Origin of the sequence: Roseobacter cerasinus (assembly GCF_009811755.1) — a bacterium.
In the GTDB taxonomy this organism is placed as follows: domain Bacteria; phylum Pseudomonadota; class Alphaproteobacteria; order Rhodobacterales; family Rhodobacteraceae; genus Roseobacter; species Roseobacter cerasinus.
The window spans coordinates 344,835-401,712 of record NZ_BLIV01000003.1 but is presented as its reverse complement, the minus strand read 5'-3'; the positions used below and the strand labels follow the sequence as shown (position 1 = coordinate 401,712).

General features: G+C 61.8%; 54 protein-coding genes, 3 tRNA genes and 1 pseudogene (2 of these 58 only partly in view). 31 read left to right on the top strand and 27 right to left on the bottom strand.

Annotation, left to right across the window (positions count from 1 at the left end):
- The 3 genes from So717_RS09440 to So717_RS09430 form a co-directional block, all read left to right on the top strand.
- A protein-coding gene (locus tag So717_RS09440) for an ABC transporter permease (protein WP_159976517.1) crosses the window boundary here: on the top strand, positions 1–958 show its 3' portion. It extends 83 nt beyond the left edge of the window; 958 of the gene's 1,041 nt are visible here — the last part of the coding sequence; its start codon lies beyond the left edge, outside the window; the stop codon is at positions 956–958.
- Between the two features lie 11 nt (positions 959–969).
- Entirely contained in the window at positions 970–2,187 is a 1,218-nt protein-coding gene (locus So717_RS09435) for an ABC transporter permease (RefSeq protein ID WP_159976514.1), read from the top strand.
- A gap of 100 nt (positions 2,188–2,287) precedes the next feature.
- Positions 2,288–4,378 carry a dipeptide ABC transporter ATP-binding protein gene (locus So717_RS09430; RefSeq protein WP_159976511.1) on the top strand — a complete coding sequence of 697 codons (2,091 nt, stop codon included), beginning with the start codon at positions 2,288–2,290 and terminating at the stop codon, positions 4,376–4,378.
- A 128-nt stretch (positions 4,379–4,506) separates the two neighbouring features.
- Here So717_RS09430 and So717_RS09425 read toward each other — a convergent pair whose 3' ends face one another.
- Together So717_RS09425 and So717_RS09420 are read right to left on the bottom strand one after the other, a co-directional pair.
- Complete coding sequence (locus tag So717_RS09425) at positions 4,507–5,013, bottom strand: hypothetical protein (RefSeq protein ID WP_159976508.1); 507 nt, start codon at positions 5,011–5,013, stop codon at positions 4,507–4,509.
- 255 nt (positions 5,014–5,268) lie between these two features.
- Positions 5,269–5,880 (bottom strand): lytic transglycosylase domain-containing protein, encoded by a 612-nt coding sequence (locus So717_RS09420; RefSeq protein ID WP_159976505.1) that lies wholly within the window; start codon positions 5,878–5,880, stop codon positions 5,269–5,271.
- A gap of 192 nt (positions 5,881–6,072) precedes the next feature.
- On the opposite strand from So717_RS09420, the gene ssb reads away from it, so the two are divergent.
- Positions 6,073–6,570 carry a single-stranded DNA-binding protein gene (ssb, locus tag So717_RS09415; protein ID WP_159976502.1) on the top strand — a complete coding sequence of 166 codons (498 nt, stop codon included), beginning with the start codon at positions 6,073–6,075 and terminating at the stop codon, positions 6,568–6,570.
- A gap of 287 nt (positions 6,571–6,857) precedes the next feature.
- Here the strand turns inward: ssb and aroB are convergent, their stop codons facing one another.
- Both aroB and So717_RS09405 read right to left on the bottom strand, forming a co-directional pair.
- On the bottom strand, positions 6,858–7,973 hold the full coding sequence (gene aroB / locus So717_RS09410; protein ID WP_159976499.1) for a 3-dehydroquinate synthase: 1,116 nt from the start codon (positions 7,971–7,973) through the stop codon (positions 6,858–6,860).
- Complete coding sequence (locus tag So717_RS09405; protein ID WP_159976496.1) at positions 7,966–8,559, bottom strand: shikimate kinase; 594 nt, start codon at positions 8,557–8,559, stop codon at positions 7,966–7,968. The genes aroB and So717_RS09405 overlap by 8 nt, the downstream gene beginning before the upstream one ends.
- A gap of 82 nt (positions 8,560–8,641) precedes the next feature.
- Between So717_RS09405 and So717_RS22050 the strand changes: the two genes are divergently transcribed.
- From So717_RS22050 to So717_RS09395, 3 genes are all read left to right on the top strand, one after another.
- Positions 8,642–8,791, top strand: a complete 150-nt coding sequence (locus tag So717_RS22050; protein WP_174239023.1) for a hypothetical protein — start codon at positions 8,642–8,644, stop codon at positions 8,789–8,791.
- Positions 8,792–8,960: 169 nt separating this feature from the next.
- On the top strand, positions 8,961–10,412 hold the full coding sequence (locus So717_RS09400; protein WP_238840774.1) for a hypothetical protein: 1,452 nt from the start codon (positions 8,961–8,963) through the stop codon (positions 10,410–10,412).
- A complete protein-coding gene (locus tag So717_RS09395) occupies positions 10,409–11,380 on the top strand; it encodes a site-specific tyrosine recombinase XerD (protein WP_159976493.1) in 972 nt (323 codons plus the stop codon). The genes So717_RS09400 and So717_RS09395 overlap by 4 nt, the downstream gene beginning before the upstream one ends.
- Here So717_RS09395 and So717_RS09390 read toward each other — a convergent pair.
- Entirely contained in the window at positions 11,317–12,132 is an 816-nt protein-coding gene (locus tag So717_RS09390) for a metallophosphoesterase family protein (RefSeq protein WP_159976490.1), read from the bottom strand. The two genes, So717_RS09395 and So717_RS09390, sit on opposite strands and share 64 nt — an antisense overlap.
- Before the next feature lie 75 nt (positions 12,133–12,207).
- Here So717_RS09390 and So717_RS09385 point away from each other — a divergent pair, with 75 nt between their 5' ends.
- A complete protein-coding gene (locus So717_RS09385; RefSeq protein ID WP_159976487.1) occupies positions 12,208–13,527 on the top strand; it encodes an HlyC/CorC family transporter in 1,320 nt (439 codons plus the stop codon).
- Between the two features lie 897 nt (positions 13,528–14,424).
- Here the strand turns inward: So717_RS09385 and So717_RS22265 are convergent.
- From So717_RS22265 to So717_RS09360, 5 genes are all read right to left on the bottom strand, one after another.
- Entirely contained in the window at positions 14,425–14,958 is a 534-nt protein-coding gene (locus So717_RS22265) for an ImmA/IrrE family metallo-endopeptidase (RefSeq protein WP_275113668.1), read from the bottom strand.
- A gap of 114 nt (positions 14,959–15,072) precedes the next feature.
- Positions 15,073–15,690: an ATP-dependent Clp protease proteolytic subunit gene (locus So717_RS09375; protein WP_159976481.1), complete on the bottom strand. Its 618-nt coding sequence runs from the start codon at positions 15,688–15,690 to the stop codon at positions 15,073–15,075.
- 43 nt (positions 15,691–15,733) lie between these two features.
- Positions 15,734–16,051: an SRPBCC family protein gene (locus So717_RS09370; protein WP_159976478.1), complete on the bottom strand. Its 318-nt coding sequence runs from the start codon at positions 16,049–16,051 to the stop codon at positions 15,734–15,736.
- Positions 16,048–16,362 (bottom strand): ArsR/SmtB family transcription factor, encoded by a 315-nt coding sequence (locus So717_RS09365; RefSeq protein WP_202981904.1) that lies wholly within the window; start codon positions 16,360–16,362, stop codon positions 16,048–16,050. Before So717_RS09365 ends, So717_RS09370 begins: the two co-directional genes overlap by 4 nt.
- A gap of 36 nt (positions 16,363–16,398) precedes the next feature.
- On the bottom strand, positions 16,399–18,819 hold the full coding sequence (locus tag So717_RS09360) for a GcvT family protein (protein ID WP_159976475.1): 2,421 nt from the start codon (positions 18,817–18,819) through the stop codon (positions 16,399–16,401).
- A gap of 213 nt (positions 18,820–19,032) precedes the next feature.
- Between So717_RS09360 and So717_RS09355 the strand changes: the two genes are divergently transcribed.
- The 5 genes from So717_RS09355 to So717_RS09335 all read left to right on the top strand — a co-directional run bounded on the left by So717_RS09355 (position 19,033) and on the right by So717_RS09335 (position 23,718).
- On the top strand, positions 19,033–19,356 hold the full coding sequence (locus tag So717_RS09355) for a hypothetical protein (protein ID WP_159976472.1): 324 nt from the start codon (positions 19,033–19,035) through the stop codon (positions 19,354–19,356).
- Between the two features lie 173 nt (positions 19,357–19,529).
- Positions 19,530–20,030 carry an Rrf2 family transcriptional regulator gene (locus tag So717_RS09350; protein ID WP_159976469.1) on the top strand — a complete coding sequence of 167 codons (501 nt, stop codon included), beginning with the start codon at positions 19,530–19,532 and terminating at the stop codon, positions 20,028–20,030.
- A 12-nt stretch (positions 20,031–20,042) separates the two neighbouring features.
- Complete coding sequence (locus So717_RS09345; protein ID WP_159976466.1) at positions 20,043–20,498, top strand: carboxymuconolactone decarboxylase family protein; 456 nt, start codon at positions 20,043–20,045, stop codon at positions 20,496–20,498.
- Positions 20,499–20,626: 128 nt separating this feature from the next.
- Complete coding sequence (locus tag So717_RS09340; RefSeq protein WP_159976463.1) at positions 20,627–23,044, top strand: GcvT family protein; 2,418 nt, start codon at positions 20,627–20,629, stop codon at positions 23,042–23,044.
- A gap of 41 nt (positions 23,045–23,085) precedes the next feature.
- Positions 23,086–23,718 (top strand): nucleotidyltransferase family protein, encoded by a 633-nt coding sequence (locus So717_RS09335; protein WP_159976460.1) that lies wholly within the window; start codon positions 23,086–23,088, stop codon positions 23,716–23,718.
- A 56-nt stretch (positions 23,719–23,774) separates the two neighbouring features.
- On the opposite strand, the gene So717_RS09330 is transcribed toward So717_RS09335, so the two are convergent.
- Positions 23,775–24,161: a hypothetical protein gene (locus So717_RS09330; RefSeq protein WP_159976457.1), complete on the bottom strand. Its 387-nt coding sequence runs from the start codon at positions 24,159–24,161 to the stop codon at positions 23,775–23,777.
- A 41-nt stretch (positions 24,162–24,202) separates the two neighbouring features.
- Positions 24,203–24,288 (bottom strand) — tRNA-Leu (locus So717_RS09325).
- A 190-nt stretch (positions 24,289–24,478) separates the two neighbouring features.
- Here So717_RS09325 and So717_RS09320 point away from each other — a divergent pair.
- Positions 24,479–25,093, top strand: coding sequence for an exopolysaccharide biosynthesis protein (locus tag So717_RS09320; protein ID WP_159976454.1), 615 nt, complete (start codon positions 24,479–24,481; stop codon positions 25,091–25,093).
- A complete protein-coding gene (locus So717_RS09315; protein WP_159976451.1) occupies positions 25,090–25,545 on the top strand; it encodes a disulfide bond formation protein B in 456 nt (151 codons plus the stop codon). The genes So717_RS09320 and So717_RS09315 overlap by 4 nt, the downstream gene beginning before the upstream one ends.
- Here the strand turns inward: So717_RS09315 and So717_RS09310 are convergent.
- Entirely contained in the window at positions 25,542–25,967 is a 426-nt protein-coding gene (locus So717_RS09310) for an Lrp/AsnC family transcriptional regulator (RefSeq protein ID WP_159976448.1), read from the bottom strand. The two genes, So717_RS09315 and So717_RS09310, sit on opposite strands and share 4 nt — an antisense overlap.
- Positions 25,968–26,076: 109 nt before the next feature.
- Between So717_RS09310 and rocF the strand changes: the two genes are divergently transcribed.
- Positions 26,077–26,997: an arginase gene (gene rocF / locus So717_RS09305; RefSeq protein ID WP_159976445.1), complete on the top strand. Its 921-nt coding sequence runs from the start codon at positions 26,077–26,079 to the stop codon at positions 26,995–26,997.
- Between the two features lie 15 nt (positions 26,998–27,012).
- Positions 27,013–28,065, top strand: a complete 1,053-nt coding sequence (gene ocd / locus So717_RS09300) for an ornithine cyclodeaminase (protein ID WP_159976442.1) — start codon at positions 27,013–27,015, stop codon at positions 28,063–28,065.
- Between the two features lie 70 nt (positions 28,066–28,135).
- Here the strand turns inward: ocd and So717_RS09295 are convergent, their stop codons facing one another.
- Positions 28,136–29,281 carry an FAD-dependent monooxygenase gene (locus So717_RS09295; RefSeq protein WP_174239022.1) on the bottom strand — a complete coding sequence of 382 codons (1,146 nt, stop codon included), beginning with the start codon at positions 29,279–29,281 and terminating at the stop codon, positions 28,136–28,138.
- Positions 29,282–29,357: 76 nt separating this feature from the next.
- On the bottom strand, positions 29,358–29,780 hold the full coding sequence (dksA, locus tag So717_RS09290) for an RNA polymerase-binding protein DksA (protein ID WP_159976436.1): 423 nt from the start codon (positions 29,778–29,780) through the stop codon (positions 29,358–29,360).
- 166 nt (positions 29,781–29,946) lie between these two features.
- Between dksA and So717_RS09285 the strand changes: the two genes are divergently transcribed.
- The 6 genes from So717_RS09285 (at position 29,947) to So717_RS09265 (ending at position 34,846) form a co-directional block, all read left to right on the top strand.
- The gene (locus tag So717_RS09285) at positions 29,947–30,786 is read left to right on the top strand and encodes an AAA family ATPase (protein ID WP_159976433.1); all 840 of its coding nucleotides are present in this window, start codon (positions 29,947–29,949) and stop codon (positions 30,784–30,786) included.
- Positions 30,787–30,880: 94 nt separating this feature from the next.
- Positions 30,881–31,336 (top strand): GNAT family N-acetyltransferase, encoded by a 456-nt coding sequence (locus So717_RS09280; protein ID WP_159976430.1) that lies wholly within the window; start codon positions 30,881–30,883, stop codon positions 31,334–31,336.
- Positions 31,333–32,697, top strand: a complete 1,365-nt coding sequence (locus So717_RS09275) for a DUF2927 domain-containing protein (RefSeq protein WP_159976427.1) — start codon at positions 31,333–31,335, stop codon at positions 32,695–32,697. The genes So717_RS09280 and So717_RS09275 overlap by 4 nt, the downstream gene beginning before the upstream one ends.
- Before the next feature lie 16 nt (positions 32,698–32,713).
- Positions 32,714–32,881 (top strand): hypothetical protein, encoded by a 168-nt coding sequence (locus tag So717_RS22045; protein WP_174239021.1) that lies wholly within the window; start codon positions 32,714–32,716, stop codon positions 32,879–32,881.
- Between the two features lie 7 nt (positions 32,882–32,888).
- Positions 32,889–34,076: a vWA domain-containing protein gene (locus So717_RS09270; RefSeq protein WP_159976424.1), complete on the top strand. Its 1,188-nt coding sequence runs from the start codon at positions 32,889–32,891 to the stop codon at positions 34,074–34,076.
- An 80-nt stretch (positions 34,077–34,156) separates the two neighbouring features.
- Positions 34,157–34,846, top strand: coding sequence for a M48 family metallopeptidase (locus tag So717_RS09265; protein WP_159976421.1), 690 nt, complete (start codon positions 34,157–34,159; stop codon positions 34,844–34,846).
- A gap of 385 nt (positions 34,847–35,231) precedes the next feature.
- Here the strand turns inward: So717_RS09265 and So717_RS09260 are convergent.
- The 6 genes from So717_RS09260 to tgt all read right to left on the bottom strand — a co-directional run bounded on the left by So717_RS09260 (position 35,232) and on the right by tgt (position 40,826).
- Positions 35,232–35,307: transfer RNA gene (locus So717_RS09260), tRNA-Val, on the bottom strand.
- A gap of 34 nt (positions 35,308–35,341) precedes the next feature.
- Positions 35,342–35,944 (bottom strand): histidine phosphatase family protein, encoded by a 603-nt coding sequence (locus tag So717_RS09255; protein WP_159976418.1) that lies wholly within the window; start codon positions 35,942–35,944, stop codon positions 35,342–35,344.
- 71 nt (positions 35,945–36,015) lie between these two features.
- A tRNA-Val gene (locus tag So717_RS09250) sits at positions 36,016–36,090 on the bottom strand.
- A 210-nt stretch (positions 36,091–36,300) separates the two neighbouring features.
- The gene (gene lon, locus So717_RS09245; RefSeq protein ID WP_159976415.1) at positions 36,301–38,712 is read right to left on the bottom strand and encodes an endopeptidase La; all 2,412 of its coding nucleotides are present in this window, start codon (positions 38,710–38,712) and stop codon (positions 36,301–36,303) included.
- A gap of 196 nt (positions 38,713–38,908) precedes the next feature.
- Positions 38,909–39,595, bottom strand: a complete 687-nt coding sequence (locus tag So717_RS22510; protein ID WP_275113667.1) for a methyl-accepting chemotaxis protein — start codon at positions 39,593–39,595, stop codon at positions 38,909–38,911.
- Positions 39,596–39,698: 103 nt separating this feature from the next.
- On the bottom strand, positions 39,699–40,826 hold the full coding sequence (gene tgt / locus So717_RS09235; RefSeq protein ID WP_159976409.1) for a tRNA guanosine(34) transglycosylase Tgt: 1,128 nt from the start codon (positions 40,824–40,826) through the stop codon (positions 39,699–39,701).
- A 111-nt stretch (positions 40,827–40,937) separates the two neighbouring features.
- On the opposite strand from tgt, the gene So717_RS09230 reads away from it, so the two are divergent.
- The 6 genes and pseudogenes from So717_RS09230 to So717_RS09205 all read left to right on the top strand — a co-directional run bounded on the left by So717_RS09230 (position 40,938) and on the right by So717_RS09205 (position 47,689).
- Positions 40,938–41,834, top strand: coding sequence for an SPFH domain-containing protein (locus So717_RS09230; protein WP_159976406.1), 897 nt, complete (start codon positions 40,938–40,940; stop codon positions 41,832–41,834).
- A complete protein-coding gene (locus So717_RS09225; RefSeq protein ID WP_159976403.1) occupies positions 41,831–42,106 on the top strand; it encodes an NfeD family protein in 276 nt (91 codons plus the stop codon). The genes So717_RS09230 and So717_RS09225 overlap by 4 nt, the downstream gene beginning before the upstream one ends.
- Before the next feature lie 175 nt (positions 42,107–42,281).
- Entirely contained in the window at positions 42,282–43,664 is a 1,383-nt protein-coding gene (gene rimK, locus So717_RS09220) for a 30S ribosomal protein S6--L-glutamate ligase (protein ID WP_159976401.1), read from the top strand.
- A gap of 186 nt (positions 43,665–43,850) precedes the next feature.
- The gene (locus So717_RS09215; RefSeq protein ID WP_159976398.1) at positions 43,851–45,833 is read left to right on the top strand and encodes a methyl-accepting chemotaxis protein; all 1,983 of its coding nucleotides are present in this window, start codon (positions 43,851–43,853) and stop codon (positions 45,831–45,833) included.
- Between the two features lie 425 nt (positions 45,834–46,258).
- Positions 46,259–46,657 carry a hypothetical protein gene (locus So717_RS09210; protein ID WP_159976395.1) on the top strand — a complete coding sequence of 133 codons (399 nt, stop codon included), beginning with the start codon at positions 46,259–46,261 and terminating at the stop codon, positions 46,655–46,657.
- A gap of 90 nt (positions 46,658–46,747) precedes the next feature.
- Positions 46,748–47,689: pseudogene (locus So717_RS09205) on the top strand (IS110 family transposase).
- A gap of 97 nt (positions 47,690–47,786) precedes the next feature.
- Here the strand turns inward: So717_RS09205 and So717_RS09200 are convergent.
- The gene (locus So717_RS09200) at positions 47,787–49,097 is read right to left on the bottom strand and encodes an aminotransferase-like domain-containing protein (protein ID WP_306439500.1); all 1,311 of its coding nucleotides are present in this window, start codon (positions 49,095–49,097) and stop codon (positions 47,787–47,789) included.
- Between the two features lie 113 nt (positions 49,098–49,210).
- Between So717_RS09200 and So717_RS09195 the strand changes: the two genes are divergently transcribed.
- Positions 49,211–50,380: an MFS transporter gene (locus So717_RS09195; RefSeq protein WP_159976389.1), complete on the top strand. Its 1,170-nt coding sequence runs from the start codon at positions 49,211–49,213 to the stop codon at positions 50,378–50,380.
- Positions 50,381–50,398: 18 nt separating this feature from the next.
- On the top strand, positions 50,399–51,142 hold the full coding sequence (locus So717_RS09190) for a TSUP family transporter (RefSeq protein WP_306439499.1): 744 nt from the start codon (positions 50,399–50,401) through the stop codon (positions 51,140–51,142).
- A 167-nt stretch (positions 51,143–51,309) separates the two neighbouring features.
- On the opposite strand, the gene So717_RS09185 is transcribed toward So717_RS09190, so the two are convergent.
- From So717_RS09185 to So717_RS09165, 5 genes are all read right to left on the bottom strand, one after another.
- Positions 51,310–51,858, bottom strand: coding sequence for an RSP_2648 family PIN domain-containing protein (locus So717_RS09185; protein ID WP_159976386.1), 549 nt, complete (start codon positions 51,856–51,858; stop codon positions 51,310–51,312).
- A gap of 3 nt (positions 51,859–51,861) precedes the next feature.
- Positions 51,862–53,079, bottom strand: a complete 1,218-nt coding sequence (locus So717_RS09180) for an RSP_2647 family RNA methyltransferase (RefSeq protein ID WP_159976383.1) — start codon at positions 53,077–53,079, stop codon at positions 51,862–51,864.
- Between the two features lie 185 nt (positions 53,080–53,264).
- Positions 53,265–53,534, bottom strand: coding sequence for a hypothetical protein (locus tag So717_RS09175; RefSeq protein WP_174239020.1), 270 nt, complete (start codon positions 53,532–53,534; stop codon positions 53,265–53,267).
- Positions 53,521–56,310, bottom strand: coding sequence for a bifunctional [glutamate--ammonia ligase]-adenylyl-L-tyrosine phosphorylase/[glutamate--ammonia-ligase] adenylyltransferase (gene glnE / locus So717_RS09170; RefSeq protein WP_159977121.1), 2,790 nt, complete (start codon positions 56,308–56,310; stop codon positions 53,521–53,523). The genes So717_RS09175 and glnE overlap by 14 nt, the downstream gene beginning before the upstream one ends.
- 557 nt (positions 56,311–56,867) lie before the next feature.
- Positions 56,868–56,878: the 3' portion of an ABC transporter substrate-binding protein gene (locus So717_RS09165; RefSeq protein ID WP_159976380.1), read on the bottom strand. Its footprint extends 796 nt past the window's final position; the window shows 11 of its 807 coding nt (coding positions 797–807); its start codon lies beyond the right edge, outside the window; it ends in the stop codon at positions 56,868–56,870.

Below are 56,878 nucleotides of genomic sequence, written 5' to 3'. Positions count from 1 at the left end.
TCTCTATCCCAATCTTGAGAAACTCGCCAAGACCCAGGGCAATTTCCGCATGTCGGATGAGGCGGTGGCAAGTTACCTCGACAAGAACGGTTATCTGGAACCCATGCCGGTAAAGTTCGGCCAGTGGCTGGGTGTGCTGCCCGGCTGGGTGAAGGAGGTCGACGGTGAGCTGCGGGGCAAATGCTTTGACACGCTCACACCCGAGGCGGAGCACGCAACCTTCTGCGGCGTGCTGCAGAACGATTGGGGGTTCTCCACCGTCTTCAAAAGCGACGTGAGCGCGATCGTAGCGGAGCGGTTGGGCCTGACGGGAAAGCTGATGTTCTTTGTCATGCTGGTGATGGTGCCCATGGCGCTGATTGTCGGCGTGCTGGCGGGAATGCGAGAAGGCTCGAAACTCGATCGCTCGCTCTCGACTTTCTCGATCGCCTCGACCGCCACGCCGGAATATGTCTCGGGCGTGATTTTCATTGCGGTCTTTGCCTCCTCAGCCGGCTGGAAGATTTTCAATGGGTCAGCCACCTCGGCCATGGAGGACGCCAATTTCGTCAACTTCACACTGCCTGTGGTGACTATCGCGCTCTATGGCATGGGCTATATCGCGCGAATGACGCGGGCCAGCATGACCGAAGTGATGACCGCACAATACATCCGCACCGCGCGCCTGAAGGGCGTTTCTTTTGGCAATATCGTCTTGAAACATGCGCTGCGGAATGCGCTGATCGCGCCCTTCACGGTGATTATGCTGCAGTTCCCCTGGCTGCTGAACGGTGTGGTGATTGTCGAGACTCTGTTCAACTACAAGGGGTTTGGGTGGGTGCTGGTGCAGGCTGCAGGGAATAACGACATCGAACTGCTGCTCGCGGTCTCGGTGGTGTCGGTCATCGTGGTGCTGGTCACGCAGCTGATTTCGGATATCGGCTACGTCTATCTCAACCCGCGTATTCGCATCTCGTAGGGAGCCCGATCATGGAACCATTGACATGGGGCGAGATTTTTCTGCGGGTGATGCAGCAGCTCATGCCGGTCTGGATTGCGCTGATCGTGGTCTTTGCGCCGTCGCTCGCCTTCAAGCGCAGGCTTGGGCTCTACGGCAAGCTTTTTGACAGCACCATCGGCATGATCGGCTTTGCGCTGGTCATGTTCTGGGTCTTTGCAGGCGTGCTGGGCGGCCCGCTGGATATGATTGTGACCCATGATCCGCTGAGCCAGATCTCCGGCATGAAGAACAAGCCACCCGGCACGGCGCTGCGCCGCCCGGATGAGGGGCAATACGCTTATTTCCTGCTGGGCGGCGACAATCTGGCGCGGGATGTGTTCAGCCGGGTGATCAAGGGCGCGTGGATTGTCGTTCAGATTGCCCCGCTGGCGACGCTCTTTGCCTTCATGGTGGGGATCACGTTGGGCCTGCCTGCGGGGTATTATGGTGGGCGGCTCGATACGGTGCTGTCGTTTCTGGCCAACCTCATCCTGGCCTTCCCCGTGATCCTCCTGTTCTATTTGCTGGTCACGCCGGAGATCGTGCTGACGGGCATCCCGAACTATATGGCGCTGTTTCTTTTCATATTCCCGCTGGTCTTTGCAACGATCCTGCTGAATTCGCGCTATCACACGCAGCCAAAGCTGCGCACGCCGCTGCTGGCTTGTGTGATCGGTGTATTGGGCTGGCTCTATCTGTCGCTGGTCTCGACCGGTGGCGCGGTGGTCGCCACGCCGGGCTACCGCATCCCGGGCCTGCCGGGCGCAATCGATCTTTTTGACATCGATCCGGGCATCCTGGTGGTCTTTGTCTCGGTGGTCTTTGTCAACTCGCCCACGGTCTTCCGGATCGTGCGGGGCCTTGCCATGGACATCAAGACACGGGACTATGTGTCTGCCGCGCAGACCCGGGGCGAAGGGCCGTGGTACATCATGCTGTGGGAAATCCTGCCGAATGCGCGTGGGCCGCTCATTGTCGATTTCTGTTTGCGCATCGGGTACACCACAATCCTTTTGGGCACGCTGGGGTTCTTTGGTCTGGGGCTGGCGTCGGAAAGCCCCGACTGGGGGACCACGATCAACTCCGGCAGGCAGCTGCTGCGCGCCTATGTGCATCCGGCGGTGGTGCCTGCGGTGGCCTTGATGACCATGGTGTTGGGGCTGAATTTGCTGGCGGATGGGCTGCGCGAGGAGAGCCTGCGCGACTGATGAACCGGACCGGGGGCTGTCTGCCCCCGGACCCCCGAGGATATTTTTGGCCAGAAGATGCCTTGGTGCGGTGCTGGCCCTCCTGATAGGAGACCCAAAGATGGCAAAGACCGACGACGATGGTCCCATTCTGGAGATCGACAAGCTGTCGATTTCCTTTTTCACGCGGCTGCGGGAGATCCCCGCGGTCATGGATTTTTCGGTGACTGTTCGCCCTGGGGAGGCCCTGGGTCTGGTGGGCGAGTCAGGTTGCGGCAAATCCACGGTGGCACTTGGGGTGATGCAGGATCTGGGGCAGAACGGGCGCATTGTCGGAGGCTCCATCAAGTTCAAGGGGCGTGATCTGGGGCAGATGAGCGCGGAAGAGCTGCGCGACATTCGCGGCTCCGAGATTGCGATGATCTATCAGGAGCCGATGGCATCGCTGAACCCGGCGATGAAGATCGGCAAGCAGTTGATGGAAGTGCCGATGATCCATCAGGGGATGTCGGAAAAGGACGCCTATGATCGGGCCTTGCAGGTGGTGACGGACGTGAAGCTGCCCGACCTGGTGCGCATGTTGAATTCCTTCCCGCATCAGCTGTCTGGCGGGCAGCAGCAGCGCATCGTGATCGCCATGGCGCTGATGTCGGAGCCCTCGCTGTTGATCCTCGATGAGCCGACCACGGCGCTGGATGTCACGGTGGAGGCGGCTGTGGTCGAGCTGGTCAAAGATCTGGGTAAGAAATACGGCACGTCGATGCTGTTTATCTCGCACAACCTCGGTCTGGTGCTGGAGACCTGTGACCGCATCTGCGTGATGTATTCCGGGGAAGCGGTGGAGCGCGGCTCCATCACGGACGTCTTTGACAAGATGCGGCATCCCTATACGCAGGCGCTCTTTCGGTCGATCCCGCTGCCAGGGGCGGACAAGACCGCGCGCCCTCTGGTGGCCATTCCGGGCAACTTCCCCCTGCCCCATGAGCGTCCGCCGGGGTGCAACTTCGGGCCTCGGTGCGATTACTTCGAAGCGGGCCGCTGCGATCAGGGGGCCATTGCGATGGCGCCGGTGGCAGCAAATGCGCGGCATGAGACGCGTTGTTTGCGATTCGAGGAGATCGACTGGACTGCCCCCCCACATGTGCGGGATGCAAAGACCAAACCTGCTGCGGGGGATGTGGTCCTGAAGATGGACAAGCTCAAGAAGTATTACGAGGTGGCCGCCAATGCGATCTTCGGGGGCGGTGACACCAAGGTCGTGAAGGCCAATGAGACCTTGAGTTTCGAGGCGCGGGAGAGCGAGACGCTGGCCATTGTGGGCGAATCCGGCTGCGGGAAGTCGACATTTGCCAAGGTTCTCATGGGGCTGGAGACTGCGACCGAAGGCGAGATCCTGCTGGGCAACACAGCCATTCAGGACACACCCATCGAGGACCGTGACACCAAGATGGTGTCAGATGTGCAGATGGTCTTTCAGAACCCCTTCGACACGCTCAATCCGTCAATGACCGTCGGTCGGCAGATCATCCGCGCGCTGGAGATCTTTGGCATCGGAGAGACGGACCGGGATCGCAGGGAGCGGATGCTGGAGCTGCTGGACCTGGTCAAGCTGCCGCGCGCCTTTGCCGATCGCATGCCGCGTCAGCTCTCGGGCGGGCAGAAGCAACGGGTCGGGATCGCGCGGGCCTTTGCGGGGGACGCCAAGATCGTGGTGGCAGATGAGCCTGTCTCGGCGCTGGATGTGTCGGTGCAGGCGGCGGTGACCGACCTGCTGATGGAGATCCAGCGCGAACATAAGACGACGCTGCTCTTTATCTCACACGATCTCAGCATCGTGCGGTATCTCAGCGACCGGGTGATGGTGATGTATCTGGGCCATGTGGTGGAGCTTGGCACCACCGATCAGGTCTTTGCACCGCCTTATCACCCCTATACGGAAGCGCTGCTCTCTGCCGTGCCGATTGCAGATACGTCTGTCAGCAAGAAGACCATCGTGCTGGAGGGCGATATCCCCTCTGCCATGAACCCACCGTCCGGCTGCCCGTTTCAAACGCGCTGTCGCTGGAAATCACAAGTGCCAGGCGGGCTGTGTGAGAAAGAGGTGCCGCCGGTGCGGACATTGCCGGGCAATCATCAGATCAAATGCCACCTCAGCGACGACAAACTGGCAGAGATGGACCCGGTGATCGAAGTGGGGGTTGCCGCCGAATAGCGGAAAAGGAATGCGGCGCAGGATGGGTGGGAAGACACCCTGCGCCGCCTGCACGTCGAGCCACGGGGCGGCGGCATCGCAGTGCATCATGAAGAAGCGGCGGGATGTCCCCACCGCTCCCCAATTTGTTATCCGTCGGCCTGAATGTCCTCAGCAGGCACAAGCTCGATCACGCGATCCGCAAAGGCGGTGATCATGGCGTCGTAGAAGTCCGCCTGGCTGGGTGGGATCGTCACAACCCCAGCCGGGGCGGCGGTGTTGTCGGTGTAGGCGGAGAGCTTGATAACCTCGCCGACGTCACGGCTCCCACCGTTATAGTTAACGTAACCTTCCAGCTCATTGAATTCAGCGGAATCCGGCAGGATTGTATCACCATCCAGGCTTACGCGCCGGATCTGGACTTTGATTTTTGGGCCGGTTGGGTCATCACTGACCGCGACACGCTCCAGGATCTCGCGTTCAAGGTCCTCGGCGATGGTCGGGTAATAATCCAGCGCATTGCTGCCCTGGGGTGCGGCAATGCCCGCCTGCACATCGATGTCACTGATCCCTTGCCCGGCAAAGGCGCTGGATGCGATCAGAGCGCTCAGGCTGACGGTCGCAGCGGCGGTCGTGGTTTTTACAAAACGGAACATTCAATCTACTCCTTTATTGTCTTGCGATGCAGGCGCCGCTCTCAGCAGCGCCGCGTCAGCAGCAAAACGGGTGGGTGTCTGGAATGGTTCCGACGGTTTCTCGCAAACCGTCGAATTCTCGCGGGTAAACCGCAAAGCGGCTTGCTTTTTAACGCCTGTCTTCAGAAGGTTACAGGGCTCAGCGAAAACACGCCAAAACGGTGCACCCCGTGTCGTCGCACGTGCGGGTCCCCTGCGCCGAGATGTCGGAGCACATCACTGCCCGCCGATCACCTCAACGTAATTGCGCGTCTCACGGAAAGGCGGCACACCCCCGTATTTCTTCACGGCCCCCGGCCCCGCGTTGTAGGCGGCCAGCGCGAGGCGCCAGTTTCCAAAGGTGCGATACTGCGCCTTGAGATAGCGTGCGCCCCCATCGAGGTTTTCGCGCGGGTTCAGCGGATCAACCCCAAGGCTGCGCGCCGTCGCGGGCATCAACTGCGCAAGCCCCAACGCGCCCTTGTGCGACTTGGCCCGTGGGTTCCAGTTCGATTCCTGCTGTACCAGCCGCAAGAACAGGTTCTCGGGGATCCCGTGGCGCCGGGCCGCATCGGTGGCCATCTGCACATATTCGCCACGGTAGCGGCCATCATACTGCGGGATGGCCCACTTGCTTGGCGTATGCACGGTGGGCGGCTGCAGCCGGACCGAGCTGTTGTACTGACCCGCCGCGCGGGTATCCAGGATCTTGGTTTGCGATGCAAAGAGTTTCGTACGGTTCTTGCTTGACACCGTTTGCGCCATGACCGGCACAGATGTCACCGCAACCGCCGCTGCAATCAGCGCGCTTGCCAGACCGCCGCCCCACACTGCCCTCGTATCCCTCATGGCCAGCGGAATACCCCGGATTGCGCTTTCATGCCAGCCTTTTGCGTCGCGTGGCGGTCAGTTCAACTCAAGGTATCAACTGGCGTGGTCAGTCCGGCTTTGGCGGTGTAGGTTCGATTGGAACATCGGGGTCGGGATTCGTCTGTGGCTGCCCCGCCCCGGGGACGGAAAGCAAATAAGGAGGGGAGCAGGATGGCCGGCTCTGTGAACAAGGTAATTCTCATCGGCAATCTGGGGCGCGACCCTGAGGTGCGCAGTTTTCAGAACGGCGGCAAGGTCTGCAATCTGCGCATCGCCACCTCCGAGACCTGGAAAGACCGCAATACCGGCGAGCGGCGCGAAAAGACCGAGTGGCACTCGGTTGCGATCTTCCAGGAAGGTCTGGTGCGCGTGGCCGAGCAATATCTGCGCAAGGGCTCCAAAGTCTATATCGAAGGTCAGTTGCAGACCCGCAAATGGCAGGATCAATCCGGTCAGGACCGCTATTCAACCGAAGTTGTATTGCAGGGGTATGGCGGCACGCTCACCATGCTCGACGGGCGCGACGGCGGTGGCAGCATGGGAGGCGGCGGTGGTGGCGGCTCCATGGGCTATGACGATCGTGGCGGTGACAGCTATGGAGGCGGCAGCGGTGGAGGATCGGGCAGCCCGGCCCCATCGCGCGATCTGGATGATGAAATCCCCTTCTAAAGACCTGACGACCAGGCTGCTGACCCGAAAGGGGCAATCAGGTTTGGAGGATGACGCCTGCACCAAGGTGATCATCGGCCCGCAGCATCCCCATGGCCCTGTGCGCAGGTAGGGCGGCCGGTTTAAAGCGTGGCACTTCTTTGCCTTGAAACGATCTTATGGCGTCCGGGGGGCAGGCATCCCCCGGCGCAGATGACCACATGCCGATTACCACCAGAAAATGCTGCGGAGCAACCCGTCGGCAGGCGGAAGACACAAGATCCAGACCTTGATGCAGCCGGGGTCAGCTAGACCTTCGCCGACACCCCATCACGGATCACACCGCGCACCATCTCGCCTGGCACATCGGAGGTGATGAACGCCTCACCAATCCCGCGCGCGAGGATAAAGCGCAACGTGCCCTGAACCACCTTCTTGTCCTGCGCCATCAACCCCATCAGCGCGTCTGCATCTGGCAACTCGCCAGGGATGTCGGCCAGATCGGTCTTCATTCCCATCGCCTTGAGATGCGCACGCACCCGGCTTGGGTCCTCCTGAGAACAGAGCCCCATGCGCGACGACAGCTCAAAGGCCATGGCGCAGCCGATGGCCACGCCCTCCCCATGCAACAGCCGGTCGGAATAGCCCGTCGCTGCTTCCAAAGCGTGTCCAAACGTGTGCCCGAGGTTCAGCAGCGCCCGGTCCCCTTGTTCGGTCTCGTCGCGGGTAACGATATCGGCCTTCATCTGGACCGAACGGCGGACGGCCTCAACGCGCGTCGCCACGTCGCCCGCAGCGAGCGCCGGGCCCTGCCCCTCCAGCCACTCGAAAAAACTCGCATCGCCCAGCAGCCCGTATTTCACCACCTCACCATAGCCTGCAAGGAAATCGCGCGGCACCAGCGTGCCCAGAACCTCCGTATCGGCCAGGACCAGCGAAGGCTGGTGAAACGCGCCAATCAGGTTTTTGCCCTGCGCTGCGTTGATCCCGGTCTTTCCCCCCACCGAGCTGTCGACCTGCGCCAGCAATGACGTGGGGATCTGCACAAAGCGCACGCCCCGCCGCAGGATTGCCGCGGCAAAGCCCGCCAGATCTCCGATCACCCCGCCGCCAAAGGCCACCACGATATCGCCGCGCTCGACCTGTCTGTCGAGCAGCCAGCCCACGCTTTGCTCCAGCGGTCCCCAGGACTTGGTCGCCTCGCCCGCAGACAGCGCCAGCGCCTCCGCCGCGATCCCCTCAGCGGCCAGCCCCGCCGTCAGCCCATCCAGATGCAACGCCGCCACCGTCTCATCCGTCAGAATGCTCACCTTGGGGCGGCTCAAAAGCGGCGCCATCTCGACGCCCGCGCGCGCGATCAGTCCCGGCCCGATCCGCACCTCATAGGCGCGCCCCGGCAAATCGACCGTGACGGTTTCACGCATCATCGCGCTCCAGAACGTCGGCCCGGGTGAGCAGCACATCCGCCACCCGTTGCGCCATCTTCTCGATGGCAACCGGCGGTGCGCAAGGCACGCGCAAGTCCGCCTTGGAGTATTCGGGCACACGGGCTGCATAGAGATCGGTCAGCGTCTTCTTCGGATCGGCGGTGCGCAACAGTGGCCGCGTATCGCGATGCCGCACGCGGGTCCACAGCAGTTCCAAATCCGCATCCAGCCAGACCGCAACCCCGCTGTGTGAGATATTGGCCTGGTTCACAGGTGAGAGAAACGCGCCGCCCCCCGTAGAGAGGATGCAAGGGCACCCCCCCAGCAGCCGCGAGATCACCTCCGTCTCGCGGGCGCGAAAAAACGGCTCCCCGTCACGCGCAAAGATCTCCGGCACGGTCATATTGGCCGCCGCCTCAATCTCCTGATCCGAATCGAGGAAAGGCACCCGCAACAGCTGTGCCAGCGCCCGGCCCACTGCCGTCTTGCCCGCGCCCATCATGCCCACCATCACAACGGTCTTTTTCAACATAAAACCCGCAGTGTGGTTCCCTTCGGTCACGGATTGCTGAAATTCGCTCATAATTCTCTGAATGACGTGATATTGCACAAAAGGCCATATATATATTTGATAAAAACAGGCAGGCAAACAAGGCAGTTCAACGATGTTTCGCATCCTCAAGCTTTTGGTCTTTCTTCTCGTGGTGGGAGGCGTGGGCCTTGTCGGCTACGCCTATGTGGGCCCGTTTTTCGGGGCGGATTTCAGCGCTCCGCAGGATGAGGTGCGTGTGCCCGTGACACTGGATGCTCAGTAAGGCGGTTCGATTGTCGGCCAAGCGAACCCGATCGCGTGTTTCGGCGCAACCGCCGTCATTTCGCGGCGGACAAAATCGACGTGCATCCGGGATAGTCTCAACCGCACTGGCCTGTCTCGGGGCGGTCGCGACCGCAGGCGCGCTGACGGCGCAGGAGCCGCCACTGTCGGTGATCGACTGGGTGCAACAAAACCCGGGCCAACCCGCCATGACCTCGGTGGCCCTGCCAAACGGGGAGCCGCCGGTGACCTCGTCCGGCGTGGCCCCTGTGGTGGATGTGCAACCGCTGGATCAGGAGGCCCCGCGCGTCATCGGCCTGGTGCCCAGCGATGTGACGGGCCTGCCGCAGGATCTTTGGAAGGCGAGCGCCCCTGAGGCCCTCAGCCACCAGCTGACCTCCCTGCCTGACTTTCGGCTGCCCGCCGCGCAGGCGCTGCTCTTCACCGCCCTGCTGACCGAGGCCGAAGCTCCGGGCCGCGATGCGTTGGAGAAAGACATCTTCACGCTGGCCCGCGTTGCCACGCTGCAGCGCTATGGTGCGCTCGACCCGGCGCTGGCCCTGATCGAACAGGCGGATGTGACCCGCGACAGGGCACATTTCTCCGCCTACATGGATCTTGCCCTGCTCACCGGGCAAGAGTGGGCCGCATGCAACATCCTCGCCGCACAGCCACATCTGTCGCCACGCCTGTCTGCGCGCATCTTCTGCGCCGCCCGCAAGGGGGATTGGGCCTTCGCTGCCCTGCTTTTTGACACCGGCCGCGCGATCGGGGGATTGAACGAGGCGGAAGCGGACCTGCTCGACCGGTTCCTGCATCCCGAGGCCTTTGAAGGCGCACGACCTTTGCGGCCTGCGCGTACCATCACGCCGCTTCTTTTCCGATTGCATGAAGCCATTGGTGAGCCGCTGCCGACGCAGCGCTTGCCCCGCGCCTATGCCGTGGCCGATCTGCGGGACCTGGCGGGCTGGAAAGCGCAGCTGGAGGCTGCTGAGAGATTGGCGCAAACCGGTGCCTTGCCTGACAACCGCTTGCTTGGCCTTTACTCCGACCGGCGGCCCGCCGCCTCCGGCGGGGTCTGGGACCGCGTGCGCGCGGTCCAGCAGTTTGACACGGCGTTGGAGACCGGCTCACCAGATGCGGTGACCAAGACCCTGCCTGCCGCCTGGGCCGCGATGCAGGACGCAGGGTTGGAGACCACCTTCGCCAGCCTCTTCGCCACACGTCTGGGGCGCATCCCGTTGACAGGAAAGATGGCGGAGCTTGCAGAAACGCTTGCGCTGTTGTCCCCTGACTACGCGCAGGCCGCCGCGCGCGTAACCCGCGCCTTGCCCAAGGCGATTGCGGCGGGGGACCCCCGCACACTGCCTGCGGATGATCCGGTTGCCGCCGCCATTCGCGATGCCTTCGCGAAGGGGACCGCGCGCGCAGATCTGGTGACCCGCGCCAAAGCCGGCCACTTGGGGGAGGTTATTCTGACCACGCTGGTCCTGCTGGAGGATGGGGTCGATGGCAACCCCCGCGCGCTCACAGAGGCCTTGGCCACGCTGCGCGCCCTGGGCTTTGACGACACCATGCGCCGCGCCAGCCTGCAAGTTCTGCTGCTGGAGCGGTTCAGATGAGTGCGAGCGCTCACTTGATCTCTGCCTTTCTGGACGCGCAGGCCGCTGAGCTCGGTGCCGCGCGCAACACGCTGCTGGCTTATGGCCGAGACCTGCAAGACTTTGAGGGTTGGCTGGCGCGGCGCAACACCGATTTTCAGGCCGCGCAGAAAGCAGATGTGGAGGCCTACCTGATCGCCTGCGATGCTGATGGCCTGTCACGCGCCACGCGCGCGCGGCGCCTCTCCGCCATCAAACAGCTCTACCGTTTTGCCTTTGAAGAAGGCTGGCGTGCCGAAAACCCGGCCATCCAGATCTCCGGCCCCGGCCGCGACAAACGTCTGCCCAAAACACTGAGCGAGGACGAGGTGGACAGGTTGTTGGAGGCCGCACGCGCCTCGGGCCGATCTGAGCGGGACCGGCTGCGCAACACCTGCCTGATGGAGCTGCTTTATGCCACGGGGATGCGTGTCTCCGAACTGGTCAGCCTGCCTGTCGCTGCGGCGCGCGGCGACCCGCGCATGCTGCTCATCCGCGGCAAGGGCGGCAAGGAACGCATGGTGCCTCTGTCCCCCCCCGCACGGGAGGCGCTGGCCGCTTGGCTGAAGGTCCGCGATGCGCTCGAAGACGCACGGCGCGGGGCACGCAAGCCGCCCTCCAAATATCTCTTCATGTCGCATAGCGCGGCAGGGCATCTCACGCGCCACCGCTTTTACCTGCTGATCAAGGAGCTTGCGGTGAGTGCCGGTGTGTCGCCATCCAAAGTGACCCCACACACCCTGCGCCATGCCTTCGCCACGCATCTTTTGGCCAACGGCGCCGATCTGCGCGCGATCCAGACGCTGCTGGGCCATGCGGATGTGGCCACCACCGAGATCTACACCCATGTGCTCGAAGCGCGCCTGTCAGATCTGGTGCTGACCCATCATCCGCTGGCCAAAGATGGGGAGCGCAAATCCTCCGGCAAGATCTCCTCCGACGGCCAGTAGCCGGTCAGCAACCCTGTGTGATAGCCTTGCGTCAGCCCGGCCCGCTGCATCTCCGCCGCTGCGGCCTCCGCGTCATAGCGCAGCCGGTGAATGCGCATCTCACCGCCATCCAGCAGCCCGAACCGCGTCTGCTGCCGCCCGTCGTGAGGCGGCAGGCCGATCACGCCGGGGTTCAGCCATAGCCCGCGCGCCGTTTCGCGGATGAAGGCCAACCCGCAATGCCCCGCGACGACATGATCCACCGGGCCGATCTGATCCTCGATGGCGTCCCACTCCTCCGTGAACACCGCCGCATCGTCATTCGGCCAGACAAACCGCGCCACATCCGTCACCCCGCCATGGATCACCGCATAGCGCGCGCCCTGATGTCGAAAGCTCACGATATCCGGACAGGCGCGCATCCAGGCCCGCGCCGCCTCGTTCACATGCGCCCGTGCATACGGATACCAGCCAAGGCTCAGCATGTCGCAGGTACTGCCCTCCTCGAAGCCGCAGCCACACTCCAAAGCCCCCGCCCCGATCTGCTTTTCGCAATTGCCCGCCACCACCGCCGCCCCGCTCTGGCGGATCAGTTCCACACAGATCTGCGGCGCGGCCCCATAGGCGACAATATCACCGGTGCAGATCATCTGCCCGCCAGTGATGCCCCGGGCCAGCGCCTCCCCCAACAGCGCCCGCGTTGCCTGCGCATTGGAATACGGCCCACCAAAGAGCAACACCGGCCCGTTGATCACGCCAAGATCACGCAGCATGTTCCTCTCCCGACTTGAATGAGGCAGGTCTCATGCCCATAACCATTGCAATCTCATCATAGGACAGCATTCCAAATGGAAACGGCGACTGCAACGCTTGATGGCGCGTTTTGGCTTACAGCGGGCGTAATCATCTTCCTTCTTGTTCTCTCCGGGTTTTTCTCGGGCTCCGAAACCGCGCTGACCGCCGCCTCGCGCGGCAAGCTGCGCGCGCAGGCCGACAAGGGCTCCAAAGGGGCGCAGCGCGCGCTGCGGATCACCGAGGACAACGAACGCCTGATCGGCTCGGTGCTCCTTGGCAACAACCTGGTGAACATCCTCGCGGCCTCGCTGGCCACGGTGATTTTCACCCGCGCCTTTGGCGAAAGCGGCGTGGCGCTCGCCACCCTTGTGATGACGCTGCTGGTGCTGATCTTTGCCGAGGTGCTGCCCAAGACCTATGCCATCACCAATTCCGAGACCGCCGCCTCGATGGTCTCCGGGCCGATCTCGATTGTGGTCAAGATCTTCTCGCCCATCGTTGCCATCGTTCGTCTGTTGGTGCGTGGGGTGCTGCGCGTCTTTGGCGTGACGATCGACCCCGACAGTAACATCCTCGCCGTGCGCGAAGAGATCGCGGGCGCGCTGCATCTGGGTCACTCCGAAGGCGTGGTGGAAAAGGAGGACCGGGACCGTATTCTCGGCGCGCTGGATCTGGGTGACCGGGTGGTGGAAGAGATCATGCTGCACCGCTCCGGCATTGAGATGATCAACGCCGAAGATGCCCCGCAGGACATCCTTGAGCAGTGCCTCACCTCCAGCCACACGCGGCTGCCCCTCTACTTGGATGATCAGGAGAACATCATCGGCGTGATCCACGCCAAGGACCTCTTGCGCGCCATGTACAAGATCATCGGCGGCCCGGACGGCGATGCCAGCAAGCTGCGCGATTTCAAGATCACGGATGTGGCGATGGAGCCCTATTTTGTGCCCGAAACCTCGACCCTCGACGAGCAGATGCGCCAGTTCCTGCGGCGGCACACGCATTTTGCGCTGGTGGTCGATGAATACGGCTCGCTGCAGGGGCTGATCACACTGGAAGACATCCTCGAAGAGATTGTGGGTGAGATCACCGATGAATTCGACCCCGGCGACGATCAGGCCGTGACACCCGGCCCCGACGGGCACTTCGAGGTGGAGGGCGCCATGACCATCCGCGACCTCAACCGCGCGACGGACTGGAACCTTCCGGACGAGGAAGCCAACACGGTGGCCGGTCTGGTGATCCACGAGGCGCAGATGATCCCGACCGTCGGCCAGGTGTTTTCGTTCCACGGGTTTCGCTTTGAGGTCATGGCCCGCGATGGCAACCGTGTCACCGGGCTGAAAATCCGGCCTTTGGCGGATCGTGTCTGAGTGGCGTTGGGCTTGACACTCGCGCCTTAAAACCCGCGCTTGAGCGGCGTGGCTACACATCGGGATGCAGATGAGGCAACCAGCGCCCGCACTGCCGTAGCGTGGTGCATGCCACACGCATGCCATCTCGATCCCTGGTGATGACGCGACACTAACACAATGCCAGTTTGCTGCTTCCGTCGTGGTCAATCGCGCCCCGTTTTCCCTGCTGCGAACGCCCTCGATAGGGGAATCTCTTGTACTTAGAGAGGTGCAGCCCACTCCGGTAACGTCGCCAAACCTGAAGCAGTCGTCGCACACGTCCGAGACTGTCCTCAATAGGGAAAAAGAAGAGGCAACTCATTGATCCAAAACAAAAATAGATCTTCGAATAGAAAGCAATATTCCATCCGAATTGCTTTGTTTCAATGTGCGCGCGAACAATGATTGCGCAAATTTGCTTTGGGGGACAGGTATGTCATTTCGGAAGTCAATCGAGGCCGCTGCGTTGGCTTTCTTTGTCACACCGGTGAAACATGCAGCCATCATCGATATCACGATCTCGGGTATGACCAACCCTTTCGCGGGTGGCAAGCGGACCTTCGACTTGTCTACAAATGGGACATTTCAAAACATAGTGGTTACAGATGGATGCTTGGAAGCGTCAGGGTCCGGCACCGGCATCTGCTCTCCCAACAATACGTCAGCTACTCTGTTTTTCGATTCTTTTGGCATCATTCAGTTTTCTCCAGCCGCCGTATCCGGGGTCGCCACGGACGATATCACCAGATCCTTGTCTTGGGAGGTCAGCACCCGGGCACCCGAACCTGTTCCCCTTCCAGCAGGTCTACCTCTCGTGCTGACAGGCTTGGCCGGGCTTGCGGGTCTGCGGATGCGAGCAGAGCAAAACCGCTCGACTTAGGCCGTATCGCCCAAATCGAGGCCTTTGGCGCGCAAATAGGCGATCTTCGTGGGCACATCAAAGCAGTCAGAAGCAGCTTGCGATCGTCCCTGAGCCCAGGACTCCATGAACTCTTCTGTGGGCATGAGAAAGGCCAGTCCAAAGGCATTTGCCTCTTCCAGCGCTTCAGGCGTGTCTGGTTCATACAGCGCTTGCACGCCGCAGCCCGGGTTGGCTTTGCGCGTGTCATCCACATGCGTGGCCCAATGCCCAAGAGCTGTGGCGATTATGACGCGGTCATCGCGCTTGCGCCCGGTGCGTGGCAGCCAGATGATCGGTTGATCGTCTAGTGGGACGTCGAGCATGATTTCATTTGGTCGGCGAGAGTACTCGATATCGACGCCAGCGGCCTTGCAAACCGCGTCCAAAGATTTTCCGCTTCGGTAGCCCCACTCATGAGCGCATTTGTCCGCCAGAACTTCGATTTCAAGGCGCGTTTGGCGTGATGCATCAGGCTGGACATAGGGATAGGGCAAGTGCCTGGCAGGCATATTGAGAACCTCGTAGTCAATTTCTGCCATTGCTGGTAAGCTGGAAAGGTTATCATTCTGCGAATTCTCAACAGTTCGGCACAGCAGAGGATGCGCCCTCCCCCGATCTTGCGCCTAGACCGGCTCACCGCTCTCCGCACTGCGTGCCTCAAGTACTTCATCGATCAGCCCCCACTCCAATGCCTCTTCCGGTGTCATGAAGTTGTCGCGATCCATGCCCGCCTCAAAGGCCTTCGCGTCTTTCTTGCAATGCTTGGCGTAGAGCTGGATCATCCGCTCCTTGGTTTTGCGGGTCTCTTCGGCGTGGATCAGGATATCTGTGGCTTTGCCCTGATAGCCGCCCGCCGGCTGGTGGATCATCACATTTGCATTGGGCAGCGCCGCGCGGTGCCCCGCCGCTCCCGCCATCAGAAGGAACGACCCCATCGACCAGGCCGTGCCCATGCAGAGCGTATGCACCGGCGCGCGGATGTATTGCATCGTGTCATACATCGCCAGGCCACTGGTCACCACGCCGCCCGGTGAGTTGATATACATGTGGATCGGTTTGCTGGGATTGTCCGCCTCCAGAAACAGCAGCTGCGCACAGACCAGAGCGGAGATCTGATCGTTCACCTCCCCGTTCATGAAGATGATCCGCTCGCGCAGCAGGCGGGAGTAGATATCAAATGACCGCTCTCCACGGCTCGATTGTTCGACAACCATAGGGACGAGTTGCATCGTATCGCGCATCGGCGAAGCTCCTTCACGTTGAATTTTAGGTCGAAAACAGGGGTCAGGCGGCCATCATCAGGCCCGGCCCGTTTATGTTGGCCGCCACGGTCGACGGCTGTGTCACCCGGTGGATCACGCGCAACCGGGTGCCTCCTTGATCATTGGGTGTGATCTCAAAGCTCACCCGGCTGCCCGGCAGTGGCGCATCCTCTTTCATGTCATAGCTGATGCGCCCACCGGTCTCCGCTGGCGCTGGATCGGCCAGATCCTCGGTTGGCAACCACTGTTCGCGAAACTCAGGAATGCTGACCGCCCGCCGGACCTTCTCAGGAGGCGCGTCGAGATCATAGTCCTGCACAAGCTCGGTCTCATCACTCATTGATCCATCTCCTTCAAAAGATCGCGCAGCGCGTCGATCCGCGCGGGCCAATAGGCGCGGTATTTGCCGAGCCAGAGCGCGATTTCGGCAAGCCCGTCGGGGTTCACCTCATAGTTCACATAGCGCCCTTGGCGTTCTTCCCGCACCAGCCCCGCGCCGCGCAGCACTGACAGATGCTGTGACATCGCAGGCTGGCTGATCGCGATCCCCTCGCGCAGCGCACTGGCGTTCATCGCCCCCGCCGACAGCTTGTCGAAGATGCGCCGCCGCGTGGGGTCAGCCAGCGCCTTGAAGATATCATCCTGTTCCATGGAATCACATAAGCATATACTTATATGAAAAGCAAGCTACGCGCGCAGCCGTATGCCTTGGGGGTCAAACGGTGCCTCATGCAGGATCACTGCCCCATGCGGTCGCCCCAAAACCATGACCTCGACCGTGTCGCCCGGCACCGCATCCTTGACGAAGCCTAGCGCCAGACTCTGACCAACCGAATAGCCGTAGGCCCCCGAGGTCACGCGCCCGATGCCCACACCATCTTTGAAGATCGGCTCACCGCCCGTCGCATCCGCGTTTGAGGCATCGGTCTGCGCACCATCCAGCGCCAGCAACACCAGCCGCTGACGCGGCGCTTTGGCCAGTGTCTCCGCCACCGCATCCTTGTTGAGGAAGTCCTTCTCCAGTTTGCAGAGCCGCTCCAGCCCCACCTCCTGCGGCCAATACTCAGGGGAATACTCGCGCGACCAGGAGCCATACCCCTTCTCGATGCGCAGGCTCATCAGCGCCCGGCTGCCCACCGGCCCCGCGCCCACAGTCCTACCTGCCTGCATCAGGGCTTCCCACAGCCGCAGCTGATCGGCCGCATTGCAATGCAGCTCCCAGCCCAGATCACCGGTGAAACTCACCCGTAGCGCCAGAACGCGGATGTCGCTGACCTCGATCCAGCGGCTCGCCATGAACGGAAAATCCGCCGTCTCCAACGACGTCTCCGTCAGCCCTTGCAGCATGTCGCGCGCAGCTGGCCCAGCCACGTTGAAACCGCACATCCTCTCAGTCCAGCTCTCGAATATGGTGTCTTCGGGCAGCGGCACCTCTTTGAAGAACCGCTGGTGATAGCGTTCGGCCATGCCTGAGCCGATCACCCAGAACTCCGCCTCACCCCTGCGTGTCACCGTGAAATCCCCGGCGATCCCGCCGCGCTTACCGATCAGCGGGGTCAGACAGGAGCGGCCCACGGCCCAAGGCATCCGGTTCGCAAAAACCGCGTTCAGCCACTGCTCCGCCCCCGGCCCGGCGCAGCGGTATCTGGCGAAATTCGAGATGTCGATGATCCCCGCCCGCTCCCGCAGAATCCGGCATTCCGCGCCCACCGGCTCGAACCAGTTCTGCCGCGTGAACCCCTCTGTCTCGACGGTGCCGGGCTCTGCACTATACCACAGCGGATGCTCCCACCCGGAGTTCAGGCCAAAGACCGCGCCCGCAGCCCTTTGCGCCTCATACACCGGGCGCGTCCGTACGGGTCGCCCTGCCGTGCGCTCTTCATTCGGAAAGTGGATCTTGAAGCGGTTGGCGTATTGGTCTGCCACACGCGCTTTGGTGAACGCCGCATCCGCCCAATCTCCAAACCGCGCAACATCCCAGGCGAACATGTCATAGCGCGTCTCACCCGTGACAATCCAATCAGCCGCCAGAAGCCCCATGCCACCCGACTGCGAGAAGCCTGGGATGATCCCGTTGCAACAGAAGTAATGCGACAGCTCCGGCACCGGCCCGAACAGCACATTCGAATCCGGCGACCAGATCATCGGCCCATTGATCACGCGCTTGATGCCCGCCGCGCCCACCACCGGCACACGGTCGATAGCGCGCAGCATGTTCTCCTCGATGCGCTCCAGATCATCTGCAAAGAGCTCATGCCCAAAGCCCTGCGGCGTGCCCTCCTCGGCCCAGAAGCGCACATCCTTCTCATAAGCGCCAACCAGTAGCCCCTTGCCTTCCTGGCGCAGATAATACTCGCCGTCCCGGTCCGCTACCGAGGGCAGCCGCCGGTCAAGTGCTGCAATCTCCGCAATGGTCTCGGTCACGAAATACTGGTGCTCGGTGGGCTGCAGCGGCAGCGTCACACCGGCCAGCGCCGCCAACTCGCGGCCCCAAAGCCCGGCCGCATTCACGACCCAATCGGTGTGGATATCGCCTTTTGGTGTGCGCACGATCCAGCTGCCGTCGGCTTGCGGCTCGGTGCCTGTTACCGGGCAGAACCGGATGATCTCCGCCCCGTTCTGCCGCGCGCCCGCCGCATACGCATTCGTCACCCCAGAGGGGTCCACATTGCCGCCGTCCGGTTCCCACATGATGCAGCGGATGCCATCGTAGCTGACCAGCGGATGCAGCGCCTCCGCCTGCTGGCGCGACACCTCATGAAAGTTCATGCCGTAGAGCTTCGCCTTCGCCGCTTGCAACCGCAGCTGATGCTCCCGCGCCTCGGTCTGCGCCAGATAGAGCGAGCCTGGCTGAAACACGCCGCAGCTCTGCCCCGTCTCTGCCTCCAAGTCTTTGTATAGGGTCATCGTATAGTGCTGGATGCGGCTGATATTGGTGCTGTCGTGCAGCCCGTGGATATTCGCCGCTGCATGCCACGTGGACCCGCTCGTCAACTCATCCCGCTCCAGCAGCACCACATCCCGCCACCCCAGCTTGGTCAGATGGTAGAGGATCGAGCAGCCGATCACGCCACCTCCAATCACAACGGCCTGAGCATGGGAGCGCATGGGGTGGGTCCTGTGCGGCGACAACTGAGGACCACCCTGCCGCAGCGCACCACCTCCGAATTGCTGAAGCGCGACATGATCTGTCGCAGGCGGACAATCCGAAGCTGAGGGATGACCCCGCATTGCGCATCAGCAAAGAGGTTGCCGCGCAGAAACAGACGCGGCATCCTGAGCAGACACCGACCACCGCACTGACGCATCGAAGGACACCTCATGACACTCACACGCCTGACCGCTGCCTTGATCCTCTGTTTGCAGGCGTCGGGCGCCGTGGCCGATATGATCGTGATCAACGGTCGATATGTGGTGCACAAAGAGGACGTGCGCGGCTATTTCTACCGGCAAAACGATCAGAGGATGGTGTTCGATATCCGATGGAACGACTGGTCGACCCAATACAGATGCAACGACACCTACGATCAAACCCGGGTTCTGGCCGCGTCTTTGAACTTTGCCATTCAGCTGGAGGAGGCGGATCAGCTGGATTTTGGCGATTTCCTCGAAGGTGAAGGGTTTAGCGGCTGCGCGAAGTTCTAACGGCCGGCCCGCCACTGCGCGTGTCTTGTGCGATCTTGGGTGTTTGGCCGCCACACGCCTGTGAGATTTACACGTCTTAGCCCAGCCAAGTTGCGTCCACTGGTCTGGAACATCATCCCTTGCATCCCATCTTATCGCGGATAATTTATATCCATGATTCGATGGAATGCCTCGTGAAGCTAAGTGACGGAATAGAACAGGCGCTGCATTGCGCCACATTACTCGCCGCGCTGCCGGAGGGCGGGTTGCTGTCTGCAAAAGCCATGGCGGAATTCCACGGCGTCTCAACCAGCTACCTGTTGAAGCACCTGCAGGCGCTCTCCAAGGCGGGCCTCTTGCAGACGGAGCCTGGCCCGCGCGGCGGCTACAGGCTCGCCCGCGCGCCGGAAGATATCACGCTGCTTGACGTGGTGCTGGCCTTGGAGGGGCCGGAGCCTGCCTTCCGCTGCAAGGAGATCCGTCAGAATGGGCCAAACCCCCTGCCCGCTGCGCAGTTCAAGGCGCCCTGTCAGATCAATGCCGCCATGCTGCGCGCCGAACGGGCCTACCGCGCCGAATTGCGCCGCACGACCCTTGCGGATTTGCTGGCCGATCTGGCCGCCGCCGACGATGGCAGCATCGCGGCCCGCGGCTGCGCCTTCTTTGACATTCACATGCGCAAACCAATCCCCTGAAAGGACATCAAGATGACCCAACGCCTCGATTACATGACCGCCGCCCCAGACGCTGTGAAAGCGGTTTATGGGTTAGAGCAATACGTGGCCCAGGACGCCGGGTTGGAGCGACGGCTGATCCACCTGCTGAAACTGCGGGCCTCGCTGATCAACGGCTGCGCCTATTGCGTCGACATGCACACCCGCGAGGCGCGCAAAGACGGGCTGTCGGAACAGTGGATCGCGCTGGTCGCCGTCTGGCACGAGGCCGCTGTCTACACCCCGCGCGAGCGCGCCCTGCTCGCCTGGACGGACGCCTTGACCAAAGTTGCCGAGACCGGCGCCCCGGATGAGGCCTATGAAGCGATGCGCGAGCACTACTCGGACAAGGAGATCACCGACTACAGCGTCGCCATTGGCACCATAAACATCTGGAACCGGCTGGCTGTCGGCTTTCGCATGCAGCACACGGTGGATCGCGCCGCCTGAGCCTGCGCCGCGCCTGGCAATATGTCGGGGCGCGGCGCCCCGAAAACGGCAAAACCTGTCGCTTCTGAACCAGCCTGGGCGCCGGGCGCTTTTCAAGGTGGCCGCATCCCAGACCCGGAGGCGCTCAAATGCAAACCACAACCCGTGTTGCCGTGATCGGAGGCGGTGTTGTCGGCTGCTCCGTGCTCTATCACCTTACCAAACTGGGGTGGTCCGACGTGATGCTGCTGGAACGCGCCGAGCTGACAGCCGGGTCGACATGGCATGCGGCGGGCGGCTTTCACACGCTGAACGGCGACACCAACATGGCCGCTCTGCAAGGCTACACAATCAACCTTTACAAGGAGTTGGAGGAGATCACCGGCCTGTCCTGCGGGCTGCACCACGTGGGCGGCGTGACCCTTGCGGACAATCGCGACCGCTTTGACATGCTGCTGGCCGAGCGCGCCAAGCACCGCTTTATGGGGTTGGAGACTGAGATCGTCACCCCCGAGGAGATCAAGCAGATCGCGCCTGTGACCAACATCGATGGCATCCTCGGCGCGCTTTACGACCCGCTCGACGGCCATCTTGACCCCTCCGGCACCACCCATGCCTACGCCAAGGCCGCGCGCATGGGCGGGGCGACCATCGAGACCCACTGCATGGTGCGCGAGACCAATCCGCGCCCGGACGGCACCTGGGACGTGGTCACCGACAAAGGCACGATCCATGCGGAGCACATTGTCAACGCAGCCGGACTTTGGGCGCGCGAAGTCGGCGCGATGGCAGGGGTCTACCTACCGCTGCACCCGATGGAGCACCAGTATCTGGTCACCGAAGAAGTGCCGCTGATCGCCGAGATGATGGCCGAGGGGCACGAGCACCCGCATGTGATGGACCCGGCAGGCGAAAGCTATCTGCGGCAGGAGGGCAAGGGTCTGTGTATCGGGTTCTATGAACAACACTGCCGCCCCTGGGCGGTCGAGGGCACATCCTGGGAGTTCGGACAAGACCTGCTGCCCAACGACTTTGACAAGATCGAACAGAGCATTGATTTTGCTTACAAACGCTTTCCCGACCTGGAACGCGCCGGGGTCAAATCGGTCATTCACGGCCCCTTCACCTTTGCGCCTGACGGCAACCCGCTGATGGGCCCGGTGCCGGGCCTGCGCAACTACTGGTCCGCCTGCGGGGTAATGGCGGGCTTCTCGCAAGGTGGTGGCGTGGGCCTGATGCTCGCGCAATGGATGATCCACGGCGAGACCGAGCGCGACACCATGGCGATGGATGTGGCGCGTTTCGGTGACTGGATCACACCGGGCTACACGCTGCCGAAAGTCATTGAAAACTATCAGAAAAGATTCTCCGTCGCCTACCCGAACGAAGAGCTGCCCGCAGCCCGCCCCAATCGCACAACGCCGATGTATGACATCTTCTCCGACATGGGGGCCGTCTGGGGCCAGCAGTACGGGTTGGAGGTCGCGAATTACTTCGCACAAGGCGATGAACCGACGTATGAGACGCCGTCTTTCCGCCGCTCCGACGCCTTCGCCGCAACCGCGCGGGAGGTGCATGCGGTGCGCCATGCTGTGGGGATCAACGAGCTGCAGAACTTCGGCAAGTACCGCGTCACCGGCCCGCGCGCGCGGGCCTGGCTCAACCGTATCATGGCCGGTCGCGTGCCCGCACCCGGGCGGCTCAGCCTAAGTCCCATGCTCTCGCGCAAAGGCCGCTTGATCGGCGATTTCACCCTCTCGTGCCTCAGCGAAACCGAATTCCAGCTCACCGCGTCTTACAGCGCGCAGGCCTTTCACTGGCGCTGGTTCCTCCTGCATCAGGAAGACGGCGCAACCCTCGAAAACATAAGTGACCTGCGCAGTGGCTTTCAGATCGCAGGCCCCCGTGCGCGCGACCTGCTTTCCGCCTGCGCCCGCGCTGACATCTCTGATATGGCTTTCCTCGACGTGCGCCGCCTGACCGTGGGAATGAGCGACTGCATCGTGCAGCGGGTCAGCTACACCGGTGATCTTGGGTATGAGATCTATTGTGATCCGATAAGCCAGCGCGCGCTGTGGTCCACGCTCTGGGCTGCGGGTCAGCCACTGGGGATCACGCCCTTTGGCATGCGCGCGATGATGTCGCTGCGCCTCGACAAGTTCTTTGGCAGTTGGATGGCCGAGTATTCGCCCGACTACACTGCCGCCGAGACGGGTCTCGACCGATTTATCCACTTCGACAAGACCGCCGACTTCATCGGTCGCGCGGCGGCAGAGGCCGAGCGTGGCGCAGGCCCCAGCCGCCGCTTGGTGGCCTTTGCGGTCGCCGCTGACGGTGCGGACGTACATGGTTATGAGCCGATCTGGCTGGGCGGCGAGGTTGTGGGGTTTTGCACCTCGGGTGGCTATGCGCATCACACACAGACATCCGTGGCCCTGGGCTTTCTGCCAACAGATCTGTCAGGCGGCGCACCGCAAGTCGACATCGAGATCCTTGGGCAAATGCGCCCCGCGCAAGTCTTGACCAAACCGCTCTTCGATCCGGATGGGGCCCGCATGCGCGGCTAAGCATCGCTTTCGATTATACCGAAGTTGCGCTAGGGTGGCGCATGACAGTCCCACCGATCAGCGACATACCGATCATTCTGCTGGCCGCAGGACAGTCCAGCCGGATGCGCGGCACAGACAAATTGCTGGAGCCGGTCGAGGGCATGCCGCTGCTGCGGCGACAGGCGAATCTGGCCTGCTCGGTCACATCCGGGCCCGTATTGCTGGCACTGCCATCGCCACCCCATCCCCGCTATCAATGTCTGGATGCTCTTGCCGTCAACCGGGTGGCGGTGCCGGATGCAGATGAGGGGATGAATGCAAGCCTGCGCACGGCCTTTGCCGCCCTGCCCGGCGCGCCGCCCGCCGCGATGCTGTTGCTCGCTGACCTGCCCGACTTGCAGCAGAGCGACCTCCTGCAGGTTCTGAACGCCGTTGACCTGACCTCTGACACGTTGATCTGGCGCGGCAGCACAGCGGACGGCAAGCCGGGGCACCCGATTGTCTTTGCGTCCGCGCTATTCCCCGCCTTTTCCACGCTCACAGGCGATGGCGGCGGACGGGAGGTTGTGGTCCAGGCGGGCGACCGGGTTGCCCTGATCCCCTTGCCGGGACAGCGCGCAAGGCGCGATCTTGATACGCCGGAGGATTGGGCGCGGTGGCGTGCGGAGCGGGCGCAAGCTGCTGCACAATAGCCTGGTCCGGGGGCACCCCCGCCAATCACTCCACGAGGGTGCCGCGGACGTCCAACCTAGTCGCGGGCCTTCAACATATCCTCGACCTTTTTCAACTGTTCCGTGTGATCTTCCAGCGCGCAGAGAATGGCATTCATGGCAACATGCATATTCCAGCTGGTCGGATCTTTGTCGGGATCGATAAACAGTGTGTTTTCGTGAAGCGCCTCTCGGCCCTTTTCCAGAGACACATGGTCGAACTTCATGGTAGGCAGCTCCTGCGCAAATACTACTTTGGAGGGAATTTTGCCGATACATATAGCGCCCGCTTTGACCTGACGCAATTCAGCGTCAGATGATGTGCGAAATTTTATGAAAAGTCGTTCGAAATAACCGCGCTCAGCGGGATCACCAGGGTCATCCGGAGCTTTCTCAACCCCGGACCTTTCAGCTGCCGCAACCATCGGCTCGAACAGCGTGGTGCGGAAATCTGAATGAAATCAGTTGGTACCCAAGGCCGGACTCGAACCGGCACGGTATCACTACCGGCGGATTTTGAATCCGCTGCGTCTACCATTCCGCCACTTGGGCACTCTGCCCTTCCGTACCCAAGGTTGCGCCCGCCGTCCAGCGCAAAGACGCGCTTTTTTGCCAGAACCGCAAGGACCGCCGACCACTTGGCATCCGCTCCCCGGTGCTGGCGCATCGGTTTGTGACTTGATATGCGGTGCAAAACGGCCTCGGGCGATCGTCGCCCCCAGCGCGCACAGGAGAGATGCCCATGACGGCTGAAGCCACCAATGACGTGGCCATTTCGCAACGCCTGTCCAATCTGTCAGCTTCAGCGGCGGGCGAGGCGGTCACGCTGGATTGGATTCTCCAGCAGTTGCATGAGCGTGCCTTTGGCCTCTTCCTCCTGGTTCTGGCGCTGCCCTGCTGCATTCCATTTCTCTACGGCATTCCGCAGGTCGTCTCGCTGCCCTTGATGTTTGTCTCAGTGCAAATCCTGATGGGGCGTCGCACGCCGTGGTTGCCCGACCGCCTGGGCCGCCGGACCGTGTCGGCTGAGGGGCTGGACAGTTTGGCGACGCGCGCGGGCCCCTGGCTGCGGAAAATCGAAAACGTCAGTCGACCCAGGCAAGCTGCCCTCACTCGCGCGCCTTTGGACCGGCTCGTCGGTCTTGGGCTGGTGCTGTTCAGCGCCTCCATTCTTGTGCCGCTCCCCGGCACCAACACCGTCCCCGGCATCGCGGTTGTGATCGTCTCTATGGGCCTGCTGCAGCGCGATGGCATCCTCGTCATTCTCGGCATGGTGCTTGGCACCGCGTGGATCGCAACCTTGGTGTTTGCGGGAGCAACGCTTGCAAGTCTGATCAAAGGGTGGCTCGGGTTATGACGCGCCTACAGCTGATTGGACTGGCCACACTCGGATCCGCAAGCCTGCTTGCGGGCGCCTATGTCTTCCAGATGCTCGGCTATGCGCCCTGCAAGCTCTGCGTCTGGCAGCGATACCCGCACGCCGTGGCGATTCTGATCGGTGTGCTGGCCCTGCGGATCTCGCACGCAGGCCTCGCCCTCGCGGGTGCGCTGGCAGCAGCGGCCACAGCCGGGGTCGGCGCCTTTCACGTGGGGGTTGAGCAAGGCTGGTGGCAAGGCCCCACCAGTTGCTCCGCCGGGCCGGTGGGCGGCATGAGTGCGGATCAGCTGCTGGATCAGATCATGGCCGCGCCGCTGGTGCGCTGTGACGAGATTGCCTGGCAATTGGCCGGGATCAGCATGGCCGGGTGGAATGCCCTGCTGTCCTGCGGGCTCATTGCGATCTGGCTGATGGCCGCGCGCCGCGCCTAACTGTCCTTGCGGGTGCTGAGCAGCAGGCTTGTCTCGCTTGCTGTAACGCCCTCCAGCCGCCGAATCTGAAACAGGATCTGATCAAAGCGTTCCAGCGTGTCGGTGCCAATCTCGACAATCACATCCCAGCGTCCGTTGGTCGAATGGACCCGGCGCACCTCGGGCATCCCCGACAGATGCCGCAGGATGCGATCCGTGCCGCGCCCTTCAATCGCCACCATCATCAGCCCGCGCACCGGGTCGCTCAGCACATCTTCTTTCAGCACAACGGTGAAGCCGATGATGTCGCCCCGGGTCTGAAGCCGCGCAAGACGGTTGCGCACCGTGGCCCGCGTCAGACCCAGCGCATGTGCCAGATCAGAAAGCGACGCGCGGGCGTCATGGCGCAGAAGTCCAACCAGCCTATTGTCCACATCGTCCATTTTATACACCCGGTATGGTCAATCAAAACACGATATGATCAAAATGATGGCTTGTCGACAACCCGAAGCGATCATTACGCTGATTCTTGCAGACCAGAGAGGACACATCATGACCGCGCAAACCTGCATTCTCTACGGCGCCCCGGTGGACAGCGGCAAGCGCCGTCGTGGCTGCCTGATGGGTCCGGATGCCTATCGCACTGCAGGCCTCGCGGAGGCGCTCGAAAGCCTTGGGCACCGCATCAAAGACCGGGGCAATGTGACCCCAGCCGCTTACGAGGCCAAGCCGCACAGCCGCCTGCACGCGCTGGAGGAAACCATCGGCTGGACCGAGGCCTTGGCCGAGGCAGCGCAGGCAGGGTTGCAAGACGGGTTGCCGATCTTTCTCGGCGGTGACCACGCCCTCGCGCTTGGCACTGTTCTGGGCGCCATGCGCCATGCCCAGGCCGTCAACCGTCCGCTCTTTGTGCTCTGGCTCGACGCGCACAGCGATTTCCACACGCCCGCCACGACGGACAGCGGCAATCTGCACGGAACACCTCTGGGTTATGTGACAGGCCGGCCAGATTTCCATGGCTTTCCTGACGTCCATACCCCATTGCCACAGGAAAACATCGCCATCGTCGGCCTGCGCTCGGTTGACGAGGCCGAACGCGCTGCCTTGCAAGAGACCACCATCCAGCGCGTCGACATGCGCGAGATCGACGAGACCGGCATCGCCAGACCCCTCGCGCGCTTTCTCGATCAGGTCAGCGCGGCAGGCGGCATGCTGCATGTCTCGCTCGACGTCGATTTCCTGGATCCATCCGTCGCCCCGGCCGTAGGCACCACCGTGCCCGGAGGCGCCACAATCCGCGAAGCGCATCTGGTCATGGAAATGCTGCATGACAGCGGGCTGATGACCTCGCTTGATCTGGTGGAGTTGAACCCCTTTCTCGATGAACGCGGCCGCACTGCGCAGTTGATGGTCGATCTGGCGGCCTCAGCCCTGGGCCGCCGCGTGTTCGACCGTCCCACACGCGCCTATTGACCGGGAGATCAAACGATGACCACCACCCCCTCCGACAAGGCGCTTGTGCCCTTTGTCTCTGTCGATCACATGATGCAGCTGATCCACTACATCGGCGCAGAAGACATGCTGCGCGGCCTCGCCGACTACATCGAGGTCGACTTCCGGCGCTGGCAGCTCTTTGACAAGACACCGCGCGTCGCCAGCCACTCCGCCGAAGGGGTGATTGAGCTGATGCCCACGTCCGATGGCGACGTCTACGGCTTCAAATATGTGAACGGCCACCCCAAGAACACCCGCGAGGGGCTGCAAACCGTGACAGCCTTCGGCCTTCTGGCGGATGTGGCCTCCGGCTACCCAGTGCTGCTCAGCGAGATGACATTGCTGACGGCCATGCGCACCGCGGCGACCTCAGCGCTGGTCGCGCGGCTGCTGGCCCCCAAGCACAGCAAAGTCATGGCGATGATCGGCAATGGCGCGCAGTCGGAATTCCAGACCCTCGCCATGAAAGCGATCTGCGGACTGCGCGAGGTGCGCCTTTATGACACCGACCGCGCCGCGACCGAAAAATGCGCCGCCAACCTCGCGGGCCTGGGCCTGACGGTAACCCAATGCACCACCGCCGAAGAGGCCATTCTCGGCGCGCAGATCATCACCACCTGCACCGCCGACAAGCAATATGCCACAATCCTGAGTGACAACATGATCGGTTCCGGCGTGCACATCAACGCCATTGGCGGCGACTGTCCGGGCAAGACCGAACTGGCCCCAGCGATCCTGCAGCGCTCCGAGATTTTCGTCGAATACCCCGAACAAACCCGCGTTGAAGGCGAGATCCAGCAACTGGCCGAGGATCACCCGGTCACCGAAATCTGGCAGGTGCTGACCGGTGCGGCAGAAGGGCGGTGCTCCGACGAACAAATCACCCTCTTCGATTCCGTCGGCTTCGCGATCGAGGATTTCTCCGCCCTGCGCTACGTCCGCGATCAACTGCAGGCCACAGGTCTCTACACCGCGCTCGACATGCTGGCCGATCCGGACGATCCACGCGACCTCTTCGGCATGCTGCAGCGCGCCCGGTCGGATTAAACCGTTTTGGGCGTGCCCAAAACCAAAGAATGGACTGCGCGCCGTAGGCGCGCGCCGCCGGATCAAGAGATCATCTGGCCGTCACATCATGGCGGTAAATCCAGTCAAACTGACGCATCATCATACCCGGCGCGACCCGGCTGCCCAATGACAGGCCCAGATGCGCAAACGTCCGCACCACACCTGGCCGCAAATGATACTTCCATGCATTCCCGCTGGCCGCGTCGATCACCTTACCCGCACGGTCCCGCCGCAGCGCCTGATACCGCTCCGGTTCCCCAGCCACCAAACACTCCGCCAAGACCCAGGCGTCTTCCAACGCGAGGTTGGCCCCCTGCGCCAGAAACGGCAGCGTCGGATGCGCCGCATCCCCTAACAGCGCCACATTGTCTCGCATCCAGCACTCCGCCACCGGATGCCGAAACAATCCCCAAAGGCTCACTTGCTTCAATTCCGACAACAGCTCAGCCACCGGCCCGCCAAAATCCGCAAAAGCCGCGCGCAGATGCGCCGGATCATCCTCATGATGCCAGCCCTCTTCAGCCCAGCTGTCGCGCTCCTGCACCGCCACCAGGTTCATCATACTGCCGCCGCGCAACGGATAGCTGACCACATGCCGCCCCGGGCCCATCGACACACGGGCCTGCGCCAGCGCGCCTTGCGCGGGCACCGTCGCGCGCCAGGCCACCTGGCCGGTAAACCGCGCCTCTGCGCCGGGCGAGACCACTTGTCGTCCAACCGAATGCAGGCCATCCGCGCAGATTGCAACGTCCGCCTGCGCCTGCGCCCCATCCCCCAAAAGAATATGCGGCGCATCACCGGGAACAACTGAGGCCACCGCTTGCCCCAGCCGCAGCGTCACACCCGCCGCTTTCGCCGCCTGCGCCAGCACGGTAACAAGATCGTGCCGGTGCACAAAGAGATACCGCTGATCGCCCAAACGGGTGAGGTCGAGACGCGCGACCTCACGCCCGGCTTTGTAGTCCGAGAGCACCACCGATGTCGCCTGAACCGCACCTTGCGCATCAAGCACGGCCTCCAGCCCCAGCGCACGCAAAACCGCGAGACCATTTGGGCTGATCTGCAGCCCGGCCCCCACGTCCCGGATGGCCGGGGCCCGTTCGAACACCGTAACGGCCACGCCGCGGCGGGCCAATGCCGTGGCACAAGCCAGGCCACCGATCCCGGCGCCGACAATGACTGCGCTCTCGACCATCACCTCTCCTGCAACAAAAAACGCCGAAGTCTCAGCTCCGGCGTTTTCGCATTCTTCAATGTCAGATCACAGCGGATCAATCGTCGCGGTGCACCTTTTCGCGCCGCTCATGACGCTCTTGCGCCTCAAGGCTCATAGTGGCGATGGGCCGCGCATCCAGACGTTTCAGTGAAATGGGCTCACCCGTCACCGAGCAATATCCGAACTCCCCCTCTTCGATGCGGCGCAGCGCACCGTCGATCTTGCTCACCAGCTTGCGCTGACGGTCCCGGGTGCGCAGCTCCAGCGCGCGGTCGGTCTCTTCGGACGCGCGATCCGCCACATCCGGAATGTTGCGTGTGCCGTCCTGCAGGCCTTCGATGGTATCCCGGCTGCCCGCCAGAAGCTCGGCGCGCCAGTTCAGCAGTTTGCGACGGAAATATTCGACTTGTCGTTCGTTCATGAACGGCTCGTCTTCAGCCGGACGATAGTCATCCGGCAGAAACAGCTCCTGTTTCATTGACGTCCCCTCAACATGGCTAACATTTGTCATTCGCTACTTGTCCCTAGGCCAAGCGCCCCCTGCGGACGATCTACCTTACGTCCTGCCGATTGTCACTACACAATGCGGCAGAAATGGGGCTAAAAGCATCACAATTCAGCGCGTCACAAGGGGTTGACAACACATGAAATTCGAGGGCACCGCCGACTACATTGCGACAGATGATCTGACAATCGCGGTTAACGCGGCTGTCACGCTGGAGCGGCCTCTTCTCGTCAAAGGCGAGCCCGGCACCGGCAAGACCGAACTGGCGCGCCAGGTCAGCGCGGCGCTTGATCTGCCTATGATTGAGTGGAACATCAAATCCACAACCCGCGCCCAGCAAGGCCTGTACGAATATGACGCCGTCAGCCGCCTGCGCGACAGCCAGCTGGGCGATGAGCGGGTGCAGGATGTGGCCAACTACATCCGCAAAGGCAAGCTCTGGGAGGCCTTCGAGGCCGGCCAAAAGGTGGTGCTGCTGATCGACGAGATCGACAAGGCGGATATCGAGTTCCCCAACGACCTGTTGCAGGAACTCGATAAGATGGAATTCTTCGTCTACGAGACCGGCGAAACCATCAAGGCGCGCCACCGCCCCATCGTGATCATCACCTCGAACAACGAAAAAGAGCTGCCCGACGCCTTCCTGCGCCGCTGCTTCTTTCACTACATCCGCTTTCCCGAGATGGAGACCCTGCGCGCGATTGTCGAAGTCCACTTCCCCGGCATCAAGGACGCGCTGCTGACCACCGCGCTGACGCAGTTCTACGAGATCCGCGAGCAGGCGGGGCTGAAGAAAAAACCCTCCACCTCCGAAGTGCTGGACTGGCTCAAGCTGCTGCTGGCCGAAGATCTGACCGCCGAAGACCTCAAGACCTCCGGCGCCAATTCGCTGCCCAGGCTGCACGGGGCGCTTTTGAAGAACGAGCAGGACGTGCATCTGTTTGAGCGTCTCGCCTTCATGGCGCGCAGCGGGCGCTGAGCCAGCTTGCCATGAGCCGGGCTGCCGTCTAAGCTTTGGCCATGATCTGCGGCGTCAAGACTGCGGACAGGAGGCATATTGGCAGGCAAAAACCATGGCAGACCTTACAGGTGTCACCGTGCGCCCCTTGCGCATTGAGGACAAGGCAGAGTGGGCCGCACTCTGGACGGCGTATCTCGCGTACTACGAGACGACACGTCCCCAAGCGATCTTCGATCTCTACTTCGACCGCCTTCTCGGCGATGACCAGCAGGATTACAGCGGCCTCGTGGCCGAGCTGGACGGGCGGCTTGTGGGGCTGACCCATTATCTCTTCCACAGGCACGGCTGGTCAGAAGAAAACGTCTGCTATCTGCAGGACCTCTATGCAGACCCCGCTGTGCGGGGCAAAGGCGTCGGCCGCGCTCTGATCGAGGCGGTGTATGAGGCCGCGGATGCGACCAGCGCACCGGGCGTCTACTGGTTGACACAGGAGTTCAACACCACCGCGCGGCAGCTTTATGACCGCATCGGCGTGAAGACGCCCTTCATCAAGTACAACCGGACATGAAGCGCCGGGCCATCCTGGGCCTGATGATGCTGCTCAGCGCCTGCGCGCCTGCGAGCCAGACCGCCCCGCCCTCGCGCGCGGTGATCGCAGACAGCACTCTGCCACCGATGAAGAGCTTTGGCCGCGCCCGCGTCACGGGAGCCCCCATCGCCAACGCCGACCTGGCGCAGGATTTCCTCGACCTGTCGTTTCGGATGGAGAGTGGCCGCGTTCTGCCCATCCTGACCCGCTTTGAAGGGCCGATCACACTGCGCGTCACCGGGACCCCGCCGCCGACCCTCGCCGCTGATCTGAGCGCCCTACTGGCGCGGCTACGCGATGAGGCCAGCATCCCCATTCGCACAACTGAAAGTGCGCAAGCCAACATCACCATCCAAGCCGTTCCCGGCAAGGACATCCGGCGGCTGCTGCCTCAGGCCGCCTGTTTTGTCGTGCCCAACGTCGGGTCTTTGCAGGAGTACAGGGGCGCGCGCCGCAGTCCCGAGACCAACTGGGCCGCCTTGCAAACACGCGAGCGGCTTGCGATTTTCCTGCCCAGCGACGCCAGCCCGCAAGAGGCGCGCGACTGCCTGCACGAAGAGCTGGCACAGGCGCTTGGCCCGCTGAACGATCTCTACCGCCTGCCCAACTCCGTCTTCAATGATGACAATGTGCACGCGGTGCTGACCCCTTTCGACATGCTGATCCTGCGCGCCACCTACGCGCCGGAGCTCCGCTCCGGTATGTCGCAGGCCGAGGTGGCCCGTCGTCTGCCTGCGATCTTCGCGCGGATCAATCCGGCGGGCCGCACAGCACGGCGCGCGCCCACGACCCCAACGCCCCGCGCCTGGCAGGAGGCCATCCAGACAGCTCTTGGCCCAGGAGCCGGACCGTCCACCCGGCGGGCCGCAGCGCAGCGCGCGGTTGCCATCGCGCAGCAGGAAGGCTGGACCGATCTGCGCCTCGCCTTTGCGCATTACGCCCTTGGCCGCACGCTGCAGGCGACAGACGCCGCGATCGCCCTCCGTCATTTTCAGGCCGCTGACACGCTCTATGCAAGGTCCCCTGACACCCACCTGCACCGCGCTTATGTCGCCACACAACTCGCAGCCTATGACCTGACCGAAGGCAACGGCGCCCGTGCCCTGCGCCGCATTGCTCCCCACCTTGAGCCGGCCCGCGCCGCACAGAACGCATCTTTGCTGGCCACGCTGCAACTGATGCGCTCCGAAGCGCTCAGCCTCACGGGCCGCGACGCGCAAGCCGCACGTGTGCGGCTGGACAGTCTGGGGTGGGCGCGCTACGGGTTCGGACCAGATTGGGCCGTGCGGGCCAGGCAACGCGAGATCGCAAACCTAAACCCGTTGAACACGCCCACATAAGCGAACGGGGAAAGCTATGATCGGGATTGGCGTCACCATTCTGGGCGCACTCATCGGCGGGGTGACCGCCGCACGCCGCAAGGGCAACCGCAAGGACATCGCGCAATATGCCGCCGTTTATGCGCTGATCTTCACGTTGCTGTACATGTTGGGCTCCATCGTCTTTCTGCGCATGATGGGGTAGCCGCCTGATGTTCCTGCCCTTCTTCGATGCTCTGCGAAAGGCCGCTGTGCCCGTGTCGCTGCGGGAGTTTCTGTCGTTTCTCGAAGGGCTGCAGGCGGGGCTGGCCACCTATGACGTCGAGGCCTTCTATTACCTCGCCCGCCTCACCCTCGTGAAAGACGAGCGCCACATCGACAAATTCGACCGCGCCTTTGCCACCGCTTTTTCGGGGCTGGAGGACATCCCAACCGACGCCGTGCTGGAGGCGGTCGACATCCCCCGCGACTGGCTCGAAAAGATGGCCGAAAAGCACCTCAGCCCGGAAGAGAAGGCCGAGATTGAAGCCATGGGCGGCTTTGACAAGCTGATGGAAACGCTGAAGAAGCGGATGGAGGAACAGAAAAGCCGCCATCAGGGCGGTAACAAATGGATCGGCACCGCCGGCACCTCCCCCTTCGGTGCCTATGGCTACAACCCCGAAGGCGTGCGCATTGGGCAGGACCGCTCACGCCACCAGCGCGCCACCAAGGTCTGGGACAAACGAGAATTTCGCAACCTCGACGACACGGTCGAACTCGGCACCCGTAACATCAAGGTGGCGCTGAAACGCCTGCGCCGCTGGGCCCGCGACGGCGCAGAGGAAGAGCTGGACCTGGGCGGCACCATCCGCGCCACGGCCGAGCACGGCTATCTTGACGTGAAAACCCGGCCCGAGCGGCGCAACGCGGTCAAGGTGCTGCTGTTTCTCGACGTCGGCGGCTCCATGGACTCGCATATCAAAGTCGTCGAGGAGCTCTTCTCCGCCGCCCGTGCCGAATTCAAACATATGGACTACTACTACTTCCACAACTGCATCTACGAAGGGCTCTGGCGCGACAACCGCCGCCGCTGGGACGCACAGATCCCGACCCATGAGGTGCTGCGCACATATGGTCCCGACTACAAATGCATCTTTGTGGGCGACGCCTCCATGTCCCCTTACGAGATCGCCTACGCCGGCGGCGCCAATGAGCACTGGAACGAGGAAAGCGGTGCTGTCTGGCTCACACGCCTGCGCGATCACTGGCCCGCGACCCTCTGGATCAACCCGGTGCCGGAAAAATACTGGCCCTACACGCAATCCATCTCGATGATCCAGGAGCTGATCGGCCCCGCGGCCATGGTGCCCATGACACTTTCGGGGATCGAGGCGGGCATGAAAGTACTCAGCCGCTAGCGTCCTTCTCTTGGCCAAAAATATCCCCGCCGGAGGCACCTGAACTTGCCGCAAGCGCCCCCCGGTCCCATATTCACCCCATGATCAAACTTATGCCCATCCTGTTGGCCATCCTCTACGGGGTAGTCATCTACCGGTTTTCCGCATGGCGCACGGCAAAACAGTTGGATGCGCAATCAACGGAACTGGCGGACCCGATGCTCAGGGTGCTGATGGACCGGATGGCCGCCGCTCTCGATCTGCCGCGCCTCCGTGTGCACATCTACGAGATCGACCCGGTGAACGGGCTGGCCGCGCCTGACGGGCGCATTTTCATCACGCGCGGGTTCTACAACAAGTTCCGCGCAGGCGAGGTGACCGGAGACGAACTGGCCAGCGTCATCGCGCATGAAATGGGCCACGTGGCCCTGGGCCACTCCCGCAGGCGGATGATCGACTTCTCGGGCCAGAACGCGCTGCGCACCGCACTGGCCATGGTGCTCGGCCGTTTCATCCCCGGTGTGGGTCCTTGGATCGCGGGCCTGCTCACCAGCCTGCTGGCCGCACGCCTGTCGCGATCAGACGAGTATGAGGCGGACGCCTACGCCGCCGCCCTGCTGACCAAGGCCGGGATCGGCGTCGCCCCCCAAATCAGCCTGTTCCAAAAACTGGACGCATTGACCCAGAGCAACGGCGGAACAGCCCCGGCCTGGCTGCTCAGCCACCCAAAAACCGAAGAGCGGATCGCCGCCTTGCGCGCACTCGAAACCAAATGGGCGCCTGCACAGTGAAGCCTTTGGCGACGCGCCGGCGGGTTTCGATGTCACTCAATACGTTGAGCTATCTCATCTCGTGCAGCTATAGATGATCTGATCTTTCGCCTGCAGCGCGCCTGCTCGGCCACTCTTTGGTCGGCGTTGGTAAACACGACCGACGAAGCGGCACATTCGGCAAAGAAGCTCACAAATTCGAGGCCCGCGGCTCTGAGAGCCATCTTCCGCTACACCGTCATCGACTGCCGATAACCAGTGTCAGACCAATGCACCGAGAGCATCCATATCCTGTCGTTTCCCGTCACGCACGGGGCGCCCCATGTGTCCATGCTGTAACAGGACACAAACGGGCTGATGAGTCGGCAAAAGACCACTCAATCCAATGATAGTGACGCGGGGGCGGTGGTGGGTCGTGAGAGGCTCGAACTCCCGACATCTTCGGTGTAAACGAAGCGCTCTACCAACTGAGCTAACGACCCGGCCCGCGCGGTTTACCCAAACTGCCCGTGCGCTTCAAGCCCCTATCGACAGCTTCTGCATTGTGCCGTCTTGCAGGTGATAGATCACCCCTTGACCACCGGGCAACGTGCCGATTTCGCTGATATCCATATCAAGTGCAATCAGGCGCAGCATGCGGGAGGTGATGCCATGGGTGACCAGCACCGCAGGACCCGGAAGGCTGTCCATAAACGACAGACAGCGCGCGCGCAGGGCCACAAACCCCTCGCCACCGGGGGCTCTATCGTAGAGGTCAAGCGCGCTCTCTTCGCTTTCGTCCACCACGCGATCTCTCGTCAGGTCAGTGCGCGACAGACCCTCCCAAACGCCAACCCCAATCTCAGCCAGCCGCACATCCGTCTCGATGCGCGGGACCAGCCCCTCCAGAGCAATCGCAGCGGTCTGCAATGCACGTCCCTGCGGGCTGCAGATAGCGTGGTAGCCGTCCAGGTCGCAGTCCTGCAACAGCGTCCGCTGCATCTGCGCCTGTGTCCGCCCCAGCTTGGTCAGCGGCGAATCCAGCCCCCCCTGGATCCGGTGCTGTGCATTCCATTCGGTCTGACCGTGACGCAGAATATAGACGGGGGGATACACGCGGATGAAGTGTCCTTTGTTCATTGCGATCGGGCCCTCGATCACCCGCGATCAAAGATGATCTCACCTGAAAAAGAGCGAAAACGCGGGGAAAATGGTGGGTGATAAGAGATTTGAACTCCTGACATCTTCGATGTGAACGAAGCGCTCTACCACTGAGCTAATCACCCGTGGCCGGTTACCTACTCAAAACCGTCTGGCCATGCAAGAGGCGCCGAGTAGATTTCGATGCTGCATCACCGCAGTTGGCTGCGATCACCTCGCAATGGGGCCGGGCTGGTACCCCGTCCGCGCCCTTCCCCCTCCGCATTTGTAAAAATCACGACTACAAAATCAAACGCGGCCCCGGAGGGCCGCGTCGGATCGCATTTTTCAGGGCCTCAATGGGCTGTGGCTGTATCCCCGGTGTCAGAGGCGCCTGCCAGTGCGGCAGCCGCAGCTGCTTCCTCAGCTTCCTGATCCCAATCGATGGCTTCCGGTGTCTCTGTCAGCGCGTGTTTGAGCACCTCGGACACATGGGTCACGGGGATGATCTCAAGCCCCTCTTTCACATTGTCTGGAATTTCGGGCAGATCCTTCGCGTTCTCTTCGGGGATCAGAACCGTTGTGATCCCGCCACGAAGCGCAGCAAGCAGCTTCTCCTTCAAGCCACCGATGGGCATCGCGTTGCCGCGCAAGGAAACCTCCCCGGTCATCGCAATATCCTTGCGCACCGGGATCTTGGTCAGCACCGAAACAATCGATGTGACCATCGCCAGACCGGCGCTTGGCCCATCTTTAGGCGTGGCCCCATCCGGCACGTGCACGTGGATGTCGATCTTGTCGAACTGCGGCGGTTTGACCCCGATCTGCGGACTAATCGACCGCACATAGGAAGAAGCCGCGTCAATCGATTCCTTCATCACGTCGCCGAGCTTGCCGGTGGTTTTCATCCGGCCCTTGCCCGGCAGGCGCAGCGCCTCGATGCTCAGCAATTCACCGCCGACCGAAGTATAGGCCAATCCGGTCACAACCCCGATCTGATCCTCTTTTTCGGCCAGACCATAGCGGTACTTTTTCACGCCAAGGAACTCATCAAGGTTTTCATCTGTGACGGTGACCGCCTCAGCCTCTTTCTTGATGATCTTGGTCAGCGATTTCCGTGCCACCTTGGCGATCTCACGTTCCAGATTCCGCACGCCCGCCTCGCGGGTATAGGTGCGGATCATCTCGGTGATGGCGGACTCCTCCAGCGCGAACTCCTTGGCCTTGAGCCCGTGGTTCTTCACCTGCTTCGGCACCAGATGCTGCCGCGCGATCTCGCGCTTTTCATCCTCGGTATAACCCGCCAGGGGAATGATCTCCATCCGGTCGAGCAGCGGCCCGGGCATGTTGTAGCTGTTAGACGTGGTCAGGAACATCACGTTCGAAAGGTCATATTCGACCTCCAGATAGTGATCCACGAAGGTGCCATTCTGTTCCGGGTCAAGCACTTCGAGCATGGCCGACGCAGGGTCGCCCCGGAAGTCCTGCCCCATCTTGTCGATCTCGTCGAGCAGGATCAGCGGGTTGGTTGTCTTGGCTTTTTTCAACGCCTGGATGATCTTGCCGGGCATGGAGCCGATGTAGGTGCGCCGGTGCCCCCGGATCTCGGATTCGTCGCGCACACCGCCCAAGCTGATGCGAATGAACTCGCGTCCCGTGGCCTTCGCCACCGATTTGCCCAGGCTCGTCTTGCCCACGCCGGGCGGGCCGACAAGGCACATGATCGGGCCTTTCAGCTTGGTCGAACGCTGCTGCACCGCAAGATATTCAACAATGCGTTCCTTAACCTTCTCAAGGCCATAGTGGTCGTCGTCCAGGACCTTCTGCGCGCGACCAAGATCCTTCTTCACCCGGGATTTCACACCCCAGGGGATCGACAGCATCCAGTCGAGATAGTTGCGCACCACGGTGGCCTCGGCCGACATGGGGCTCATATTCTTGAGCTTTTTGATCTCGGCTTCAGCCTTTTCCTTGGCCTCTTTGCTCAGCTTCGTCTCGGCGATCTTTTCTTCGAGCTCGGCGACCTCGTTCTTGCCGTCTTCGCCGTCGCCCAGTTCCTGCTGGATCGCCTTCATCTGTTCGTTGAGATAGTACTCGCGTTGCGTGCGCTCCATCTGGGACTTCACGCGCGTCTTGATCTTCTTTTCAACCTGCAGCACCGACATCTCGCCCTGCATCAGGCCATAGACCTTCTCCAGCCGCTCGCTGACGCTCAGCGTCTCCAGCAAGTCCTGCTTCTGATGCACTTCGATGCCCAGATGACCCGCCACAAGATCGGCCAGCTTTGCCGGTTCAGCGCTTTCACCGACCGCCGCAAGCGCCTCTTCGGGCACGTTTTTCTTGACCTTGGCATAGCGCTCGAACTCGTCCGACACGGTGCGCAACAACGCCTCGGTGGTGGCCAGATCGCCCGGCATCTCGGTCAGATACTCAGCCCGCGCTTCGAAGAAGCTGTCATTGTCGAGGTATTCGGCAATGCGCACCCGCGCCTGCCCTTCCACCAGCACTTTCACCGTGCCGTCAGGCAGTTTCAGCAGTTGCAGCACATTGGCCAGCACCCCGGCCTTGTAGATGCCATCACTGTCCGGGTCATCGACGCCCGGATCGATCTGGCTCGACAACAGGATCTGCTTGTCATCCGCCATAACCTCCTCCAGCGCGCGAACGGATTTTTCGCGGCCGACAAAGAGGGGGACAATCATGTGTGGGAACACAACGATATCGCGCAGCGGCAATACCGGGTAGGAGGCGTTCAGAGGCTCTTGCATGCTCTATCCTTATTTTTGGCAAGATGGTTCTGGTCCCGCATCAGCAGCAACACTCGACCATCTCCGGATCGGATGATTAAGGTGGGGCCTTTGCCTCACAAATCAACCGCACCGCAGTTTCGGCTGGCAGCAGCATGGCCAGAGAACGCCTGAAGCACAAGCCTTCAATCGCCCCTTTTGACCTGTCGAAACACGCTTAGTTCGGGTTCTGATTGTCCGTCAACGACACCGACAGGGATGACACCCGCGATGAGAGTGTTTTCACCTCGTCAGCGATCACGGTGAAGCCCTTGCCCGCGTCGCCCACCCGGGCCGCCTCGATCGAGGCATTGGTGGCGACCATATTGATCACCCGCCCGATCTTGCCGATCTCCATCGCGATGGCACTGGTGTGATCGTCCACATTGGAACGATCCTTGTCGCTGAGCTTGAGGAAAAAATCGCCCAGCAAATCCGAAAAGGCGCCGACTTCCTGCGTGACCCGGGCACAACACAGATCATACATGTCCCCCGCGGGTTTGAAGCCGCGTATCTCGTCATTTGTCACAGTCGCGCCGCTCACAAGCCGGTGCAGCTCATCAACGGACCGCGTGAGCACGGCCAGCTTCTCCGTCAGTTGCTCGCTGAGCGCCACGTCATGCGGTTCCAGATAATCCTCCACAAGGCGATGCAGCGCCTTCCGGCCTTCGGTGATCATCTTCGCGGCACGGGCGAACTCCTTGGGCGTGACATTGCCCTCTTGCTCGGCCGCCGTCTCCATATGATAGACAAGCACCTGCATCGCTGCCACCGGCACCCGCGAGATTCGCGACAACACGAGGTTGAGGGCGTGATCCCGTGACATCTCACCATCTGCGGTTCGCGGATCAGGTTTTGACGACATGGGGGCACCTCCTACTCTGTTCGGATTTGGTCTAGAGGGGGATGGGTTAAGCATGCCTTAAGCCGGGCGCCACAGGTGCAAAAAATTATCGTCAAAACTGCTCTCAGAGCGGAGGAATATCGCCTTCGGCGCGGCCCGCGTGAAATGCAGCCTCCCAAGCAGCAAAGCGCTGCTCTGCGATGGCGTCACGCATCTCCTGCATAAGGTCTTGATAATACGTCATATTGTGCCAGGTCAGCAGCATGGAGGAGATAATCTCCTGACTGCGAAACACATGATGCAGATAGGCCCGTGAATACTGCCGACAGGCCGGGCAACGACAGTCTTCGTCGAGGGCGCGCGGGTCATCCATATGCCGCGCGTTCTTGATGTTGAGCACCCCGCGCCGGGTGAAGACCTGCCCGGTGCGCCCGGAGCGGGACGGCAACACGCAATCCATCATATCAATGCCGCGTTTTACTGCCCCCACAATGTCATCGGGCTTGCCCACCCCCATCAAGTATCGTGGCTTGTCCTCTGGCAGCTGGTCCGCCGCGAAATCCAGACAACCAAACATCGCGGCCTGCCCTTCGCCCACAGCCAGACCACCCACCGCATAGCCGTCAAAGCCAATGTCGGTCAGCGCTGCGGCACTTTCCGCTCGAAAATCCTCCTCCAACCCGCCTTGCTGGATGCCGAACAGCGCATGCCCAGGCCGGTCGCCAAACGCATCACGCGAGCGTTGCGCCCACCGCATCGACAGACGCATGCTCTCGGCAATCACCGCACGGTCCGCCGGCAGCGCCGGGCATTCGTCAAAACACATGACAATGTCCGAGCCCAACAACCGCTGGATCTCCATCGACCGCTCTGGCGTGATCTCATGTTTCGAGCCGTCGATATGGCTCTTGAAGGTCACACCGCGCTCGGTGAGCTTGCGCAGAGCGGCCAGGCTCATCACCTGAAAGCCACCCGAATCGGTCAGGATCGGACGTTCCCAATTCATGAACTTGTGCAGCCCGCCCAGACGATCGATGCGCTCCGCCGTCGGGCGCAACATCAGGTGATAGGTGTTGCCCAGCAAAATGTCCGCACCCGTCTCGCGCACGCTGTCCGGCATCATCGCCTTGACCGTCGCCGCCGTGCCCACGGGCATGAACGCCGGCGTGCGGATCTCGCCCCGCGCCGTGCGGATTATGCCACGGCGCGCCTTACCGTCCTGTGCGCGCACCTCAAAGCCAAATGCCTGCATTCCGAGCCTCTGTCCCATTCGCATCGCGCGATACCCGCCCTGCGCAAAACTTGCAATCCGGCAGCGGACAGGTCACCTAGGAGCCGCAAGCGCCCAAAGGAGGACCCTACGGTGGATATTGAAACTCTGATCATCTCCCTGATCGAAGGCTCGCTGGTCTTCCTACTGCTGGCCGCCCTCTTCATCGTTGTGATCGTGAAAGCGGTCAAGATCGTGCCGCAATCCGAAAAATACGTGATCGAGCGCTTTGGCCGTCTGCGCTCGGTGCTCGGGCCCGGGATCAACCTCATCGTGCCCTTTATCGACCGCGTGGCCCATGAAATCTCGATCCTGGAGCGGCAATTGCCCAATGCCAGCCAGGATGCGATCACCAAGGACAACGTGCTGGTGCAGGTGGAAACCTCTGTCTTCTATCGCATCACCGAGCCTGAGCGCACAGTCTACCGCATCCGCGATGTGGATGCCGCCATCGCCACCACCGTGGCGGGCATCGTGCGGGCCGAGATCGGCAAGATGGACCTCGACGACGTGCAAGCCAACCGCGCGCATCTGATCACCACCATCAAGGCTCTGGTCGAAGACGCCGTGGACGACTGGGGCATCGAGGTGACCCGCGCCGAAATCCTCGACGTGAACCTTGATCAGGCCACCCGCGACGCGATGCTGCAACAGCTCAACGCCGAACGCGCCCGCCGGGCTGAGGTCACAAAGGCCGAGGGTGCCAAACGCGCGGTGGAGCTGGCCGCCGACGCCGAACTCTACGCCTCCGAGCAAACCGCCAAGGCGCGTCGCATCCTGGCGGATGCCGAAGCCTACGCGACGCAGGTCGTGGCACAGGCGATCAATGAAAACGGACTGGAAGCGGCGCAATACCAGATCGCCCTGAAACAGGTGGAATCGCTGAACGCGCTCGGCGCCGGTGAAGGCAAGCAAACCATCGTGGTGCCCAGCCAGACCATCGAGGCCTTTGGCGACGCCTTCAAGATGCTGAAGGGCCGCGGCACATGAGTGAGCTTCTGAACCTCTGGTGGGTCTGGACAGCCGCCGCCCTCGCGCTGGCGGTCATCGAAGTGCTGGTGCCCGGTTTCATCTTCCTCGGCTTCGCCCTGGGTGCGCTTGCCATGCTGGCGGTGATCCTCATCGCCCCCGGCCTGACCGCACCCGCCCTGCTCGCTGTCTTCGCAGGCCTCTCTCTGATCGCCTGGATCGGGTTGCGCCTGGCTTTTCGCAAGCAGTCTTCCGGCGCCAGGATCGTGCACAACGACATCAACGATGGCTAGGTCAAGAATGGGGCTCTGCCCCATACCCCGGGATATTTCTGGCCAGAAGAAACCGCTGTCGTTTCTCTTGGCCATAAATATCCCCGCCGGAGGCATGAAACTCTGTCGCGCGGCATCAGGTTGAGATCACGCCGGGCACCTGTTACCCCCGGACCAGAGGCAGAAGGCGGATATCATGGAAAAGCTGACCTTTGGCTGGGAGGAGTGGGTATCGCTGCCGGATCTCGGCCTGCCCGCGATCAAGGCTAAAGTCGACACGGGCGCGCGCACCTCGGCACTGCACGCCCATGACATCGAGGTCTTTGGTTCCGCCAAGCAGCCCAAGGTCCGCTTCAACGTGCACCCGATTGCCGGGCGCGAAGACATGGCCATCACCTGCTCCGCACCGCTGGTGGATCGCCGGGAAGTCACCTCCTCCAATGGCGAAACCGAACAGCGCTTTGTGATCTCCTCCACGCTCACCGTCGGCGAGCAGAGCTGGCCCATCGAGATCACGCTCACCAACCGCGCGTCGATGTCCTCGCGCATGCTGCTGGGGCGCCAAGCGCTCTCCGATCACATCTCGATCTCACCCACGGAAAAGCACCTGCAGCCCGAGCTGAGCTATGACGACTACCACAGCTCCACGCTGAAACGCCGCGCGCCCAAACGCGCCCTGCGCATCGCTGTGCTCAGCCGGGAGGACAATTACTCCACCCGCCGTCTGGTCGAAGTCGGCGAGGCACGCGGCCACACCGTCGAAGTGATCAACACCACCCGCTGCTACATGGCGATCAACGCCATGGCGCCGGAGGTGCACTACGACGGCAAACGCCTGCCCCGCTATGACGCGGTAATCCCGCGCATCGGCGCGTCGATCACCTCCTACGGCACCGCAATCATCCGCCAGTTCGAAACCATCGGCACCTACTGCGTGAACGGCTCCGCTGGCATCACCGCCAGCCGCGACAAGCTGCATGCGCATCAGATCCTCGCATCCAAGAAAATTGGCATGCCCACCACCGCCTTCGCCGCCTCGCCGAAGGACACCTCGAACCTCATGGGGCTTGTGGGCACAGCGCCACTCATCGTGAAACTCCTGGAATCGACCCAAGGCAAGGGTGTCGTATTGGCCGAGACCAAGAAGGCCGCTGAATCGGTCATAGACGCCTTTCGCGGGTTGAAAGCCAACTTTCTCGTGCAGGATTTCGTCAAGGAGGCCGCGGGCGAGGACATCCGATGCCTGGTGATCGCGGGCAAGGTCGTGGCCGCCATGAAACGCACCGGAGCGGAGGGGGATTTCCGCTCCAACCTGCACCGGGGCGGCTCGGCCAAGGTGGTGCGGATCACCAAGGAGGAGCGCGACACCGCCGTGCGCGCCGCCCGCGCCTTTGCGCTCGGCAAGGCGGGCGTGGACCTTCTGCGGTCCGAAAGCGGCCCCAAGGTGCTGGAAGTGAACTCCTCACCCGGTTTCGAGGGCATCGAAACGGCGACGGGCAAAGACATCGTCGGCAAGCTCTATGATGAGATCGAAGCCCGCGTGAGACCCCAGCCCGCCCGGAAACGCTCCCGAAGCTGACGGATGCCGTCGCGCAGCGCACGTCCCTGACAAACTGCGTCCCGCTTAGGATGTTCTTAAAGTCTTCTCACTACATCTCGGCGAGAGTTGCTTTAAGGGGAAGTTCCGATGGGTCTTATGGGTCGCGTTGGCGTCGCTGCACGTCTGTGTGCATTGGTTTTACTGTCGATTGCTGGCTTGTTCGCGATGCAGCGGACAGCTGTTCTGACGTTCGAGAATGCCTCGCTTGATCTGAAAGAGGTTGAACTGACACATCTGTCAGAGGTCGCCACATCCATCGCGCGGGTCGCCCACGCGCGTGAGACGTCGGGTGAGATGACCCGGGAGCAAGCCCAGAAAAGCGCTTTGGATGCCATTTCGGCGCTGCGCTACGAAGGCGACAACTACTTCTTCGTCATCGATATGGATCACAATATGGTGGCGCATGGGGTGAACCCCGCCCTGAACGGACGGAATTTTGTAGACACAACAGACCCCAATGGCACCTATCTTTTCCGCGAAATCGTCGACAGCGTGCGCGACGGGACCGCTGGCACGGTTGACTACCTCTGGGCGGCCCCAAATGCAGAGGAAGGCGATCCCCCCATCGAGAAGGTCGCCGTAGTGCTACCGTTCGAGCCTTGGGAGTGGGTGATTGGCACAGGCGCCTATCTGTTGCGGATCGAGGCCGAACAAGCGGCAGTAAAGCAAGACCTCTACATGATGTTGGGCGTTCTTGCGGTGGCCTTGCTGGCAGGTGCGGCACTGATTGCCTATAGCGTGACACGTCCGCTGAGCCGGCTGACAAGCCGCATGTCCAGCCTGTCCGAAGGTGATACAACATCCGACGTGCCCTACAGCAAGGACCGCACGGCTTTTGGTGAGATTTCGCGCGCCTTGGAGGTGTTCCGCACCGGTTTGATCGAGCGGGCCGAAATGCACGAGCGTGAGCAGCAGCGCGAAAAAGAAACGCGCCAGCGCGAGTTGCAGGCGGCGGAGGATGAGCGCAAACGGGAAGCCGAGCAGCACGCCGCCGAACAGGCCGCGCTAGAGCGCAAGCGCCGCGAAGAGGAGCAGGCCCGTGCCGACCGCGAGGCGCGGCAGGACGCGGAAATGCAGGAGCGCGAGGCTCAGACACAGGCGCAAAACAGGGTTGTAGAAGCCTTGGGTCGTGGTCTGCAACGCCTTGCCGATGGTGACTTGACCGGTCAGATCTCAGAGCCTTTCCCGGGCCAGTACGAGCAGCTTCGGGCGGATTTCAACTCAGCTCTGAATTCCTTGCGCGGGGCGGTTGGCGCAGTGATGCAAAATGCTGAATCGATCCGAAACGAGGCCAGCGACATCACCTCTGCGGCGGATGATCTGTCACGTCGCACCGAGAAACAGGCAGGCACGCTGGAGGAAACCGCGGCGGCGCTTGATGAGTTGACCAGCTCCGTCCAATCCGCCGCTGCCAGCGCGGATGAAGCGTCCAAAGTATCGGTCGATGCCAAAGGCAGCGCCGACAAGGGCGGTCAGGTGGCGCGCAAGGCGGTAGATGCGATGGAAGGAATCCGCGCCTCCTCCGACGAGATATCAAAGATCACCAATGTGATCGAAGAGATCGCCTTTCAGACCAACCTTCTTGCACTCAATGCCGGTGTTGAGGCGGCGCGTGCAGGTGAGGCCGGGCGCGGCTTTGCCGTTGTGGCCACCGAGGTCCGCGCTCTGGCGCAGCGCTCCTCCGAAGCGGCCCGCGAGATCAATCTGCTGATCTCGGAATCGAGTACCAAGGTCCAGCAGGGTTTTGAGCTTGTGGACGAGACAGGCACCGCTCTGGACCAGATTCTTGACTCTGTTTCCGAGATCACAGAACGGATCAACAGCATCGCAACTTCCGCAAAGGAACAAGCGCAAGGCATTCAGGAAATCAACACTGCGGTGAACGAGTTGGACACGGTCACTCAGCAGAACGCGGCCATGTTCGAGGAAACCACAGCGGCCAGCCATGCGCTGACCCAGGAAACCGACGCGCTGGTCTCTGCTGTCGACAACTTTAAGCTGGGTCAGGACAAAGCCGCGGTCACGACGCCCCGCAAGGCGGATGCCGGATCACCAGCCGCTTCCGCGCCAAAGGCCGCAGCACACCCTGAGGCGGCTCGCGACAGTGCAACAACAAAACTGGCCGCAAATGGATGGGAAGACTTCTGATCATTAATTTGCACCCCCGGGGGCGCAAAGCAGGAATGAGCGGAGCCCTTGCGTATCTCAAGCGAGGCAGGCGGGAGGACATGGTCAAGACTGGCTTAAAACGCTGCGGCCAGCCTGCCGGGAGATGGGTGTGGCCTCTGGGTGTTGTGTAGTCGATCCTCCAGATTTCAATGATCTCCCGGGCCTCTCCTCGGTTGGGGAACAGGCTGGCCTCAAATCGAGGATTTTTCAGGGAAGCAGGTCACAAATCATGGGATTGACTGGCTTCGGTCACCGTCGTTTTACCTTGAATGATGTCAATCACGCGCGCTGATTTGCGCTTCGCCATCCATCGGCCGATCCCGTCTTACAATGATCCGCTCATCACTACGTTTTCCTCCTTGTAGCCTAGGCAAGATTTCATTGGGTCGATACCCGACTGCCAGATGAGAGCGCAATTCAAACCCCTCTCCGGCGCGCAGAACGCCAAAACGGCGATACGCGAACCGGCGTCGTTCATGCGCCAACGCACGCAGCCGCTTGCGCAGAGTTCTATCGCCCTGCTCTTGCTTCTTGTACTGAAAGACGGACCGGTGAAGATCAGCCAGCTCACACGCCCCCTCTTGGCCGATGGCCTTGCAATCGCCTGCCCGGCAATGGACGCCGGACAGGTCTTATCACACAGACTGGCTTACGGAATCCCAGAAATCAGGTCAGGAAGCGCGCGCTTGTCTTATGAATATGTTGGCTTCGTTGTTAGAACGGAGCCATCGCCCGGCCCGGCATTAATGCCGGGCGATGGCGGGGATGGATCGGAACCGCGCCGATTTTGGGAACCGTCCTAGAGTGTGATCGTCCCCGTCTTTTCCAAGAGGCCTGAACGGATACAAGGGGGCCGATATTTGCCCCGAATGACAAGCATAGGGCAGGAAAAGATGACGAAGCATACCATTGGGGTGGACATTTCAAAGGACCATCTAGACATCCACGTGCTGCCAAGTGGCGAAGCGATGACGGTCAAGAACTCGGGGCACGGATTTCGGAAAATCGCGCGTCGGTTTCGCGAGCTTGATCCGGCCATCATAGTTTTCGAGCCCACCGGCTCCTACCATCGCGCCTTTGCCCAGGCGATGCACGCGGCGGGGTTTGCGATCCACGGTGTCAATCCGCTCTATGCCCGCCGTTTTGCTCAGGCGATTGGTGTTCTTGCAAAAACGGATCGAGTGGATGCAGCGCTACTGGCTCGGATGGGCGTCGCTCTGGATTTGCAACCTCAGCAACCTCAATCTGAGACCATTATTCTTTTGCGAGAACTGGCGATGTCACGACGCGGGCTGATGAAAGAACGTACGGCGACACTGAACCGCCAGAAGGTGCTGAACCATCCTTTGCTCAAGCGGCAGTGCGCCGCGCGCCTGCGGCAGATCGAACGCCAAGTGAAGCAGCTGGATGCGGAGATCGCCGAGGTCATTCGCGCTGACGAACACCTGCACCGTCGCGCGAGGATCCTGACCAGTATTCCCGGCATCTCGGATGTGACCGCCTTCACGCTGATGGTTGAAATGCCAGAACTCGGGACGCTTTCCTCGCCGCAGACCGCCAGCCTGGCAGGTCTTGCGCCGATGAGCCGGGAAAGCGGCAAATGGAAAGGCAAGTCGTTCATCCAGGGCGGGCGCGCCATTCTGCGACAGTCGATGTACATGCCCGCGCTGGTCGCTACACGCTTCAATCCGGATATGCGTGTCGTCTAGGAAAGGCTCATAGCCGCAGGAAAGCCTGCCAAAGTCGCCATCACAGCCGTCAAGCGTAAGTTGATGATCCTGGCGAACGCCTTGGTGAAGGCCGACAGAACGTGGCAGCCGCGACCGTCACATTAGGCAAACCGTTCTTTCGCCGCATCGGCCATCAACTCGAAAGATGCGGGACAAAACGCTATTTCGCTGCAGATGCACGAACGTCAGCTATCGGAATATGCTACCCCACCGCAGCGCGCTCGACGGCTTCTCGAACTGCCTGAAAAACCCCCTTCAGCTCATTGTTTGGCACCCCACCAAAAGCAAGCCGAAGCGCCTGCGGGACTGCGATAGTCGTTGCAAAAGGTTCCGCGCCGGATGCCGAAATGCCATGTTCCTTCAAACGTGTGACAATAGGCTCGGCCCGCACGCCCTTTTCGAGCGGCAACCAAGCAAATCCTGCATAGCGGTGCGAGAGGATAGACTGTCCACCCAGAACGGTCCGGCAGAGCTGCTGGCGCTCCGCGCCGTCCCGTCTTCTGTTTTCTTCCGAACTGACCAGCGTTCCATCTTCCACCCAGCCCGTGACCAGACCGGAAATCAGCGCCGGGGCGTTCCATGTTGTTGCCCGGATCGCCTCAAGCAGTCCATCGGTATGGGCCGCGGGGGCAATCACGTATCCCATGCGAAACCCCGTTGCGAGACTTTTGGAAAAGCCTCCCACATGAACAGTGCGTTCCGGCGCGAGGGAGATGAGGCTTGGCGGCGGGTCCACCTCCAGAAAGGCATATACAGCGTCTTCGATGACCAGAAGGTCATGCTTGCGCGCAACCTCGATCAGCCGCTGGCGCGTCGTTTCGTCCATGACTGAGCCCAAAGGATTATGGACTGTAGGCATCAGGTAAATCGCTCGGACCGTTCGTTCGCGGCACTGTCTTTCCAGATCTTCCGGGTTCATCACGCCGCCCCGTCCCTCCACCGGAACGAGTTCGAGACCCTGCAATGCCGCGACCGATTTGAAGCCCGGATAAGTCAGGGTGTCGGTCGCTATTGCGTCACCGCGTCGGAAAAGCCCGAAGGCGATGATCGCCAGTCCATGCTGGCCGCCGGACGTGACCAGCAGGCATTCGGGGTCAATGGGACCAAGCGTTGATTTGAGGCTTTCGGCGATGATCCGGCGTTCGTGCGTCCGTCCGCCGTGAGGCTGGTAGCGCAGCATCGCCTCTAGATCGCCCGCCGTCGCAAGTCGCCGGAGGCCAACTCGCAACATATCTGCATCGGCCGCGTCACCCGGCATGTTGAATACCAGGTCGATGAGGCCGTCACTGGCGGCCTGCCGGACACCGAGTGTCGTTGGCAAGCCGAGGTCGCGCACATACGTGCCGCGACCGGCCTCGCCGATAATCAAGCCCCTGCGTTCAAGCTCCCCATAGGCGCGCGTTGCCGTGGCAAGGGCGACCTTGAATTGTTCCGCAAGTGCCCGATGCGTCGGTAGTCTCGTACCCGGAGCCAGCTTGCCGTCCTGGATCGCTGTTGAGAGCATGTCGGCCAAGCGTATGTATCGGGCTTTCCTCATATTCTCGCTGTATCTAGTACAATAGAAAAATTGTCATACTGATTACCTCATGGCATTCCGGTCTCAAGTCAATCTTCGAGGCTCGCCCCATGTCCAGAATCATCCCAATTTCGCTCCTCGCCCTTGGTCTGTTCACAGTGACATTCGCCGTGAACCTTCAGGCTCCGCTCTACGATGCCTATGCAGCCGAAAGTGATGTCGGCGCGACGGCGGTGACGGTTGCCTTCGCGGCCTATGTCGGAGGTCTCATGCCAACGCTGCTTCTGCTCGGCGGGCTATCGGATAGGATCGGGCGACGGGAGCCAATTGCACTTGCGCTTATCCTTGGAGCCGTAGCGACCGCGCTCCTTGTGCAGGTGCCGAGCTGGACCAGTCTTGTGATTGCACGCTTCCTGCTCGGGATCGGAACCGGTCTGGCGACGACTGCCGGGACGGCCTACATGACGGAAATTCTTGGATCGGATCGCGCGAAGAATGCTGCCCTCATCGTCACTTCTGCTACATCGCTCGGCTTCGGCGGTGGCGCTCTGGCGACCGGTATCAGTCTCGCTGTGCAAGGACCGACGTTTCTGCCCGCAAGCTACATCGCCCTGTTCGTGGCGGCTCCGATCCTTGCCGTGATCGCCCTCGGACTGCCGCGCATCGATAGGCCTAAGCCAGTATCGCTTCTACGTCTCCCGGTTTTCCCTACTGGCACTTGGGTATTCGGTGTGGCGATGGCGCTGGCTTGGTCCACGACGGGGATGACCATCGCTGTTGTTCCCCTAGAACTAGCAGCGAACAACCTCGGCGGATGGACGGGCTTCGTCATTTTTCTTGCGATCTTCGTCGGCTTTCTCTGCCAGCCGATTTCCCGCCGCATGACCAACGAACGGGCGCTTGGACTCGGGTTTGTTCTGGTCCCTTTCGGATTTCTCGTCCTTCTGGCCGGAGTCTGGTTGAAGGTCTTGGCATTTGTTCTCATCGGCACGTGCATCACCAGCGCGGCAAGCTACGGCTTCACGTATCTCGCCTCCCTAGCGGAAGTCTCGTTGGGTGCGCCGGACGACCGTGCGCGGGCGACGGCGGGCCTGTTCGTCTATGCCTACTTCGGGTTCTCGCTTCCCGTGATCGCAAGCGGCGCACTGGCGGACATACTCGGTCTTCTGTCGGCCATGATCGTTTTCGCGTCTGTCCAGATGGCAATCACGGCGATCATCGTTATTTTTTGGAAAAAACGCTCCGCTCCGCCCTTCCGTGATTCAATTCATGCTTCCTAATCAATCAGATCCTCCGCTATGTCACCAATGCTGACGGAACTTCTTCCACCTCTTATTCTTTGGCTTATCTGCGCCGCTGCCGTGGTCTGCGGAACAGTGATCCAGAAGCTCTCCGGTGCAGGGTTCGGAATGATTGCGGCACCAACCATGACAATCGTGGCCCCCGAATGGGTGCCGGGGACGATCCTGCTGCTTGGTTGCCTGATCGGAATTGGCTCCTTGCTGGGTGCGCGCGATGCGGTTGTCCGATCTGATTTACCGCCCGGTCTCGCCGGTCGTCTTGTCGGCGCGATCCTTGCCGCCCTGATCGCCAGCCTGGTCGTTGGGACAGCTTTGCTTCCAATTGTGGTCGGCGTCATCGTCCTGTTTGCTGTCGCGCTCAGTTTGGCCGGCCTGTCCATCGCGATCACGCCAGCAACCCTGTTCGGAGCGGGCCTGACAGGCGGTGTTATGGGCACGCTGACAGGAATTGGTGCGCCACCGATGGCTATTCTCTACTCCACCGTCGAGGCGCGAAGATCTGCCGCGACCCAAAACGCCTTTTTCGGTTTTGGCATGTTTCTCTCAATCGGCGCGCTGGCTGTTGCAGGCTTGATCCGTGCTCCGCAACTCGCGCTAGCGGCATCTCTAGCACCGCTCGTGCCTCTAACTCTCTTTGCGGCACGACCGTTGGTTGCCCGATTTGAGAGAGGCACCATACGTCCGTGGGCGCTTGGGTTAGCGACACTCTCATCGGTCACTTTGCTCGCAGATTCGCTTTGAAGAACAAATACTCAATTGAGCATGAATGATTGGCAGCGGCCATTGGTTCGCTTTGCAGCATTAGGTAAAATGGGCTCTTTCGTAGAATCCGCTGCACGCGGTACGAACGGCTGCTGTCTTGATGTCACCGTTTTGCCCGAAAAGACGCTTGACGCACAACGGATACTCTAGGACGATTTTGACAACGCCTTTGCAAGGCGCGGCAAGCGCGCCTTTTTCAACAGGGCGCGCATCTCCCAAGGCTTGCCGGACAATCGTCGCGCAGCAGCCAGAACCTGCGCTGCCGCCGCTTCAACCTCCGCAGAATGGCTCTGAAAGAGCGTATGCAAGTGCTCGTCGGGCGTAAGACGCAACACGCTTTCTTCAGCCAGGATATTCTTTGGAAAATCTTTTATATTCAATGTCATAATCGCGCTACTTGATGTCGATACAGCGGTGGCCAGCACGTGCGTGTCATTTGGATCCGGTAACCACAGGCGGGCTTCAAGATGCTCTGCCGCAGGCGCTTTTGCGCCGGGCCAGGTCGCGCCGAGCATGGCGATCTCGCCCCGCGCCTGGGCCTCACCGTCCGGCCCGAGCTTACGTGCCGCGCGCGCCCATTCTTCAAGAATACGCGCCGACCAGACCGGTTGAAACGCGCCGGTGGCCGCCACACCCAATAGGATCTCCCGCATCACCGTCGGGTAGAGTACGCAGGCGTCAAGCGTGATTTTCACGGCTCACACCCGGAAAAAAAGTGATTTCAGATAGCCGCTTTCCGCAAGCTGCGGCAGCTGCGGATGATCGGGCCCGGCAAAGCCTGTATGGATCAGCGTGGCGCGGCGCCCGACCCGGCCGATTCCCCGGACGCAAGCGCCGCGAAACGCCGTCAGATCCGCCGCGTGCGAGCAGGAGCAGAGGCCCAAAATACCGTTTTCCGCAACCAACGGGGCTGCGAGACGTGCAATCCGCTCATAGGCGCGCAACCCGGCATCCAGCGCCGGGCGCGACGGCGCAAAAGCCGGAGGATCACAGATCACCAGGTCGAACTGCGCGCCCTCGGCGCCGAGCGCTGTGAGCACGTCAAAGGCATCTCCCTGCCGAGTCGCAAATCGGCCCTCCGCCTGCATCGCAGCGGCCCCTGCCTGCGCCAGATCAAGGGCTGTCTGCGAGGCATCCACAGCCAGCGCCCGTTCGGCCCCGGCCGCCAGCGCGGCGAGCGAGAACCCGCCCACATGGCTGAACACATCCAGCACCCGCGCACCCCGCGCCAACCCGCCCGCAAAGGCGTGGTTGGGGCGCTGATCAAAGAAAAGCCCCGTCTTCTGACCACCGGTCACATCAGCCATATAGGTCGCGCCGTTCATCGGCACCGGCAGAGGGCCATCCGGCATCTCCCCCGCAAGACCACCGGACTGATCATCCAACCCTTCCAGACCACGGGTGCGCCCTGAGGCATTTTTCAGCACCGTTTGCACACCGGTCACCGATTGCAGTGCTGCAGTCAACGGGTCCAGCAGCCGCTCGGCCCAGGCCGCGTTCGGCTGGATCACACAGAGGTCTCCAAACCGGTCGATGATCACACCCGGCAGACCATCAGCTTCGGCATGCACCAGACGGTAGTAGGGTTTGTCAAACAGCTGCGCCCGCAGGGCCAGTGCGCGGGCCAGCCGCACCTCGAACCATATCTGATCCAACACAGCGGTGGGGCGCGTGTCCAGCATCCGCGCGATGATCTTTGACCTGGGGTTGACCCCCACCAACCCCAGCGGGCGGCGCGCATCATCCTGCAGGACGGCCGGGGTGCCGGGCGCAAGCGCCTTGGTGCGCCGATCGGTCACCAGTTCATTGGCATAAACCCAAGGGAAGCCGCGCCTGAGCGCACGGGCATTTGCCTTTGGTTTCAGCCGGACAATCGGCAAAGCCTCAGCGGCGGAGGAAGAGCAAACTACAGTCATGGTGACCCTCTAGTCGGTTCAGGGCTTATGTGAAAGTACGGAGTGGGCAGTTGCCGGACCACAAAGCCGGAAGATGATCGCGTGTGCGATCTTCTTTCCCCCAACCGGGCGTGCCAGCTGCTCGCCATAGGATCAAGGGCCGCGCGCACCCTGCCCCGTCCCTGCATCAGCATCTTGTCGTGGCCTCAGTTGCGCGGGCGCGCGCGCCATCCGCCACGCCGCCGGGGGGCGGCCATGCCTTGCAACCCTTCGGTCATCACCTCGGTCATCGGATGATCGGGATGCGCCTCCTTGTAGCGGTCGAGAAGCGCTTTGAGCACTGGGCCGGTCTTGGCTTCCAGCGGCAGGCTGAGCGCCCAATCGAGAAAGATCGACCGGCATTCAGCTTTGGTGATCCCCGCGATGCGGTAGGACTCCAGGATCAGGCCCTTGGGATCGTGCTCATCCCCCTTCATCAGGTCCTCCCGTCGTCAAAGCGGTATCCAACAGCGCTGCCGAGGCAGCATAGCTGTCCGATAGGCGGGTTTCCAATGCGTCCATGCTCTCTGCCTCAAAAATCCGGGTCAACAGCACGCGGCCTGCCGGGCCGACGGTCTCTGCCGACAGTGGCTGATCCGACAGCAGCCGCGCAAGCTGATGCACCCGGAAGTAAAAGGCATAATGCGCGGTCAGCGCCTGCCCCGATGCGTCATCCAGCACGCCTGCAGCGACAGCAGCAGCAAGGCCTGAGGCGATGCTGCCGCTTGCATCCCCCTGCAGGAGACCCCCCGCCTGAGCCAGAAGTTCGATCTCTTGCAGACGTCCGGCCCCGTTCTTCACATCCCACAATCCTTGCGGCGCCTTGGCTGCGCGAAGCCGGTCTCGCATATCGACCACTTCGGACAACACCGCCGCTTTGTCGCGTGGCAGCGCAATCAGCTCCTGGCGAAAGGCTTCGATATCAGCGGCCAGATCTGCCGGTCCAGCCACCACCCGCGCCCGCGTCAGGGCCAGATGCTCCCAGACCCAGGCCTGCTCGCGCTGATAGCTCTGAAACGCCGGCCAGCTTGTCGCCACGGGCCCCTGATTGCCGGAGGGGCGCAGGCGCATGTCCGCCGCATAAAGCCGCCCTTGCGCCATCGGCGCGGTCAGCGCCGTGATCAGCGCCTGCGTGAGGCGTGCATAATAAGGTCGCGTCGCCAGCGGCTTATCCCCGGTTGAAGCCTCAAAATCCAATGGGTCATAAATCATAATCAGATCAAGATCAGACCCGGCGTTCAGATGACCTGCCCCCAACGACCCCATGCCCAACACCACAGCGCCCCGCCCGGGTGGCGGCCCGTGCCGAATGGCGAACTGCGCCACCACAGCGGGCCAAAGCACCGTCAGCACCGCCCGCGCGAGATCAGCATATTGGCGGGACGCAACCTCCGGCGCGATCAGGCCGCGCAAAAGATGCACACCAATCCGGAAATGCCACTCCTTTGACCAGCGGCGCACCGCGTCCAGCTGCGCTTCGTAGTCAGCCTCTGCCTTCACGCGTTGGCGCAGCAGAGGCTCCAAACCAGCCTGTCCTGGCCAATCCGTAAAGAAATCGCCACCGATGACCGCATCAAACACCCCGGCATTCCGCGACAGATACTGTGCAAGCTCAGGCGAGGTGGTGGTAATATCGATGAGCAGATCGGTCAGATGTGGGTTGGCCTCCAGCAGCGAAAACAGCTGCACTCCCGCGGGCAATCCGGCGAGGAATCCATCAAAAGCAAGCAGCGCCTCCTCCGGACGGGCCGAACCGGACAGACGCGCCAGAAGGTCGGGGCGCAGACGCTCAAAGATGGCGCGGCTACGTTCGCTCCGCAGGGCAGGATAGCTGTTCCAGCGGGCATGCACATCGCTCTGCATCGCTTGCTCCACGGGGGCCGGATCTGGTTTCGAGGGGGCAAAGAACTGCTCCATCGTGTCATGCACCTGTTGCAGACGCGCCAGCAGTTCTTCCTCAAGGGCGTTGCGTTCCCGGTCCATCAGGCAGGCCAGGCGGTCAAACCCCTCACCATTGCGCGGCAGGCTATGGGTCTGGGCGTCATGTACCATTTGCAAACGGTGTTCGACGGTCCGGTGAGCGACATAGTGATCGGAGAGCATCTCAACCGTCTCCTGCGGAACCCAGCCTTTGGCGGCCAACGCATGCAGACCTGCCACCGTGCCGGGCCTGCGCAGATCGACGTCGCGCCCGCCTGCAATCAGCTGCCGCGTCTGGGTGAAGAACTCGATCTCGCGAATGCCACCGCGACCCAGTTTCATATTGTGCCCCGGCAAGGTGATCGGGCCGCCAAGGCCTTTGTGCTGGCGGATCGCAAGCCGCATGTCATGCGCATCCTGGATCGCCGCAAAATCAAGATGGCGGCGCCAGACAAAAGGCGACAGATCCTCCAGAAACCGGGCTCCGGCGCGCTGATCCCCTGCCGCGACGCGCGCCTTGATGTAGGCCGCACGCTCCCAAGTTCGGCCAAGGCTTTCATAGTACCGCTCCGCGGCCTCCATCGCGATGCAGACCGGGGTGACGGCCGGGTCCGGCCGCAAGCGCAGGTCCGTGCGAAACACATAGCCATCGGGCGTGATCTCGCTGAGTGTCGCGGTCATGGCCCGCGTGGCGCGCACAAAGCTCGACCGCGCATCGTAAAACTCATCGGGGTCAAAGCGGCGCTCGTCAAAGAGGCAGATCAGGTCGATATCGGAGGAGTAATTCAGCTCACGCGCGCCCATCTTCCCCATGGCCAGCACACACATGCCAGCCGCATCCTTGAGATCGGAGTCCGTCTTTCCGGGCAGCTTTCCGCGCCGGATCTGCACCGCCAGGCCCGCACGCAAGGCAGCCTGACATGCGGCATCGGCGAAATCGGTCAGCGCACCGGTCACCTTCTCCAGCGACCAGGCGCCCCCAAGATCAGCCAGCGCCGTCAGAAGCGCGACACGCCGCTTTGCTTGCCTGAGGGTCGGCGCCAACCCATCGGCTCCCGCCTCGGCAGAGCTTTTCAACAATTGGGTCAATGTGTGATCCGGTTGTGTCAGCGCTTCGGCCAACCACAGCGTTTCTTTCTCCACCAGCCCGGCGAGATAGGGGCTGGAGCCTGCAGCCCCCTCAACCAGCGCCCGCAGCTCCGGCCCAAGCTCCGGGACAGCGGCGGCAACCTCACGGCCCCGGTCAGGGTCGAACGGGCGTGGGCAACGGGTCAGGAGACTGGCCAAACTCATAAGCTGGGATGTGCCACAGATGCCGGCAACGTCAAAGCCTTGTTGTGTGCGCGCGTCCCAACTGAACCTGGCCTGGTGTTCCGGAGGCTGATCTTTCCAGAGTGGCATGGAAGTTCGCGGCGGCTTCCGCTGGCGGGATGTTCGCGGTGAGTTCCAGCAGTCGGCGTTTGTTGAACCAATCGACCCCTTCCAATGTGGCTTTCGGTCTTCGTCACGCTTGGCGCGATCCGAAAGGCGTAAAGGGTCAGCGCGCCTTGCCAAATGATCATGGAACGTGGCTGGGGCAATCGGCAAAACACGGCAGATTGGGGCGCCATTGCTGCTCCAACCAATGGCGTTCCCATGGCTCACCATCCAAGACCATCCGCACAGCACGTGCGCGCACGTCTGGTGAATAGTTGTTCGTTAGCAGGCGGAGCCTCGGACAAACCAGGCGCGGTTTATCTAACTTGGAGTAAGTTGAGCGCGATTGGCCCGCGCGGTACAAATCACACTGACCGCGAGAGCTTCAGTCGGGGTGTCATGTCACACCAATAAAGACAACGCGCCGGACTGAGTTACTCGGGAC

Coding starts and splice junctions, on each gene's coding strand:
- So717_RS09310 (WP_159976448.1), bottom strand. CDS start 25,967: ATGGACGATGTGGACAATAGGCTGGTTGGACTTCTGCGCCATGACGCC.
- So717_RS09180 (WP_159976383.1), bottom strand. CDS start 53,079: ATGACTGTAGTTTGCTCTTCCTCCGCCGCTGAGGCTTTGCCGATTGTC.
- So717_RS09375 (WP_159976481.1), bottom strand. CDS start 15,690: ATGCGCGATACGATGCAACTCGTCCCTATGGTTGTCGAACAATCGAGC.
- So717_RS09315 (WP_159976451.1), top strand. CDS start 25,090: ATGACGCGCCTACAGCTGATTGGACTGGCCACACTCGGATCCGCAAGC.
- So717_RS09275 (WP_159976427.1), top strand. CDS start 31,333: ATGAAGCGCCGGGCCATCCTGGGCCTGATGATGCTGCTCAGCGCCTGC.
- So717_RS09365 (WP_202981904.1), bottom strand. CDS start 16,362: ATGGAACAGGATGATATCTTCAAGGCGCTGGCTGACCCCACGCGGCGG.
- So717_RS09175 (WP_174239020.1), bottom strand. CDS start 53,534: ATGAAGGGGGATGAGCACGATCCCAAGGGCCTGATCCTGGAGTCCTAC.
- rocF (WP_159976445.1), top strand. CDS start 26,077: ATGACCGCGCAAACCTGCATTCTCTACGGCGCCCCGGTGGACAGCGGC.
- glnE (WP_159977121.1), bottom strand. CDS start 56,310: ATGAGTTTGGCCAGTCTCCTGACCCGTTGCCCACGCCCGTTCGACCCT.
- rimK (WP_159976401.1), top strand. CDS start 42,282: ATGGAAAAGCTGACCTTTGGCTGGGAGGAGTGGGTATCGCTGCCGGAT.
- So717_RS09270 (WP_159976424.1), top strand. CDS start 32,889: ATGTTCCTGCCCTTCTTCGATGCTCTGCGAAAGGCCGCTGTGCCCGTG.
- So717_RS09285 (WP_159976433.1), top strand. CDS start 29,947: ATGAAATTCGAGGGCACCGCCGACTACATTGCGACAGATGATCTGACA.
- So717_RS09320 (WP_159976454.1), top strand. CDS start 24,479: ATGACGGCTGAAGCCACCAATGACGTGGCCATTTCGCAACGCCTGTCC.
- So717_RS09335 (WP_159976460.1), top strand. CDS start 23,086: ATGACAGTCCCACCGATCAGCGACATACCGATCATTCTGCTGGCCGCA.
- So717_RS09425 (WP_159976508.1), bottom strand. CDS start 5,013: ATGTTCCGTTTTGTAAAAACCACGACCGCCGCTGCGACCGTCAGCCTG.
- So717_RS09405 (WP_159976496.1), bottom strand. CDS start 8,559: ATGAGCGAATTTCAGCAATCCGTGACCGAAGGGAACCACACTGCGGGT.
- So717_RS09225 (WP_159976403.1), top strand. CDS start 41,831: ATGAGTGAGCTTCTGAACCTCTGGTGGGTCTGGACAGCCGCCGCCCTC.
- ocd (WP_159976442.1), top strand. CDS start 27,013: ATGACCACCACCCCCTCCGACAAGGCGCTTGTGCCCTTTGTCTCTGTC.
- So717_RS09420 (WP_159976505.1), bottom strand. CDS start 5,880: ATGAGGGATACGAGGGCAGTGTGGGGCGGCGGTCTGGCAAGCGCGCTG.
- So717_RS09390 (WP_159976490.1), bottom strand. CDS start 12,132: ATGCTGCGTGATCTTGGCGTGATCAACGGGCCGGTGTTGCTCTTTGGT.
- So717_RS09395 (WP_159976493.1), top strand. CDS start 10,409: ATGAGTGCGAGCGCTCACTTGATCTCTGCCTTTCTGGACGCGCAGGCC.
- So717_RS09340 (WP_159976463.1), top strand. CDS start 20,627: ATGCAAACCACAACCCGTGTTGCCGTGATCGGAGGCGGTGTTGTCGGC.
- So717_RS09215 (WP_159976398.1), top strand. CDS start 43,851: ATGCAGCGGACAGCTGTTCTGACGTTCGAGAATGCCTCGCTTGATCTG.
- So717_RS09195 (WP_159976389.1), top strand. CDS start 49,211: ATGTCCAGAATCATCCCAATTTCGCTCCTCGCCCTTGGTCTGTTCACA.
- So717_RS09430 (WP_159976511.1), top strand. CDS start 2,288: ATGGCAAAGACCGACGACGATGGTCCCATTCTGGAGATCGACAAGCTG.
- So717_RS22265 (WP_275113668.1), bottom strand. CDS start 14,958: ATGCCTGCCAGGCACTTGCCCTATCCCTATGTCCAGCCTGATGCATCA.
- lon (WP_159976415.1), bottom strand. CDS start 38,712: ATGCAAGAGCCTCTGAACGCCTCCTACCCGGTATTGCCGCTGCGCGAT.
- So717_RS09265 (WP_159976421.1), top strand. CDS start 34,157: ATGATCAAACTTATGCCCATCCTGTTGGCCATCCTCTACGGGGTAGTC.
- So717_RS09280 (WP_159976430.1), top strand. CDS start 30,881: ATGGCAGACCTTACAGGTGTCACCGTGCGCCCCTTGCGCATTGAGGAC.
- So717_RS09370 (WP_159976478.1), bottom strand. CDS start 16,051: ATGAGTGATGAGACCGAGCTTGTGCAGGACTATGATCTCGACGCGCCT.
- So717_RS09190 (WP_306439499.1), top strand. CDS start 50,399: ATGTCACCAATGCTGACGGAACTTCTTCCACCTCTTATTCTTTGGCTT.
- So717_RS09255 (WP_159976418.1), bottom strand. CDS start 35,944: ATGAACAAAGGACACTTCATCCGCGTGTATCCCCCCGTCTATATTCTG.
- So717_RS09360 (WP_159976475.1), bottom strand. CDS start 18,819: ATGCGCTCCCATGCTCAGGCCGTTGTGATTGGAGGTGGCGTGATCGGC.
- So717_RS09435 (WP_159976514.1), top strand. CDS start 970: ATGGAACCATTGACATGGGGCGAGATTTTTCTGCGGGTGATGCAGCAG.
- So717_RS09330 (WP_159976457.1), bottom strand. CDS start 24,161: ATGGTTGCGGCAGCTGAAAGGTCCGGGGTTGAGAAAGCTCCGGATGAC.
- ssb (WP_159976502.1), top strand. CDS start 6,073: ATGGCCGGCTCTGTGAACAAGGTAATTCTCATCGGCAATCTGGGGCGC.
- tgt (WP_159976409.1), bottom strand. CDS start 40,826: ATGCAGGCATTTGGCTTTGAGGTGCGCGCACAGGACGGTAAGGCGCGC.
- aroB (WP_159976499.1), bottom strand. CDS start 7,973: ATGCGTGAAACCGTCACGGTCGATTTGCCGGGGCGCGCCTATGAGGTG.
- dksA (WP_159976436.1), bottom strand. CDS start 29,780: ATGAAACAGGAGCTGTTTCTGCCGGATGACTATCGTCCGGCTGAAGAC.
- So717_RS22045 (WP_174239021.1), top strand. CDS start 32,714: ATGATCGGGATTGGCGTCACCATTCTGGGCGCACTCATCGGCGGGGTG.
- So717_RS09210 (WP_159976395.1), top strand. CDS start 46,259: ATGAGAGCGCAATTCAAACCCCTCTCCGGCGCGCAGAACGCCAAAACG.
- So717_RS22510 (WP_275113667.1), bottom strand. CDS start 39,595: ATGTCGTCAAAACCTGATCCGCGAACCGCAGATGGTGAGATGTCACGG.
- So717_RS09295 (WP_174239022.1), bottom strand. CDS start 29,281: ATGGTCGAGAGCGCAGTCATTGTCGGCGCCGGGATCGGTGGCCTGGCT.
- So717_RS09355 (WP_159976472.1), top strand. CDS start 19,033: ATGACACTCACACGCCTGACCGCTGCCTTGATCCTCTGTTTGCAGGCG.
- So717_RS22050 (WP_174239023.1), top strand. CDS start 8,642: ATGTTTCGCATCCTCAAGCTTTTGGTCTTTCTTCTCGTGGTGGGAGGC.
- So717_RS09345 (WP_159976466.1), top strand. CDS start 20,043: ATGACCCAACGCCTCGATTACATGACCGCCGCCCCAGACGCTGTGAAA.
- So717_RS09385 (WP_159976487.1), top strand. CDS start 12,208: ATGGAAACGGCGACTGCAACGCTTGATGGCGCGTTTTGGCTTACAGCG.